Raw genomic sequence first — 57,671 nt, forward strand, 5'->3', positions numbered from 1 at the left:
GCAGAGTTCCTCGAAGTGCGTGTAGAGGAAGCTCTCCTCGTGGTGCGCGAGGCACCAGGCCGCCATGATCGAACCGCCCCTGGAGACGATGCCGGTGACGCGGTGGGCGGCCAACGGGACGTACCGGAGCAGGACACCGGCGTGGACCGTCATGTAGTCCACGCCCTGCTCGGCCTGTTCGAGGACGGTGTCGCGGTAGACGGGCCAGGAGAGCCGGGCTGGGTCCCCGCCGACCTTCTCCAACGCCTGGTAGATGGGCACGGTGCCGACCGGGACCGGGGAGTTCCGCAGGATCCACTCCCTCGTCTCGTGGATTCGGCGACCGGTCGACAGGTCCATGATGGTGTCCGCGCCCCATCTGGTGGCCCACACCATCTTCTCCACCTCCTCCTCGATGGAGGAGGTGACCGCCGAGTTGCCGATGTTCGCGTTGACCTTGACCAGGAACCGCCTGCCGATCACCATCGGCTCCGACTCGGGATGGCGACGGTTGGCCGGGATGACGGCCCTGCCGGCCGCGACCTCGTCGCGCACCAGCTCCGGCGGGACTCCCTCCCGCACCGCCGCGAACTCCATCTCCGGGGTGACCACACCGGAGCGCGCGAGGGACAGCTGGGTGCCACCGCCGGTGGCCTCCCGGTCGGTGATCCACGTCGTCCTGAGCGGTTCGAGCCCGCGGCGGACGTCCACGGTCGCCTCGGAGTCCGTGTAGGGGCCCGAGGTGTCGTAGAGGTCGAGGTGTTCGCCGTTGGTGAGGGTGACCCGGCGTTGGGGGACTCGCAGCCCGGACGGCGTGCTGACGTGCACCTTGCGCGATCCGCTGATCGGACCGGTGGTGACCCTCGGGTTCCCGGACTCCCCGAGGTCGAACGGAACGGACTCGGCCGCCATCGCGGCACCTCCCTACGCCGGCATTACCCGGACAGGTTCATGCGGTCGGCGACACCCGTGCTCCGGCACGAGTCGCCCTCTCAGCCCGCTCTGGCGCGAGCTCCCGCGTGTGTTCGGTTGTCTTCGGCCGAGGCTAACGGCCAGGCGCGGCACCCGTAAAGACCGCGATCGTGCGCGGCCGGGCCCGACCACGAGCCCAGCCGGTGCGCCGCACGGTCACGGCCGACCCGCCCTCGGGGCCGGCGGGCGGCACGGCGGCGCACCCGCCCCCGGCGCGACCGCCCGTCCGTCCGCCGTGGAGGAACGGTGGCTGCCGGGACGCGCGGCGGCTGCCGGGCGCATCGGCGCGCGGAGGGACCCGGCCCCGGCCGGCGGGCCGAGGCGCTGCCCGGTGTCCCGCCGCCACCCGGCCCGCGCGGGGCACCCGCCATCGGGACCGGGACCGGCCCCAGCCCGCTGGAACGGAACGGGACCGATCAGCTCTGCTCCCGCGCCGACTCGGTGGCGGGGTCCCACGACAGCCCGGGCCGTCCCCACTGGTTGGCCTTGAGCGCCCGTCGGGCCTCCCGCTTGTACCGGCCGATGAGCCGGTCCACGTAGAGGTAGCCGTCGAGGTGGTCGGTCTCGTGCTGGAGGCAGCGCGCGAAGAACCCGGTTCCCTCGACCACCACGGGCTCGCCGTGCTGGTCCTGCCCGGTCACCTTCGCCCAGCGCGCCCGTCCCGTCGGGAACGCCTCACCGGGCACGGAGAGGCAGCCCTCGTAGTCGTCGTCGGGATCCGGCATCCCCTCGGGGATCTCGGAGGTCTCCAGCACGGGGTTGGCGACCACGCCGCGGTGCCAGTCGCCCTCGTCGTCATGGCAGTGGTAGACGAAGATCCGGAGGTCGATCCCGATCTGGTTGGCGGCGAGTCCGACACCCTCCGCCGCCGCCATCGTCTCGAACATGTCCTCGACGAGCCGGGCGAGTTCGTCGTCGAAGGTCTCCACCGGACGAGTCGGCTGGTGCAGCACGGGGTCGCCCGCGATCCGGATGGGGTGAACGGCCATGCTGGTGACCCTATGCGTTCGGTCCGAACGGGGGACACACCGGTCGGCCCGCTCCGCCGCCGCCGGCGCGCGCACGATCCTCGGACCAGGGGCGCGCCCGTTGGGAGAGCGTTGTCCCAGGGCAGGGCCATTCACCGAAGGAGTGCCGCCGCTGACCGCCCGCGTGTCGATATCGGCTGCTCGTGACGGGCTGACATGATGTAATGACACGGAATGACACGAGTGTCATTCGCTGGACGCCAGGATCTCGGACCGTCAGGCGAGGAGCCCAGATGGACGCCGCAGGGGAGGCTCTGCCACCCACGCCGGAGCCGGACTCTGGAGTCAGCGCTCTCGACCGCGCCATCCTCGCATTCGAGAGCCAGTGGTGGAAGTACGCGGGCACCAAGGAGCAGGCGGTCCAGGAGTTGTTCGGAATGTCCCCGGAAGGCTACTACGAGCGACTGGACGTCCTGATCAACCTGCCGGCGGCGCGTCGTGCCGATCCCATGCTCGCCCGACGGTTGTCCCGCCTGCGAGGGAGCCGGCGCCGCGCCGGCACCGCGCGGGGGCTGGGTTTCGATCCCCAGTAGACCAGGAATCCCCAGCGAGTCCAGACCACGATCGCCCTGGAGGCCCGTCCCGTGAGCAATGTCGATCCCGCTGGTTCGGCACGTCCGCTACGAATCGCCGCCATCGGCATGTTCGCGGTCGCGATCCTGGCCCTCGTCGTCGGAGTCGTCAGCCTGACCCAGGACGACGGTGAACCGACCGCTGCGGAGAGCACGCTGACCTCCGGGGCTGGAACGTCGAGTGGCTCGCCGTCCCCGACCGGCCCGGCCCCGGAGTCCGGGTCCTCGTCTCCGGAGTCCTCGGAGGACGCCGACGAGACCGAGGGGCCCGAGGGGACGGCGGAGGGCGGCGCACCGGGGGACGAGCCCGGCGCGCCGGAGGGGACCGAGGGCTCCGAGGGGGGATCGGGGTCCGACTCCGAGGACGCCGGACCGGGATCGACCGCCTCCGGCGACGACGGCGGGGAGCTGCCGGAACTGCGGGTGTACAACAACAGCACGGTGCGGGGCCTCGCGAACCGGGCCGCCGGCGACTTCCGCGACTCGGGATGGGACGTGTCGGAGGTGGGGAACTACTCGTCCGGCGTGATCCCCTCCACCACCATCTACTACCGGCCCGGCACCCCGGAGGAGCAGCTGGCCGGCGAGATCGGCGCCGCGTTCGGCATCCCCGTGGAGCCGAGGTTCGACGGCATCCGGGACGCCGCCCCCGGGGTCATCGTCATCGTCACCAACAACTACGGGCAGACCTCGACCGATCCGAAGTAGACCGGACGCCGACCCTCGGGACCAGGGCGGGGACACACCGGCCCCGGCTCGGTTGGCGGCCGGGGGAGCCCGCCTCACCGAGGGGGTTGGGTGAGACGGGCATCCTCACGGTACCTCTGAACGGAGTAGCCGCGCCGACCCCGCGGTGACCCACCTGGCGCGTACCCGAGGTCACCCTCGCGCCAACGGGTGACCCGGGGCGGTCCGTGCCGGATACTCGCAGCCAGGAGGTGCCGATGAACACTGCCGCGGAGTTCGTGCTCGGCCTCGACGTCGGGGGTACGTCCACCCGCGCCCTGCTCGCCGGCCTGGACGGCACGCGGGTGCGGGTGAGCCGCCGAGGTGGCGGCAACCCGAACGCGCACCCCCCGGAGATCGCCGTCCGGGAGGTCGGTGCCGCGATGCGCTCGGCCCTCGGTTCGCTCGACCCGGGTCTGGTCCGGTACGTGGTCCTGGGCCTGGCGGGGGCGAGCAAGATGACCGACCCCAGGGTTCGGGAGCTGTTCGACGAGTCCTGGCGGTCGCTGGGACTCCGCTGCCCCGTCGACGTCATCGACGACTGCGAGGTCGCCTTCGCCTCGGCCACGGCGGAGCCGACGGGCAGTGTCGTGATCGCCGGCACCGGATCGGTGCTGGGAGCGGTCGACCAGGGTCGTCTCGTGCGGACGGCGGGTGGCCACGGCTGGTTGCTCGGCGACGAGGGGTCGGCGTTCTGGCTCGGGCGGGAGGCCGTGCGGCTCACCCTGCGCGAACTGGACGCGGACAGCCCCGGCGGGGCGCTGTCCCACGCCGTCCTCGCGGCGCTGGTGGTGGAGGTGCCGGGCGGTCTCCCCCCGGACAGGCGCGATCGCATCATGCTGAAGCAGCGGCTGCTGACGGCGGTCAACGGTCGGCCACCGATCGACCTGGCCGCCCTGGCGCCGCTCGTCGACACCTCGGTCGGGGAGGGGCACGCGCCGGCGGCGGAGATCGCGCGGGCGGGAGCCCTCGCGCTGGCCACCGGTCTGGCGCTCATCCGGCCCCCCTCGGACACGACGCCCCTCGTCATGGGCGGCAGCGTCCTCGGCGAGGGGACCTCGGTCGGGGCGGTCGTCCGGGCGGAACTGGCGCGCCGCTGGGGCGGCACTCCCCTGGCGGCGGGCGACGCCGCGGCCGGCGCGGCCTGGCTCGCGCTGAACCGGCTGGCCGGACGCCGTCAGGCGCGGATCACCCACCGCCGGCTGCTCGGCCACGACCAGGACCCGGTGCTCTCCCCCTGACCAGGCGACGTCCCGGCGCCACCGCTCAGCGCTCGGTGGCGCTCTCCTCCTGGCCACCGGGGCCGGCCACCGCCGGTGAGGTCGCCTCGCGGCCGACGTCGGGGGAATCCGGAGTGGATGGCTGCTGGTCGGCCAACGACCCGTTCCCGGCTCGGCCGCCGTCCCGGGGTGGCGGGGCGCCGGTACCTCCTCCCGCTTCCCGGGGGTGCCGGATCCCCGGGTGTTCGGTGGGAAGCGCGCGCCGCAGCACCCACCAGCTCACGGCGAGGCAGAGCGCCACCAACGGCCAGCTGAGCACCACCCGCGCGGTGAGCAGGGGGCCGACCAGCCCGGCCAACCAGAGGGGGAGGAACACGGCGACCCGCACGAGGTACTGGCAGACCCAGATCCAGCTCGCGAGGCTGTAGGCGCGCAACAGCGCCGGGTCCCGGCGCCACCGGGTCCGCTGCCCGAGCACGCCCCCGACCACCACGCCCAGCAACGGCCAGCGGATCAGGATGCTGGCCGCCCACACGACCACGCTGCCCACGTTCGACATCAGCTGCGCGAGGAAGAAGTCCTCCGGGCGGCCGGTGTACAGGGCGATCACCGTGGCGAGCCCGACACCGAGCAGCCCCAGCACGACGGCGCGGGGACGGTCGCCGCGCCGTAACCGCCACAGCGCCACGGCGAGTCCGACGACGAGGGCGGCGGCCGCGCCGGCACCCACCGACGAGTCCCCGAGGAACCACCCCCCGGCGAACGCGACCGCGGGCGCGGTGGCGTCCAGTGCCCCTCGGCGACCACCGAGCACGGCGGCCAGCGACTCCTGCTGCGCGGGCGCGGCCCTGACCTCGGCCACGTCCTCCCTCGGCTGCTCGGTCACGCCTCCAGCCTGCCCGATCCGGTCCGGCGGGACCACGCCTGGTCCGTCACGTCCGGGTCCCGCCCTCCCCTCGGGGACGCGCCGGCACGTCGTCGACTCGCGCCGTCAGCTGGCCTCGGCGATCCGCTGCTCGGCCTCGCGGAGGATCGGCGAACTGGTGGGCCGCAGCAGCTCCTCCGCCCGCCGCCAGGTCGCCAGGGCCAGCTCCTCGTCGCCGGAGGCCCGGTGGACGTCGCCCAGGCTGATGAGGGCCTTGCCTTCCTGCACCGTCGCCCCGCACCCACCGGCGACGCGCAGCGCCGCCTCGGCGTAGTCGCGCGCGGCGTCCCACCGCCGGAGTTCACCAGCCAGCTCGGCGAGGTTGTTCAACGCGACCGCCTCGTGGAAGGGCCGCCCGGTGATCCGGTACAGCTCCCGAACGGCCAGGCACCGGGCGAAGGCGGAGTCGAGACGCCCCTCGTTCTGGTCGAGGAGGGCGAGGTTGTTCAACGCCATCGCCTGCCCGGCCACGTCCCCCAACTCGCGGTAGAGGGTGAGCGTCCGCTCGCCGACCGATCTCGCCTCCTCGAACAGCCCGAGCTGGACCCGGACCGTGAAGAGGTCGGCGACGGTCGCCGCCACCAGCTCCGGCCCGGCCAGCTCCTCGGCGATCTCGGACGCCGCCACCGCGCGGTCCAGCGCGGCCGGCAGTCCGGTGGAACCGTAGAGCGCCACGCTCACCTGTCCCCGCAGCATCAGGCACTCCCCCAGCCTGTCGCCGTCCTGCCTGGCCGCCGCGAGTCCCCGTTCGAAGAGCCCGCCCGCCTCGTCGAGCAGGTGCCGGAAACGGACGTAGGGCATGAGGGACCAGATGAGCCGCCAGACGCGGCGGTGCTCACCGAGGGCTTCCGCCGTCGCCACGGCTTGCCCCAGGTTGGCCCACTCCCGGTCGTACCAGCTGACGGCGTCGCCCAGCTCCGGCAGTTCGACCTCCGGTGCCAGCGGTTCGAGCCTGACCGGCTGGCTGGACAGCTGGAGTGCCTCCCGCGCCCGCTCACTGGCGGCCAGGTAGTAGGCGACCATGCGGTGCCGAGGCGAGGAGCCGGGACCGGTGTCGGGCACGTCGAGCTGGCGGGCGTAGAGCCGCAGCAGGTCGTGGGCGCCGACCCGGTCGGGGGTGACCCGGTCGACCAGGTGCCGGGAGGCCAGTTCGTCGACCACCACGCTGACCTCCCGTACGGGGCGCCCCGCCATCGCCGCGAGGACGTGGTCGGTCATCTCCGACCCGGGATGGGCCCCCACCAGGCGGAAGACGTCAGCGTGGTCGGGTGGCAGGTCCCGGTAGGACACGTCGAAGGCCCCCCGGACACTGATCTCGTCGTCCTCCACCGCCAGTCGGACGAGCCGGTCCCGCTCGTCACCGAGCTCGGAGAGCAGGGTGGCGAGCCCCGACCCGCCGCCCGCGATGATCCGCGCGGCCACGATCCGGAGCGCCAGCGGCAGCCCACCGCAGAGCCGCACCAGCTCGACCACGGTGTCGGTGTTCGTCCCGTCGATCTCGCCGCCGACGTCCCGAAGGGCACCCGCCAGCAGTTCGACCGCGTCGTCCTCGGCCAGCATGCCGAGCGGCAGGAGCGCGGCTCCGCTGCGCACCACCAACCCCTCCAGGCGTCGCCTGCTCGTGACCAGCACGAGGCAGTCCCGGCCCGCCGGCAGGAGGGGGAGGACCTGTTCGGTGCTCGCGGCGTCGTCGAACACCAGCAGCAGCCGGCGGTCGGCGGCCGAGGACCGGAATGCCGCGGCGCGCTCCGCCACCCCGGCGGGCACGTCCCGGTCGCGGACGCCCAGTCCCACCAACAGCTGCCGGAGGGCGGAGTCGGGTGGCACCGGGCCGTTCCGCCCGTCGGCCCCACCGAGGTGCACGAAGAGCTGCCCGTCGGGGTAGTGGTGGCGCACGCGGTGCGCCCAGGTCACCGCCAGGGCGCTCTTCCCCGCTCCCGGCGGCCCCGCGAGCACCACGATCCGGGGGCCGGAGCCCGCGCGCTCCGCCTCGGTCGGACGTCGGCGTTCCCACAGTTCGCGCAGCCTCGCCAGCTCCCGTGCCCGTCCCGTGAAGCCACCGACCTCCGGGGGCAGCTGGCGGGGGGCGGCCGCGTCGCGGCCAGCGGCGATCGCCGGCCGGTTCCCCGACCCGAGCAGCAGCGGGTCGTCCCGCAGTACCCGTTCGTAGGTCCGCTGGAGGTGGGGCGAGGGGTCGACGCCGAACTCCTCGCGCAACCGCCGTCGGATGTCCTGGTAGCGGGCCACCGCGTCCGCCCGGCGACCGAGCCGGTACAGGGCGACCAGGAGGTGCGCGGCCATCCGTTCCCGGAGCGGATGCTCGTCCAACAGGCGGACGAGTTCCGCGGTGACCAGTCCCTCCCGGCCGAGTTCCAGGTCGGCTGCGACCCGCTGCTCGACGAGGTCGAGGCGGAACTCCTCGATGGAGTGGGCCATCGAGCCGAGCACGCCCTCGTCGGAGAGGTCGCCCAGGCTCGGTCCCCGCCACAGCTTGAGCGCCTGGCGGAGCAGCCTGGCCCGCCGGTCCGGCCCCGGGGCGTCGTCGGCGTCGGCACCGGCCGACGCCGCCAGGTCACGAGCGCGCACCAGGTCGATCAGGGCGCCGTCCACCTCGAGCCGGTAGCCGGGGGGCTTGGTGCGGATGTCGGCCGGGGAATCCCCGGGGAGGGCCGCCAGTTGCCTGCGCAGCCGCGAGACGTAGCCGTGCAGGATGGTGCGCGCGCTCGCGGGTGGGGAGTGTCCCCACAGCATCTCCGCGATGCGCTCGGTGGGGACCACGGTGCCCCGGTTCAGCAACAGCAGCGCGAGGACACTCCGCACCGCCCGGCTCCCGAGCGGCACCGGCCGCCCGTCCACGGTGACCTCGACCGGACCGAGCAGGAGGAAACGCGCTCCTGGTTGCCCGCCGGGGGTGTCGTCGCCGTTCAGCACCGCCTCGTCGCCTCCATCGCCGCCTTCGGGCGGACGGACCCGCTCCCCCGCCTCGATTCGACAACGTAGGCGTTCGCCGAACTCCCCGTGATCGCTTCACCGTACTGACCGGCGCTGGGGCGATGGCAGGGGTGCGCTCCGAGGGGTCGGCCGGTGGTCCCGGTTCGACGCCGGCCGGTGCCGCGTGGACGACGCGCGGTCTCCGACCGCTGGTGCCCACCTCCCAAGGTGAACCTCACCCGGAAGAAGGGCGTTCATCGCCCAAGGCGGTCCGATGTCGACCTCTCACGCCTCCCTGACGCACGGCGTGTCCCCAGGTGGGGGCCGCTACCACCCTTATGGGTGATCCAAACCGGCTACTGTCGACTCGTTGACATCCTGGCGTGGAGGGCACGTGGCTACAGCGACCACCGTGGTCGACCGGGCTGCGGGCTGCCTGTTGGGCGGAGCGCTGGGCGACGCGCTCGGCGCCCCGGTCGAGTTCCACCAGCTCGCGGAGATCCGCCGGCGTCACGGGCAGGACGGCGTCACCGAACCGCCCAAGCCAGCCCTGATCAGTGACGACACCCAACTCACCCTCTTCACCGCCGAGGGCTACCTGAGCGCGTGGGTGCGGGGGAAGCACCTCCAGATCTGGGACCCGGCCCGTGAGGTGTGGAGCGGCTATCGGCGTTGGCTTCGAACCCAACAGCGCAAGCGCCCGGAACGCGACGCGGTGGGGCTGCTCGCCGATCCCCGGCTCTACGCCAGGCGCGCTCCCGGACTGGCCTGCCTCCGCGCCCTCTCCAGCGCCGAACCCCCCACCCAGGGCGAGCAGTACCAGCGGGCGAACGGGTGCAGCGGCGTGGTGCGCGCCGCTCCGGCCGGGTTCGCGCCAACGGGAGAACTCGCCTACGAGATGGGGTGCGAGTTCGCCGCCCTCACCCACGGCCACCCGGCGGCCTGGGCCCCCGCCGGTGCGCTCGCGCTCCTCGTGCACCTGGTGGCGGTACGCCGGCGGTCGCTGCCCGACGCTGTGGACCAGGTGACGGGACGAGTGCTGCGGGACCACCCCGACACCGCGGAGAGCCTGGCCTCGGCCGTCCGCCTCGCCGAACGGGATCTCGGGGCCGCCCGCGCGTCCCTGGAGGCGCGGGCGTTCGGCCGGGCACCCACCGAGGGCGGCCCCGGCGCGGAGTCGGTGATGGGTCTCGGTCCCGGCTGGGTGGGATCGCAGGCGCTGGCCATCGCCGTGTACTCGGCGCTCACCCACCGCAGGGCGGCGCAGTTCCCGGACGCGTTGCGGCTGGCGGTCAACCACTCCGGCGACAGCGACTCGACAGCGAGTCTGACCGGCAACATCCTCGGGGCCCTGCACGGCACCGCCGTGCTGCCCCGCCCCTGGTTGGCGCGGCTGGAACTCGCGGACGTCATCGAACGCGTGGGCCACGACCTCGGGGCCACCTGCGCCGGTGACACCTTCGAGGAGCAGCGCTACCTGGTCGCCTGACACGGAGGCCACGGGCCGCCACACCACACCGGGCGGTCCGACGAGCGGCCCCGGGGCGGTGGGCACGCCACCCACCACGCCGGGTCTGACCGACCTGACGACCGAGGGCCGTGGGCCCCCGCCATCCCGGCCGGACGCCAGGAACGCGCGGGAGCCCACGGCCCCGGGTCAACGTGGTGCCGACGTCACCGGGACAACGGGGTGAAGTCGGACCGGTTCGCCACGAAGGGCGGACGCGGCTGCGGAGCGGCGAACGGCTCCACCGGGGTGTTGTCCACGCTGTTGAACACGATGAAGATGTTCGAGCGGGGGAACGGCGTGATGTTGCTGCCCGAGCCGTGCATCGAGTTGGAGTCGAACATCAGCGCGGAGCCGGCCGGGCCGGTGAACTGCTCGATCCCGTGCTCCGCCGCGAGCTTGCTGATGCTGTCCTGGTCGGGGACGCCGATCTCCTGCTCCTTGAGGGACTCCTTGTAGTGGTCGTCCGGGGTGGCCCCGACGCAGGAGACGAACGTCCGGTGGGCGCCGGGCATCAGCATCAGACCACCGTTGAACGGGTAGTTGTCGGTCAACGCGATGGAGATGCTCACCGCTCGCATCCTCGGCATCCCGTCCTCGGCGTGCCACGTCTCGAAGTCCGAGTGCCAGTAGAAGCCTCGTCCCTTGAAACCCGGCATGTAGTTCACGCGGCTCTGGTGCACGTAGACGTCCGAGCCGAGGATCTGCCGCGCGCGGTCGAGCACTCTCGGGTCCGTGGCGAGCCGACCGATCTCCTCGCTGATCTTGTGCACCTCGAAGATCGAGCGGACCTCGTTGGAGGACTTCTCCACCACCGTGCGCTCGTCCGCCTTCACCTCGGGGTCGGACGAGAGCCGCGTGAGCTCCTGCCAGAACTTCTGCACCTCGGCCGGCGTCAGGAGCCCCTCGACCGTCAGGAAGCCCTTGTCGTCGTAGGACCGCAAGGTGTCGGCGTCGATCGGCCCGGAGTCCACCCCCGGCCAGGCCACCGGGTCCTCTCGCTTGATCAGCGCCGGCTCCGTCCCGACCCGGGTCGGGTAGAGGTCATCGGTCTTCACGTCGGCCACAGTCATGTGATTGCCTCCTAGGCGAATTCCCGATCGGCGACCCGAGGGAAACACGGGTCGATCCGCGATGTGGTGGTGGTCCGGGCTCGTCGCTGTTCGGGTCCCGGGACTGGCGTACCGCCGGTCGGCGCCAGGGCGGCACCCGCCCCGCGCCGACCTCGCGGTCGAAATCCCCACGTCCCGGCATACGGGTCAGGTGGTGGTGGCGTCAACCCCTCTCGTCACTACCGGAGAACCCCGTCCCGGTTCACTCGACGTTGGCCGCTTTCGCTGGTGCCTGCTCGTCCTGCTCCGCCTTCTCCACGATCAGCGGGTACACGCCGTTCTCGTCGTGCACCTCACGCCCGGTGACCGGCGGGTTGAAGACGCATACCGTCCGGATGTCCGTCCTCGGCCGCACCTGGTGGTGCTCGTGCCCGTCGAGCAGGTACAGGCTGCCCGGAGCCAGCGGGAAGGTCTCGCCGGTCTCCTTGTTGGTGATTTCCCCTTCACCCTCGACCACAAACACCGCTTCGATGTGGTTCGCGTACCAGAAGTCGTTCACCGTGCCGGCGTAGAGCGTGGTCTCGTGCACCGAGAACCCGACACCCTCCTTGGCCAGCACGATGCGCTTGCTGCGCCAGTTCGGCGTCTTGATGTCGCGCTCGGTGTCCTCGATCTCGCTCAATGACCGTACGATCACGTTTGACTCCTTCGACTGTCTCTTCGGGGACGTCCGGCGGGGTGGTACGGCGGGCCAGCGAACGTCGTCGCCTGTCCGGTCAGCTGGCGCTGACGGCCCGCACCGAGTCCACGACGATCCCGAGGCCGCGTTCCAGTTCCTCGTCCGTCACGGTGAGCGGGGGCATCAGCTTGAGCACCTCGCCGTTGGGCCCCGAGGTCTCCATCAGCAGCCCCCGTTCGAAGGCCGCCGCGCTGGCCCGACCCGCCAGTGCCGGCTCGTCGAACGCCAGCCCGCGTGCCAGTCCCCGCCCACGCGATTCCAGGCCCGCCGGCTTCAGCTCCTGGGCCAGCTCCTCGAGGCAACGCCCGATCTGCTCACCCTTGGCCAGGGTGCTCTTCTCCAGTTTGTCGCTGGTCCAGTACTCCTGGAGCGCCTTGGCGGAGGTCACGAAGGCCGGGTTGTTGCCCCGGAAGGTCCCGTTGTGCTCACCCGGCTCCCAGACGTCCAGCTCGGGGCGGAGCAGGGTCAGCGCCATCGGGAGGCCGTAGCCGCCGATCGACTTCGAGAGGCAGACGATGTCCGGCTGGATACCGGCGATTTCGAAGCTGAAGAAGGGGCCGGTACGGCCGCAGCCCATCTGCACGTCGTCGACGATGAGCAGGATCCCGTGCCGCTTGCACAGGTCGGCGAGGGCTCGCAGCCACTCCGCCCTGGCGACGTTGATGCCGCCCTCGCCCTGCACCGTCTCCACGATGACCGCCGCCGGCTCGTTGAGCCCGCTCCCGCTGTCCTCCAGCAACCGCTCGAACCAGATGAAGTCCGGTGTCTGGCCGTCCAGGTAGTGGTCGTAGGGCATGGGGGTGGCGTGCACCAGCGGGATCCCCGCGCCGCCCCGCTTCATGGAGTTCCCCGTGACCGAGAGCGCGCCGAGCGTCATCCCGTGGAAGGCGTTGGTGAAGTTGATGATGGACTCACGCCCGGTCACCTTGCGCGCGAGCTTCAGCGCGGACTCCACCGAGTTGGCACCGGTCGGGCCGGGGAACTGCACCTTGTAGTCGAGGTTCCTCGGCTCGAGGACGACCCGTTTGAAGGTTTCGAGGAAGTCCCGTTTGGCGACGGTCTGCATGTCGAGACCGTGCGTCACCCCGTCCCGCCGGATGTAGTCGATCAGTGCCTCCTTGAACACGGGATTGTTGTGCCCGTAGTTCAGGGCGCCGGCACCGGCGAAGAAGTCCAGATACGGCTTGCCGTTCTCGTCGAAGAGTTCGCTACCGAGCGCACGGTCGAATACCGTCGGCCAGGTACGGCTATAGCTGCGAACCTCGGATTCCAGACTCTCGAAGACGTTCACGATTCTCCGTCCGTTCTAGGATTGCGATATCTGCACCGGCGGCGACGGACTCACCCGGCGGGAGGCCGTGCGACAACGTCGCTCCCGTGACCGGTAATCGCTTCATCGATCTTGGTCGCTGTCTTGGGTGACCGGCGGGTCAGGTTCCGGAGGAGGCGGGGCGGAAGGGACCGATGCGGTACAGGTCCTCGCCCTCGTGCGAGTCCGGGAAGGAGTCGGCCGGGAAGAGCTCCCGTCGCTCGAGTTCGGTGCCGCGGTTCCTGGCCAGCGCGGTGAACAACCGGATGGACGCCGTGTTGTCCGGGGTGATCGTCGTCTCGAGGTAGCGGACCCCGGTGTGGGTGACCCGGTCCACGAGCTCGCGGAGCATGCCGCCGGCCAGTCCGCGACCTCGGTGGCGCTCGTCGACGGCGACCTGCCACACCATGATCGTGTCCGGCGCGTCCGGGCGCACGTAGCCGCTGACGAATCCGCCGACCGCGCCGTCCACGCGAGCGACGACGGATGTCCGGGAGAAGTCACGACACCACAGCACGTAGGCGTAGGACGAGTTCAGGTCCAGCACCCCGGAATCGCGCGCGAGGCGCCACATGGCGGATCCGTCCGACACATTCGGCGATTCGATCGCCACCTGCGCCACTGACCCACTTCCGCTGCTTTCAGAATTCGGGTGTGCCGTGGTCATAATTTGTCAACCTAACAGAGGTCCCGTTTCCCGGCAGATCTGCGAATGCGCGACCCGGCATCTACCAGTGGATTCACAGAAAACGGCGTGACAAGAAGCACATTAACCTTGATTTAACACGGCCAATTGTGCTAGGCTGCGCCGGCGTTCATCGGCCGGGTGACTGCTCTCCCCATGAACGGGTGACGTTTGTGTTCTCATACCGCACATCGCGCCCACGGAGCGTGATGTTTCACTGATCAACTCACCGTAGGACGGATCTTCCCGCACCGCATCTCCTGAATGGGCGAGTCGGTACCCCGGTATGGGCCAGCGCGGGCCGGCCACCCGCGAGCGACCGGTCGCCCCGACGGTCCTGATCCCGGCACCGCCGGCGCCCGGGAGCCGCCACGGGCACGGCCGCGCCGGGGTGGGCGACAGGTCCGCGCCCCGGCTGCGGAACACCTCCACGGTGACTCGGCGGACCGCCCGGCCCGCACCGGCGGGATGTCGACCCGTGCGGGCACCGGCGTGGGCGTTGGCACCGGCGTGGCGGCGCCCCGGTCGCGGGCGCGCCTCGCCTCGCGGTGAGGTGGTGAGCTGCCGAGGAGCGCGACCAGGGTGCGGGCCGCGACCGCGCTCGGGCCGGCGGTGGGCCGGAGCGGGAACGGAAACGGGGGCGACCTCGGGGAGCGCCCGGGACCGGCGGACGACCCGAACGGGCCGGGGACAGCCGCGTGGCGAGTGGTCCCCGGACGCACCCGGTGCGGCCGTCGCGCCCCGAATGCCCTCTGACCAGCGGTGGAGCCGACGAGGGGACTCGAACCCCTAACCACTCGCTTACAAGGCGAGTGCTCTGCCAGTTGAGCTACGTCGGCGGGTGACCGCGACCCGCCCTGGGGCGTCGCGGTCGCCGAGCACATCGTATCGACACCGCGCACGCCCCCGGAACCGTCCCTTCGATCCACCGGAGACCGGTTCTCGGGTGGGGCCGCGGGGCCGAGCGTCCGGGAGGAGTGGGCCGGCGACGGGTTCGGCCGCCCGCCGGCGCTCCCCGCGCCACCACCGCCGGTCGCGGTCGGCTCACCGCCCTGGGAGCCCCGCCACGCCGGTTGCCGCCCGTCCCCGGCGGCGGGACGATCAGGAGCAGGAACAAAGTTCGGCGGTCCGCGCGTTGGGCACCGACGGGCGCGCGGGGCCGAACCACCCGCGCCGAGGCCATCCCCCGGTTGTCGCAGGTGAGGCGGCCGGGGACCACGTCGACCTAGGGTGGCGCACGCCACTACGCGGACCCGCAACGGAGGGGAGCCCGCCGCCGATGTCGTGAGCGGCGTGGTGATCTCAGACCCCTGTCCCGGGTCGACCCCGGTCGGCCACGCCAGCAGAGACCGAGCAGGCACGAGGTGAAGGAGGCCGGTCCGTGGGTATCGCCCAGCGGGCCCGTGAAGCGTTGCGCCGGAAGGAGGCGACGCCCGCCACGGTGGCGAACACCGCCGTCTATGGACCGCAGCTCCCCGAGGCGTCGACCATCCACCTGGTGTTGGACCTCGCCCTGCGGGTGGGCGAGGTCCAACTGGCGAGTGGCGCGGGTGCCGCCGACGCCACCGCGACGGTCATCGCGATCACCAACGCCTACGGTCTCCCCCACTGCGAGGTGGACGTCATCTACACGTCCATCACCGTGTGCTGTCACCTCGGTTCCGGCAAGGCCCCGATCACCACGCTGCGAGTGGTGCGGAGCCGCTCCCACGACTACAGCAGGCTGACCGCGACCGAGGACCTCGTCCAACGGATCACCGGCTTCGAGATCAGCGCCGAGGACGCCTACGCCGAGCTCGAACGCATCACCAACGCCGCCCACCCCTACCCGCGATGGGTGTCCTCCCTCGCCTGGGCCGGTCTCGCGGCGTCGATCGCCGTGCTCATCGGCGCCGGCCCCCTCCTGACCGGACTCGCCGCGCTCGTCAGCGCGCTGATCGACCAGATCGGGCGGTTCCTCAACCGCCGTGCCCTGCCGTTCTTCTTCCAGCAGGCGGTCGGAGGCGCGGTCGCGACCGGGGCGGCCCTGCTGCTCTTCCAGTCCGGGGTCCTCGGCGGGGGGAGCGCCTCGCTCGCGGTCGCCGCGAACCTGGTCGTGCTCCTCTCCGGGCTCTCCGTCGTCGGTGTCGCCCAGGACGCGGTCGGCGGGTACAACGTCACCGCCGCCGGCAGAGCCGGCGAGATCCTGATCATGACGGCGGGCCTGGTCACCGGGGTGATCGTCGCGCTGCGCATCGGGGTCGCGCTCGGCGCGCCCACGACCGACGTCGCGGCCAGGCTTCCCCCCGCAGCCAGCCAGCTCCCGCTGCTGGTGGTCGCCGGCGGTATGGCGGCGGTGTGCTTCGCGCTGGCCAGCTACGCGCCGCTGCGGACGCTGCTGGTCGCCGGTGGAGCGGGCGCGCTCGGCCAGCTCACCTACAGCACGTTGTCGCTGACGGCGCTCGTGGGACCGATCCCGGCCTCGGCCGGAGCCGCCGTGGTGATCGGTTTCGCGGGGGGCCTGCTCGCGAGGCGCCTGAAACTGCCCACGCTGATCGTGGTCGTCTCGGGCATCACGCCGCTGCTGCCGGGACTGGCGACCTACCGGGCCGTCTACCAGCTCGCCGCCGAGGGGAACCTGACCGCCGGGCTGTCCGACGCCGTCCTCGCCGCCGGGGTGAGCCTCGGCCTCGGAGCCGGGGTCGTCCTCGGTGAGTTCCTCGCGCAGCCGGTCCGGACCAGCATCGGTCGGCTCGAACGGCGCTTCTCCGGCCCGAGGATGTCGGGACCGCTGCGTCCGTCGCGCCGTCGCCTCGAGTGAGCACGGCGGGCTCGGCCCCCGTCGAGCCCGAACTCGTCCGACCTGCGCGAGGTGGCGGATCGCGGGCTGCGACGGGCAGCCGATTCAACTACTCACGGTCATGTGATCGCGCTTACTGCGTCCACCAATCAGCACGAATTGTGGCTAGCCTCAACAATGGAGGATGACACGGAGAGTCACCGGCTGCCACCAGGGCCAACGGAGGTCGGGGCAGGTGGCCACACCGTTCGACTCTCGTCGCTGCTGAGGAGGCCTGGCCAGTGGGCAGCACGACACCAGCTTCAACGGGTGCCGACTTCGTCGTGGTCGCCAACCGCCTTCCGGTCGATCTCGAACGACTGCCCGACGGGACGGAGCGCTGGCGTCACAGCCCTGGCGGGCTGGTGACGGCGCTCGAGCCGTTCCTGCGAGCCCGCAAGGGGGCGTGGGTGGGGTGGCCGGGCATCGCCGACGCCGACGTCGCTCCCTTCGAGGACGGCGACCTGCGGTTGCACCCGGTCAGCCTGTCCTCGGACGAGTTCCGGGACTACTACGAGGGCTTCTCCAACGCGACCCTGTGGCCCCTCTACCACGACGTCGTCGCCACCCCGGTCTTCGACCGGACGTGGTGGGACGTCTACGTGCGGGTCAACCAGCGGTTCGCGGAGGCCACCGCGTCGGTGGCCGCCGAGGGCGCCACCATCTGGGTGCAGGACTACCAGCTCCAACTGGTCCCGGCCATGCTCAGGGACCTCCGCCCGGACCTGCGCATCGGCTTCTTCCTCCACATCCCGTTCCCCCCGGTCGAGTTGTTCATGCAGCTCCCCTGGCGCACCCAGATCGTGCGAGGACTGCTCGGGGCCGACCTCGTCGGCTTCCACCGTCCGGGTGGCGCGCAGAACTTCCTCTGGCTCGCCAGGAGGCTGGCGGGGTTCCAACCCACCAAGGGCAGCGTGGGGGTGCGCAACCGCCCCGGAGTCGTCCAGGTCGGGGACCGCCCCGTCCGCGTTGGCGCCTTCCCGATCTCGATCGACTCCTCGTCGCTGGACCAGCTGGCCGCGAGCGAGGAGAGCGCGCGGCGGGCGGCGCAGCTGCGCGCGGACCTCGGCAACCCCCGGCGAATTCTGCTGGGCGTGGACCGGCTCGACTACACCAAGGGCATCGACCTGCGGCTACACGCCTTCCGCGAACTGCTGGCCGAGGAACGGGTCGACGCCTCGGACACGGTCATGGTGCAGTTGGCGACTCCAAGTCGAGAACGTCTGGAGCACTACAAAAAGATGCGGGAGGAGATCGAGCGGGAAGTCGGGCGCATCAACGGCGAGTTCAGCCGCCTCGGCCGACCGGCGGTCCATTACCTGCATTCGTCCATCGACCGCAAGGACCTCGTCGCTTTCTACTGCGCTGCCGACGTCATGGTAGTCACCCCGGTCCGCGACGGGATGAACCTGGTCTGCAAGGAGTACGTGGCCTGCAGGAACGACCTCGGCGGCGCGCTGGTGCTCAGCGAGTTCGCGGGAGCCGCCGCCGAACTCACGAGTGCCTTCCTGGTCAATCCCCACGATCTGGAGGGCGTGAAGGACGCGCTTGAGGCTGCCCTGAACATTGACCCGGCGGAGGGACGCCGTAGGATGCGCGCGCTGCGGCGTCAAGTTCTCAATCATGACGTCGATCGCTGGGCGCGATCTTTTCTCGAGGCTTTGGGGGCGCAGCCGAACCGCTAAGGTTCATTCGTTTACCCATCCCTGACGCCGTGAGGAGGAGGCGTTGACCGCCGAGGCCCTCCCAGCCGAACTTCGGCGCGCGATCGTCCAGCTTGCGAGGACGCCGCGCCTGTTGGTCGCCTGTGACTACGACGGGACACTCGCTCCCATTGTCGTCGACCCGGACCATGCCCAGCCGCTACCGGAGTCGGTGCACGCGCTGCGGTCGTTGGCGGCGCTGCCCGCCACCGTCACCGCGGTCATCTCCGGCCGGGCACTCCGTGATCTGGCCGCGTTGTCCCGGCTGCCCGCGGAGGTGCACCTCGTGGGCAGCCACGGCTCCGAGTTCGACGTGGGATTCGTCCACGAACTCGGAGCCGAGGCCACCACGCTGCTCCGCCGCATCCAGTCCGAACTCGATCCCCTCGCCGACGAGGGACAGGGAATCCACCTGGAGGTGAAACCCGCCAGTGTCGCCGTCCACGTGCGGCGAGCGGAACCAGCCGTCGCCGAACGCGTGCTGGAGACGGTGCGCACCGGCCCGGCGACCTGGGACGGAGTCCAGGTCACCGAGGGCAAGGCGGTGATCGAACTCGCCGTGGTGCAGACCAACAAGGGCAACGCGTTGGACACCCTGCGCCACCAGGTGGGCGCGACCGCCGCGCTGTTCTTCGGTGACGACGTCACCGACGAGAAGGCCTTCCGGAGCCTCCAAGGCCCCGACATGGGCATCAAGGTCGGCCCCGGCGACACCGCCGCCGCCTACCGGGTGGACGACGCCCAGGCGGTCGCGACGGTCCTCGCCTTCCTCCTGGAGGAACGGCGCACCTGGTTGTTCGGTGAGCAGGCTCCGCCCATCGAGCGGTTGAGCATGTTGGCGAACGAGCGAACCGTCGCCCTGGTCACCCCGGACGCCCGGCTGACCTGGCTCTGCCACCCGGAGCCGGACTCGGCGGCGGTCTTCGCCGACCTGCTCGGCGGTCCCACCGCTGGCCACTTCTCCATCAAGCCCAACCGCAACGGCCTCCCACTGGGCCAGCGGTACCTGCCCGGGACGATGGTGGTGGAAACCCGCTGGTCCCGGTTGCTGGTCACCGACTACCTCGACCACTACTCCAGTTCCCACCGGACGGACGTGGTCCGGGTCGTCTCGGGCAACACGACCGCCAGCGTCGAGTTCGCTCCCCGCCCCGAGTTCGGCCAGGTGCCGGTCCGCCTCATCGCGGAGGCCGACGGCCTCCGGGTCGTGGGCACCTCAGAGCCGATGGTCCTGCGCGCTCCCGGCGTCGTCTGGGAGATCACCTCCGACGGCATGCACGAGTCGGCGCGTGCCGTGGTGGAGCCCTCCCCTGGTCACGACGTGGTGCTCGAGCTGCGCTGCGGGACCGACGACCTCGGGCCGGGCGAGATCGCGGAGCAGGAGCGTCGGCAGCGGGCGGGCGAGTACTGGTCCAGTTGGGTCCAGGGGCTGTCGCTGCCGCCGGTGGAGACCGACCTGGTGGCCCGTTCGGCGCTCACCCTCCGGGGGCTGTGCCACTCGGAGACCGGTGCCATCATGGCCGCGGCGACCACCTCGCTGCCGGAGGAGATCGGTGGTGTCCGCAACTGGGACTACCGGTACTGCTGGCTGCGGGACGCGGCTCTCACCGCCCAGGCCCTGGTCTCGCTCGGGTCGCACGAGGAGGCCGAGGGTTTCCTGAACTGGCTGCACCGGGTTCTGGAGACCCTCCCGGGGCCGGAACGGCTCCACCCCCTCTACACGATCTACGGCACCAACCTCCCACCGGAGGCCGTGATCGACACCCTGCCGGGTTACGCGGGTTCGCGCCCCGTCCGGGTGGGCAACCTGGCGAACCAGCAGGTGCAGCTCGACGTCTTCGGCCCGGTGGTGGATCTGATCGCCATGCTGACCGAGTCGAGGGGCAAGCTCACCGACGACGACTGGCGGCTGGTGACGGCCATGGCCGAGGCGGTGTCCCGCCGCTGGCACGAGGCTGACCACGGGATCTGGGAGGAGCGCCACGCGCCCAGGCACCACGTCTACTCGAAGGTCATGTGCTGGGTGACCCTGGACCGCGCGGTGCGGCTGGCGGAGAGCTACGGCCGCGAGGTCGACCCGACCTGGGAGCCCCTGCGGGACGAGATCGCCAGGGACGTGCTGAAGAACGGGTGGAACGACGAGGTCCAGTCCTTCACCACCGCCTACGACGGGGTCGACCTGGACGCGGCCTCCCTCTTCGTCGGGCTCTCCGGCCTGATCGACCCGACCGACGACCGGTTCCAGTCGACGGTGACGGCGATCGAGTCCGAGCTGCGCAGCGGCTCGACGGTGTACCGCTACCGCCGGGACGACGGGCTGCCCGGGGACGAGGGCGGTTTCCACTTCTGCGCGGCCTGGATGGTGGAGGCCTACCTGCTGACCGGTCGGCGGACGGAGGCGGAGGACCTGTTCCAACAGCTGGTCGACGCCGCCGGCCCCACCGGGCTGCTTCCGGAGGAGTACGACCCCATCGCGGAGCGGTCGCTGGGCAACCACCCACAGGCCTACTCGCACGTGGGTCTGATCCGGTGCGCCAGGCTGCTGTCCGAGGCCGTCTGACGCTCCTCCCCTCCCGGGGATGAGTTCCGTCGCGGGGCCCGCCGAGAACGGCGGGCCCCGTCGGCTTTTCCGGGTGTGGACGGCCGGCCTGCTCGGGGCATGCCCCCGTGGCCGGGGGCCGCGTGCCCTCCCGCCGACCCGGTGAACCCGTTGCTCCACCAACGCGGGCTCTGGCGCGTTCCCCCGGCGCCTCCACCCGTCGACCTCTCCTGACCTCCCGCGCGCGGGGACCGGGTCCCCTTCCCCACGCCGAAGAACAGCGACACCCGCCGCTCCACGGAGGTCACCACGGCCGCCGCCTGGTCGGTTGCGCCTCGAACCCGTCCAGGTTCGCCGGGGGCGGCCGACATCAGCGGGAACTGGGCATCTGGCGGCTCGCGGATGGGGCGGTGCCTGGCGGCCCTCACCTCGATCGGTGCGGTCACCGGGCTCGGCGTCCGGGTGGGGCGCCCGCCGTCACGGCTCGCGGACTTCACCCGTTCGGACGAGCATGTTGGCCGGAAGTGGCCGTTGTCCCGGGGCCGGTCGCCGCCGTTGGGCGGGTCGCGCCCCCGCGCTGGCTGATCGGCGCGCCGGCGGGCCGGCCGGCGGTCACGCTGGGAGGACCGTTGCCGGTCGAAGAGCGGGGAGTGCTCATGTGTCGACTGTTCGGCCTGTCCGGTGCGCCCCGGCGGGTGTCGGCCACCTTCTGGCTGCTCGACGTCTCGGACAGCCTGGCGGAGCAGAGCCGGCGCGAACCGGACGGCACCGGGTTGGGGACCTTCACCGAGGACGGCCTCCCCCTCGTGGAGAAGCAGCCGATCGCCGCCTACGAGGACCGGGCCTTCGCGGAGGAGGCGCGGCACCGCGAGTCGACCACGTTCCTCGCGCACATCCGCTACGCCTCCTCCGGGCCGGCCAGGCCCGAGAACACGCACCCGTTCCTCCAACGGGGGCGGATGCTGGCCCACAACGGCGTGATCGGGGACCTGCCCGTCCTGGAGCGCGAACTGGGCCGGCACCTGTCCCTCGTCGAGGGGGACACCGACTCGGAGCGGTTCCTCGCCCTGGTCACCCGTTACACCGAGCGGAACGGCGGTGACGTCGGTGCTGGACTGACCGAGGCGGCGCGGTGGGTGGCCGAGAACCTGCCCGTCTACGCGCTCAACGTGGTCCTGACGACACCGACGGAGCTGTGGGCCCTGCGGTACCCGGAGACGCACGATCTCGTCGTCCTCGAACGCGTGGTTCCGCCGAACGGGCGCCGGCGGCACCTGGACCACGCGAGCGCGGCGGGAACCGTCCGGGTCCGCTCGGACGCCCTGGCGGGCTGCTCCTCGGTCGTGGTCGCGAGCGAACCGATGGACGAGAGCCCGGACTGGCGATCACTGGCACCAGGCGAGCTGCTGCACGTCGACGACCGGCTGCGGACGAGGCGGCGGACCGTGCTGGACTCGCCGCCCCGGCACCGGCTCACCCTGGACGACCTGGGGGAGACGGCAGCACGGTCCCAACGGGGCCGTTGAACTCACGCTCCCGCGAGCGAACCCCAGCGGACATCCGACCCCGCCCGGATGCGGAGGGCGTCCCCGGGGCGGCCGACCACCGGCCGGCGCGGAGAACGCCGGCCGGTCACGGCCCGAACCAGCGCTCCTGGCTGTTCCGTGGTGGCGCGGCCGTGCTACCGGTCCGCAGGCTCGTCGGCAGGACGATCTTCCTCGGACGGCCGTGGTCCGGTTGCTCCCGTAGCAGCCGGCCCGCCTCCGCGCCCTTGTCCCGCACCGGCTGCACCACGGTGGTCAACCCCACCCGTTCCGCCTCGGCGATGCCGTCGAAGCCGGTCACGGTCAGATCCTGGGGCACGCGCAGGCCGCGACGCCTGGCCTCCTCGAGCGCGCCGAGCGCCAGGATGTCGGAGGTGCAGACCACGGCCGTGATCTCAGGGTCGAGATCCAGGATCCGGGCGGTGGCCGAGGCGCCAGACTCGACGCTGTGGTCGAACCGTTCGACGACGGGTACCTGCGCCCACGGGACCCCAACCGCCTCGAAGGCCGCGGCGAGGGCGACCAGCCGGGCGCGCTGCACGTGGAAGTGCGCTGACCGCTGCCGGTCCAGCGAGGCGATGGCGTCGTTGCGGTCGCGTCCGAGCCGCATGCACACCACCCCGACCCGTCGATGCCCCAGGCCGATGAGGTGGTCGGCCATGCCGGTCATCGCGGAACCGTCGTCGATGCCGACCGTGTCGACCCCGGGGAGGCTGGGCTGGTCGCAGACGACGGTGGGCACCGGGCGCTCCAGCACGGCGGCCAGGTGGGGATCGTCGTCGGGCACCGAGTAGACGACGAACCCGTCAACCCCCGCCCGGTGCACCGCGGCGAGGTCCTCCCGCTCGGGATTGGCCGGGACCAGCAACAGCCCCTGCCCCGCGGCTTCGCAGGAGAGCGCCAGGCCCTCCAGGAAGCTGACGGCCGCGGGGTCACGGAAGGCGTAGGAGAGGTTCTCGGTCAGCAGGAGACCCAGCGCGCCCGCCTTGCGGGTGCGCAGGGACCGCGCGACCGGGTCCGGACCGGGGTAGCCGACCCGACGAGCGGCTTCGAGCACGCGTTGCCGGAGTTCGGGTGAGAGCTGGTCAGGACGGTTGTAGGCATTGGACACCGTTGTCCTGGACACGCCGAGCTCCGCCGCCAGCGAGGCCAGGGTTGCCGGCCGGCGAGAACTGATGGACCGCACCATGAAGTGACCGTAACGGTTCAGAACCAATTGGTGAAGCCAGGGCGACCCACGCCACGACGCGGGTATTTTCCGCGCGTGCCCCGTCGCCGGCCGCCCCGCACCCGCGGGGGCCCGCACCGGGTTCCGGGAGTTCAGCGAGGGGGCGCCGTCGACTCCCTGACCACCAGCCTCGGCCGGAAGATCCGGGTGTGCGCCCCGACCGGCTGCGCCCCGGCGTCGGGGTCGAGCCGGGCGGCCAACTCCTCGACCGCCGCCCGCGCCATCTCCGCGATGGGCTGCGCCAGCGTCGTCAACGGCGGGGTGCAGTAGTCGGCCAGCGGGCTGTCGTCGAAGCCGATCACCGACAGCTGGTCCGGCACGGACACCCCCCGCCGATGGCACTCCCGGATCGCGCCGAGCGCCATGTGGTCGGACGAGCAGATGACCGCCGTCACCGGCTCCCTGTCCAGCAGCTCCCCCAGCGCCCTGGCACCGCCGCCCGCCCCGTAAGGCGCGTGGGACACGAGGGCGGGCCTCGCCGCCAGCCCCTCCTCCTCCAGGGCGGTGGCCCAGCCGGCGTGCTTCAGCCGGGACGGCAGCGAACGGGCCGGCCCGCTGACGAAACCGATGTGGCGATGCCCCAGGTCGAGGAGGTGGCGGGTCGCCAGGTAGCCGGCGAGCTGCTCGTCGACGGCGACGTCCGGGATGTCCGCGGAGGGCACCCCGCCGTTGACGAACACCACGCGGACCCCGTCGTTGACGAGCTGGTGGTAGTAGGCGCTCCTGGCGGTCCGTCGCGCGGGGCTGACGTTGGCGATCCCGGGCGACACGAAGATCATCCCCGTGACCCCCCTGGCGAGCAGCATCCCGACGTACTGCTCCTCGCCGAGGCTGTCGGGTTCCGAGGACCGCGTGTTGCACAGCACGCACGAGAAACCCGCCCGGGCCGCCCTGGTCTCCAACGCCTCGGCGAAGGCGGGGAACACGGGGTTGGACAGCTCGGGAACGAGGAGGCCGACCACCCCCGTCCTCCCCAGCGCCGCCACGCCCCGGGAGGTGTGCGGCAGCTCGGCCAGCGCGGCCAGCACCCGTTGCCTGGTCTCGTGGTTCACCCCGGCCCGCCGGTTCAGCACCCGGCTGACGGTGGAGACGCTGACCCCGGCCGCGCTCGCGATCTCGGATAGTCCGGCCACAGCGGGTCGCCCCTTTCTCCTGCGCGTCCTGCGCACGCCGATGGCCGTAGCGTGCCGGTGACGGCACGTTTTTTCAAACCTCTTCACCCGGCAGGTGGCCCCAAGAACCTGCTGTTACGGCTTGGTTACCCAAAGGACCTTGACGTGAGCTGGCTCACGGGTATGCAATTCGCGTCACACAGCTTGCAAAAAATTTCAGTTCGGCCGCCAGTCCGGGCGGTCGGCGCGTCCACAGAGGGGACGACAGCGACGATGCGGCGTGACACCCTCAACACCCTCGGCCGAACCGGCGTGCTGGGACTCGGCTGCGTGCTGGCGATGACCGCCTGTGGCGGTTCCGGCGGATCAGACGACCAGGACGGGCCGGTCGTCTTCTGGGACACCAGCGGCCCCGGTGAGTCAGCGGTCTTCCGCGACCTCGCCGAGGGCTGCGCGGCGAGCGGCGGTTTCGAGGTCGCCGTCGAACAGGTCGCCTTCGACCAGGCCCTGAACAACTTCAAGAACGCCGCGCAGGGCGGGCAGGGCCCCGACGTGCTCAGGGCCGAGGTGGCCTGGGTCGCCCAGCTCGCCCACAACGGCCTGATCCAGGACCTCGCCGGAACCGGCCTCGACGACCAGGGCGACTTCCTGGCCACCCCCTGGAGCTCCACCCAGTTCGACGGCGCGACCTACGCCGTCCCGCAGGTCACCGACACGCTCGCCCTGCTCTACAACCGGGAGCTCCTGGACGAGGCCGGCGTCGAACCGCCGACCTCCTGGGAGGAACTGCTCGACATCGCCCCCGACCTCGGCGGGGACTCCGCGTTCTTCGTGAACAACGACGGCTACTACGCCCTGCCCTTCATCTACTCGGCCGGCGGCGACCTCCTCGACGTCGAGAACCAGACCATCGTCGTCAACTCCGACGAGGCCGTGGCCGGCCTGGGGACGGCGCGCGCGCTGTTGGACGAGGGCGCGGCCAGGACCGCCCAGGACCCGGGCAACTCCTACGGGAACATGAAGGCCGCCTTCGCCTCCGGCGAGGTGGCGATGATCGTCGACGGGCCGTGGGCGGTGGCCGACCTGCTCGACGGGGCGGCCTTCCAGGACCCGGAGAACCTCGGAGTGGCGCCGCTGCCCGGCCCCGCCGACGGGGACGGCAACGGACCGGTCGGCGGCCACGACTACGTCATCCGGCAGGGCAGTGAGCGCACCGACGACGCGGTCTCCCTCATCGAGTGCATGAGCGGGGTGGAGGCGCAGACGACGGTGGCCGTGGAGCTCGGCCTGCTGCCCACCCGGGAGTCGGTGTACGAGGACCCGGAGGTGGCCGAGCACCCCGTCGTCTCCGCGTTCAGCGCGGCCGTCGAGCGGGCTCACCCGCGCCCCTGGATCGCCGAGGGCAACGAGCTGTTCGACCCGCTCAAGATCGGCTACGCCGACGTGCTGGCTGGCAACCTCAGCCCGGCGGAGGCGGCAGAACAGGTCGCCACCGCGTACCAGGACACCGTCGTTCCCGACTACACGATCGGCTGAGCCGTGGTCGCGACGACGACGGGGCCGGCGGCGGAGCACCGCCGGCCCGGCCCCCGGGGCGGCACCGAGCGGCGCGGGCGCGTCCGGCGGTTCCTCGACCGGTACTGGTACGCCTACGCCCTGGTGCTGCCGGTGGTGGTCGTGGTCGGCGGGCTGGTGATCCTCCCGCTGGCCCAGGGTGTCTTCTTCACGTTCACGAACATCAACGAGGGCAACATCGCGAACCCCGTGCTCGGCCGGGAGGCCGACTACGACGTCGTGGGGCTCGCGAACTACCTGAACGTGCTCTCCGGGGATCCGGCCTACGGGTCGTTCTGGGGGGTGCTGCTCCGAACCCTGGTGTGGTCGGGGATCTGCGTCGCGTTCCACTACGGCATCGGCCTGGGGCTGGCACTGCTGCTGAACCGTCCCATGCGGTTCCGGACGCTCTACCGGATCCTGCTGATCCTCCCCTGGGCGGTCCCCGCCTTCGTCAGCGCCTTCGCCTGGCGGTACCTGTTCAACGCCGACTACGGGCTCATCAACTGGCTGCTGGGCTCGGTCGGCCTGCCCACCCCGGTGTGGCTCGGCCAGTCACCGGTGGCGATGGTCGCCGTGATCATCGTCAACGTCTGGCTCGGGGTGCCGTTCATGATGGTCGCGCTCCTGGGCGGCCTCCAGTCCATTCCCGGTGACCTCTACGAGGCCGCCGAGATCGACGGCGCCACCCCCTGGCAACGCTTCACGCAGATCACCCTGCCCGGGCTGCGCCCGGTGTCGGGCACCGTGATCCTGCTCGGCGTGATCTGGACGTTCAACATGTTCCCGGTCATCTACCTGATCACCGGCCAGAACCCGCACACGCGCATCCTGATCACCTACGCGTTCGAACGCTTCTTCTCCGGCGCCACCAGGGACTACGCGATCGCCTCGACCTACGGGGTCCTCATCCTCTCCGTCCTGCTGGTCTTCGCCGGGGTCTACCTGCGCGCCCTGCGATCACAGGAGGCCGACTGAGATGGACGTGACCTCGCTCCAGACGAGCGGCCGGGCTGGCCCGTCCGGCGGGCGCCGTCCCGCCCCGCCCCGGTCCGGTCACCGCGGCCGGCGTTCCCCGGCGGCGAGCTTCGGGCTGCACGCCGCGCTGGTGGTCGCCTCGCTGATCGCCGTCTTCCCCGTCTTCTGGGTCCTGGTGACCTCCTTCAAGCCGGACTCCCGCGCCATCGAGGCGAGTCCGAGCCTGATCAACGAGTCGAGCCTGGACAACTACGCGCGCATCCTCGCCGGCGAGAAGGGCGACTTCCTGGCCTGGTTCGGGAACTCGCTGCTGATCGCGGGGCTGACGACGGTCCTCGCGGTCATGTTGGCGGCGAGCACCGGGTACGCCGTGAGCCGGTTCAACTTCCCCGGCGGCCGAGGGCTGTTGTTCTTCTTCCTCGTCGTGCAGATGTTCCCCTTCGCGGTGCTCATCGTGCCGCTCTACAACCTGCTGCTCAGCCTGGGCCTTCAGGGGTCGGCCGGTGGGCTGGTGCTCGTGTACTGCACCACCGCGGTGCCGTTCTGCACCTACATGCTCAAGGGCTACTTCGACGGCATCCCCCGCGAGATCGACGAGGCCGGCCGGATGGACGGGCTCTCGCCGTTCGGGGTCTTCTGGCGGTTAATGTTGCCGCTGGCCAGGCCTGGCCTGGCGGTCACCGGCTTCTACGCGTTCATCACCGCGTGGGGTGAGGTGGCCTTCGCCTCGGCCTTCCTCTCCGCCGCCGACCAGTCCAAGACCCTGGCGGTGGGCCTCCAGGTGTTCGTTCAGCAGAACCGGACCGAATGGGGCCATCTTGCGGCTGCTTCCATCCTTGTGGCGATCCCCGCGGCCGTGGTTTTCTACCTCGTGCAACGGTTCCTGGTCTCAGGGCTCGCCGCAGGCAGTGTCAAGGGTTGACCGCTTCGAGGGCGGAGTCCTGGCCCTCGCGGGTGGCGGTCCTGGTCAGTTCCGTCCCTGTCAACGAGTACGTCGTCTTGCTTCCACTCGGCGTCAAGATGTGTTCCCGCGAGAGCAAGCGCGGACACGGAAACCGGAGGGCCCGCATGGCCGGAGTCAGTTACGTCAAAGCGTCCCGGGTCTACCCGGGCAACCCGCCCGTCCGAGCGGTCGACCAGCTCGACCTCGAGGTCAACGACGGTGAGTTCCTCGTGCTCGTGGGCCCGTCCGGTTCGGGCAAGTCCACCGCCCTGCGGATGCTCGCCGGCCTGGAGGACGTCGACGAGGGCGCCATCCACATCGGCGGTAACGACGTCACGCACACGCCGCCGAAGGGCCGGGACATCGCGATGGTCTTCCAGTCCTACGCGTTGTACCCGCACATGACGGTGGGCGAGAACATGGGCTTCGCGCTGAAGCTGCGCCGCGTGCCGAAGGAGACCATCAAGGCCAAGGTCGCCGAGGCCGCGAAGATGCTCGACCTGACCCCCTACCTCGACCGCAAGCCGAAGGCGCTGTCCGGTGGTCAGCGGCAGCGGGTCGCGATGGGCCGCGCGATCGTCCGGGAGCCGGCCGTCTTCCTCATGGACGAGCCGCTGTCGAACCTCGACGCGAAGCTGCGGGTGGAGACCCGTGCGAACATCGCCGCGCTCCAGGCCCGGCTGGGCACGACCACGATCTACGTCACCCACGACCAGGTCGAGGCCCAGACCATGGGGCACCGCGTCGCGGTGCTCAAGGACGGCCTCCTGCAGCAGTGCGACACCCCGCGCAACCTCTACGAGCGGCCGGCGAACTCCTTCGTCGCTGGCTTCATCGGTTCGCCGGCGATGAACCTGAAGACGGTCGCCCTCACGTCCGAGGGCGCGGTCCTCGACGGCCTCACGGTCCCGCTGCCCCGGTCGGTGGTGGCCGGTCACGACGCCAAGACCATCACCTTCGGGGTCCGCCCCGAATCGCTGCGCCTCACCGGGGGCGACGAGGTGGGCATGAAGCTCACCGTCGACCTCGTCGAGGAGCTGGGCGCGGACGCCTACGTCTACGGCTCGGTGGACATCGGCGGCACGGCGGAGCGCTTCATCGTCCGGACCGACGGTCGCACCCCGCCCTCGATCGGTTCCACGGTGAACGTGACCCTGCGCGACGACAACGAGGTGCACCTCTTCCACCCCGAGTCCGGGGCGAGGTTGGAGACCACGAAGGCTCCCACGGCCTGACCCGCACCTCTTCACCTCACGGAACACGGACCTCCCCCCAGGGAGGGAATGACGATCACGGAACGTACGCGGCGGGTGGCGTCGGGAGCGAAGTGCCAACGCCACGCGGCGCAGGGTGACGACGCACCTCGCACCCACCAACCACAGCGGCCCCGGAGTCACTCCGGGGCCGCTGTGCTGCGCACTCCAGCCCTGGGAGCTCCGCGCGGCGACTCCGGCCGGGGATTGCGGAACCACACCGAACTGCGTCTACACTGCAAACGGTAACGGTTTCCATTCCCTGCGCCGGGGGCAGAAAGAGGCAATGCTATGACCCTCCGTAATCGACGGCACTGGCTGACGGTGGGCTGCCTCACCGCGACCGCGGCCCTGATCACCGCCTGCGGCGGGAACGGTGGCGAGGGTGACGCCGCCGACGCCGGTGAGGGCTCCTCCGGGCTGACCGTGGTCGCCTCGACCAACGTGTGGGGCAGCGTGGCCGCCGCGGTCGGTGGCTCGAACGTCGAGGTCGTGTCCATCATCGACGAGGCTGGCGCCGACCCCCACTCCTACGAGAGCCAGCCCTCGGACGCGGCCGAGCTGGTGGGCGCCGACCTGATCGTGCACAACGGCGCCGGGTACGACGAGTTCGTCAGTCAGATCATCGCCTCGGAGGGCCTGGACACCCCGGCGGTCGAGGCCGCCGCCGTGGCCGGGGTCGAGGGCCACTCCCACGACCACGGGCACGACCACGACGAGGACGGCCACGAGCACAGCGATGACGGCCACGACGAGGAACCAGCGGACCACGACCACGACCACGACCACGACGAGCACTCCCACGAGCACGGCGCGGAGGACAACGAGCACGTCTGGTACGACCTGGCCGTGGTGTCCGAGGTCGCCGAGCGGATCGCGGACGAGCTGAGCGAACTCGACGCCGACAACGCCGACGGCTACCGGTCGAACCTGGCGGAGTTCCAGGACGGGATCGACGGACTCGCCACCTCGGTGGCCGAACTCGGCGAAAGCGAGGACGGCGGCCACCCGCACGTGCTCTCCACCGAGTCCGTGGCCACCTACCTGCTCGCCGACGCGCACATCCACGATCTGACCCCGGCCGGCATGCACCTCGCGATGCACAACGAGACCGACCCGCCCGCCGCCGTCATCGCCGAGATCAACGAGATCATCGACGGCGGCGAGGCCGACGTGATGATCAACAACCCGCAGACCGAGACCGGTGTGACGAACGAGATGCTGAGCCGCGCGGAGCAGGCGGGGATGCCGGTGGTGGAATTCACCGAGACACTGCCGGAGGGCCAGGACGACTTCCTGGCCTGGATGACCGACCAGGTCGACGCCCTGGCGGCCGCGCTGGGCCGCTGACCGCGCTCGACCGGGACGTCCACCGGCCCCTGCCCACCGGACGGAAACCATGATCCACGATGACCGCCCGCCAGCCGTGCGGCTGCGCTCGGCCCGCCTCGCCTACGGCGACCGCGTGCTGTGGGACGGGCTCGACCTCGACGTGATGCCAGGCGAGTTCGTCGCCGTGCTCGGTCCCAACGGCTCGGGCAAGACCAGCCTCCTCCGGGTGCTCCTCGGCCTCCAGCCCCTCAGCGGCGGCGAGGTCGAGATCGGCGGCACCGCGGTGCGCCGCGGTTCCCGCCGCATCGGGTACATCCCGCAGCAGCGGGCGGTGGACAGCACCGTCACCGTGCGGGGGACGGACCTGGTGGGCCTCGGCCTGGACGGCCACCGGTGGGGGCTGGGACTGCGAGGCCGGGCCGACCGACGGCGGCGGGTCCGCGAGGCCGTCGAGGCCGTGAACGCCACCGGGTACGCGTCGAGACCCCTCGGTCTGCTCTCCGGTGGGGAACAACAACGGCTGCGGGTCGCGCAGGCGCTGGTGGGCGCCCCCGACGTCCTGCTCTGCGACGAACCCCTCCTCTCCCTGGACCTCGCGAGCCAGCGGATGGTGAGCGAGCTCATCGCCGAGTCCGCACGGGACAGGGACGCCGCGGTCGTCTTCGTCACCCACGAGATCAATCCCGTCCTGCCGGTGGTGGACCGGGTGCTCTACCTGGTGGACGGACGGTTCCGGATCGGCCCGCCCGACGAGGTGATGACCTCCGAGGTGCTGTCGGAGCTGTACCGGACGCCGGTGCGCGTCCTGCGGCTCGGCGACCGGATCATGGTGATGGCCGAGAGCGGGCACCGCGTCGACCTCGGCGGCGGTCTGGAGACCGAACAACCGCACCACGTCTCCGACGAGACCGAGGGACGACAGCCGTGAACCTCGACGCCCTCTTCGACATCGACACGACGCTGAACCTCCTCGAGCTCGGATTCGTGCGCAACGCCCTCCTCGCTGGGGCGGTCCTCGGCCTGGTGTCCGGCGTGCTCGGCCCCCTCGTGGTCGCCAGGAACATGTCCTTCGCGGTCCACGGCACGGCGGAGCTGGCCTTCACCGGCGCCGCCGCCGCCCTGCTCCTCGGCTGGAGCGTGGGCACCGGCGCCCTGCTCGGCGCGGTGGTCGCCGCGCTCATCCTCGGGCTCCTCGGGCAGCGGGGCAGCGAACGCGACTCGGTGATCGGCGCGGTGCTGGCGTTCGGCCTCGGGCTGGGCGTGCTCCTGCTCTCCCTGTACCCGGGGCGGGCGTCGAGCAAGTTCAGCCTGCTGGTCGGGCAGATCGTGGGCGTCAGCTCCACGGGGATCGTGCTGCTCTCGGTCTCCGCGCTCGCGGTGATCCTGGTGTTCGCGCTGCTCTACCGCCCGTTGCTGTTCGCCAGCGTCGACCCTGGTGTCGCCGTGGCGCGGGGGGTCCCGGTGCGGGTGCTCACACCCGTGTTCGCGGTGCTCGTGGGCATCGCCACCGCCCTGGCCGTGCAGATCGTCGGCGCGCTGCTGGTGCTCTCCCTGATGGTCACGCCCGGCGCCGCCGCGTCCCGTGTGACCGCCAACCCCGCCCTCGCCGCGCTCCTCGCCGTCGTCTTCGCCGAGATCGCCGTCCTGGGTGGCATCGTGCTCTCGTTGGCCCCTGGCGTGCCGATCAGCAGCTTCGTCACCGCCATCTCGTTCCTGATCTACCTCGTCTGCCGGTTCGTGGGCGGCGCGAGACACCGCCGGCTGGTCGCGTCCGGCTGATCGGGAGGCCCGTCCTCGCGCCGCCCAGCCCCGGGGGGCGAGGAGGCGGGGTCCGGAGCGGCACGGGAGGCGCCAGGCCGTCGAGGAAGCCGGGCCGGCCACCTCCGCCAGGTCCCGCCCGCCAGGCCTCAGCGCGGGTTGGCCGACAGGGTCCGCTCGATGTCGGCCACCACCTCGGGATCGGCGAAGGGAGCCACCCCGCTGGCCAACACCCGCTCCACCGCCTGCACGACGATCACCTCGCTGTCGGCGAGCACGTCCAACATGAGCTGGCGGTCGGTGTGCGCGACGGTGTAACTGATCAACGTCAGATCGTTGAAGGCGGCGGGGACGTAGCGGCTGGTGGAGATCATGAAGGAGTCACCGAGCATCGCCACCTTCTCGGGGACGGTTCCCTCGATCGGTTCCGACTCGAAACGCACCGGCTCGGTGATCCGGGTGGTGCGCGCCCGGGTGCGGTCGGTCCGGCCGTCCGGTCGCAGCTGGAACCGGGTCGTCTCCTCGGTCTCCGCGCGCCCGAGGAGCGGCGGGAGGTCAGGACTGTGGTCCCACCGGCCGTCGGGAACGGTGCGCCAGGACCGCGTCACCCCCGGCTGGACCGCCTCGGCGATCCGCCGCAGCCCGATGATGGCGCCCTCGTCGTTCCAGTGCGTGTCCAGCCGGTGGTAGGTGGAGGCGGCGGTTCCGCCCTGCATCAGGTTCACCCGGGGATCGATCGCGCCGGTCTCGTCCGGTAACCGCTGCCACAGCTCGTCCCGCACCTCCTCGGCGCAGTCCATCCCGGGGTACTGGTCCGGCATGTACTCCGGGACCACGGTGCTCTTGTCCGGCACGACCAGCACCACCAGCCGTCGGCCGGACTCCTCCACCACCCGGCGCAGCTCACGCATGCCGTCGATGGTGTCGTCGATCGGACGGTTCTGGGAGCACTTCCCCTCGATGTCGTAGCCGTAGTAGAGCCACCCCTCCTTGCCCTCGATGACCTCGCTGGACTCTGCGAGGATCAACGGGCCGTCCTCCGAGGGAGGCGTGTCCTCCTGCGGGACGGGCGGAGCGATCGGCCCCTGGTCGAGCGGGGAGCCGCCACGCTGGCCACCGAACGGCGAACCGTCGTCGAAGACCCCCCGACTGATGCCGTCCGCCGCGTGGACCGCCGCCTCGCGGAAGACGAGGTTGTCCGTGGCCCACTGGGACAGGCCGGTGACGAAACCCCAGCCTTCCGAGAGTGACGGGAACTCGACCAGCGGGCGGTTCTCGATCTCCGCCGCCCGCGCTCCCACCGCGTACGCGGCCAACGGGGCACCGAAGAACACCGCGGCGGACACGAGGGCGACCAGCTGCCTGCCACCGTGCCTCGGGCGGTACAGCGAGTGCTCCCTCGGCAGCCAGGACTCGTGCACCTCGGGCAGGCCCTGGCCGCCCGGCGGCTCCTCCGGCCCCGGAGTGCTCGGCTGCCAGCCCGTGGACTCCCGGCTCCCCTGCGCTACCACCACTACACGGTAACGAGCCGGGGTTCTCCCCAGGTCGGAAACCCGGATCTCGCCCGGCCACCAGCGGTGCGCGACGGCCGTCCGTCCGCACCTGCCCGGGACTGGGCTCGCCACCCGCCGAGAGGTGGGTGACGAGGTCCGCCGCCGACCGTGAGGGCTGGCCGCCACACTTTCGCACGGGCCACGGAGATCACCAACCGCGCTGGAGGAAGCCGCCGCCGCCCTCGTCGTCGTCATCGTCGTCGTCCCGCCGCCTGGCCCGCCGCTCGGCCTCGCGGCGTTCCTCGGCGATGACCTCCCGCTGCTCGGCGAGTTGCCGTTCCCCCTGCCGGGCCAGCTCCTCCCGTTCCTCCTCGGAGAGCTGCTCGTAGCGCTCGACGAACTGCCCGACGTGCGGCGCCATCGCCTGCGCGAACAGGTCGGAGGTGGCGGCCGCCCGCAGGCCCTGCCGACCGGCGATGATGTCGTCGGCCAACCGCTGGAACTCCGGGTTGTCGCTGGCGTCGCGCAGCACCTTCAACGAGTCACGCAGGTGTCGGGACAGGGCCGGATCCCCGCCCGCCACGTCCATCATCGGCTCCTGCTCCGGACTGCTCACCGGTTCACCCCCGGGTGGTCGTAGCCGCCGGCGGGCAGCTCGTGGTCGGCTACTCCGCGCAGACCGCCCAGGTAACCGGCGACCGTGCCGGAGAAGGCCTGCGCGATGTCCCAGGCGGTCCCCATCAGCTCGATGATCTTCGCCCAGAGCCGGACGCCGTTGGCGATCGCCGCGGCGGTGGCGGAGCCACCGATGATGCCGCCGACCACGGTCCAGCTGGTCGCGGCTGCGGCGGCCGCACTGATCGCGGCCGCGATGATCGTGTCGCAGAGCCCCTCGAAGGTGCTCTTGATGGCGTTCGTCGTGGAGGACACGCCCTGCGCCATCGTCTGGAACTGGTGCGCCACGTCCTTGAGGTCGTCGACCTGCGCGTTCAGCGCGTCGACCAGCTGGTGGTGGTAACCGGTGGCCTGGTCGGCGGCGTTCCCGGTCCAGTCGTGGGCGACGTCCTCGGTGGCGCCCCTCACGTCCGCCGCGAAGTCGGTGTTGAACTCGGCCAGGTTCGCGAGCGCGCCCCCCGCCTTGGATGCCTGCTCCCAGTCGCCCACGTACTGCTGGGCGATCCACTCCGTGGGGTTGGTACCGCAGATCAGGTTCGTCAGCTCACTGATCCAGTAGGTCGGGCTCAGGTACTGGCTGGCACCCAGCACGTTCGCGATACCGCCCGGCACCAGCGTCTCGGGCACCGGCTCGGTCAGATTGCTCGACGGCGTGTCGGCCACGATGTGTTCCTCGTTCCCTTCTCACTGGCGGCGGACGGCCGCGACCGGTTCCGATGTTCAGCCGGCGTAGGTGGCGTCCAGTCGCCGAGCCTCGTCCTCGTCGGTGTTGTCGTACATCGTCGCCGCGCCACGCAGCTCGGCCGCGGACTCCTCGGAGATGCTCCGCAGGTGCTCGTAGCTGGTGAGCAGCGCCTCCCTGGCGCTGTCACACGCGGCGGCGATCGTCGCGAAGAGCCGGGCGTCCGCGTAACCGATGTCCAGGTGCGTGCTGATGTAACTCGTGGCGTTCGGCACGTCCTGCCCCAGACCGTCCACCCGGTCGGCGAAGGCCCGGATGCTGTCCGTCCTGGCTTCGAATTCCATGTGGTCTGCCCCATCTCACCCAGTGCTGCCGGGCCTGACCGTACTCCGAAAGGAGTGAACCCTGGGCCAAAACAATGAGAGGATCTCCGCCGAACGCCGCGCCCACCGGCGTCGGTACCGAGACGGGAGGACCGATGGCGCCACACCGGGGTGACGAGCCCCTCGTCGTTCCGGCGGCCTGGCTCGCCGCCGAACGCCGACGTCCCGGGCGCTGCGCGAGGCACGGCGCGCCCGCCAGCTCCTGGCAGGACGTCGCGCTGGTGACACGCCCCACCACCAAGGGGACTCCCGCCCAGGCGGGAGCGGTCAGCATCGCCGCCCGCGTCGCGGAGAACGCGCAGAACCAGCGCGGGGTCTCCCTCACCGGCTGGCCGCTCTGCGAGTCGTGCCTCGCCCACCGATCCCGGCTGCGCGGCACGGCACGGGCCCTGCTGTTCGGGGGCCTCGCCGTCGCCCTCGCGGCGGTCGTGACCTTCCTGGCTCTCGGAGAACCGCAGCCGCTGCTCGGCCTCCCCATCGTCCTCGGGGTGGCCGCCGTGATCTGCTCCGGTTTCGTCTTCGGCCGCTCCGGCTGGAACGCGGTGCTCTCCGCCGAAGTCACGCCGGACGGGCAGTGGGTGCGGTTCGCCCAGCCGCATCCCGCCTTCGCCACCGAACTGGCCGCACTCGGCGGCCCTCGCGAAGGCCCTCGCTGACAGTCCCACCCACCCCGTCGCCGGGCAGCGGGTGGCCGCCGGTTCCGTTCCTCCCCCCCCGCCCGTTCCTCTTCGGCGGAGCGGGTCGCTACCGCGGCCCTGACCCGGTTCGTCGACGAGTGGCGGGTCCGCACCCACGACCACCAGTCGGCGGGAGGGCACGCGTTCCGCCTCCCAGCTCACCCGTTCCGCCAGCGAACACGCAGGGCGGTTCGACGGACAACGCACACGGCCGGCGAACACGGCCATCGGCTGCGGTCAGCTGAGGGAACGAGGCAGCACAGGCTCCACCGCCGCCGCGGTGTCCTCCGCTAGGGCGCACGCCTGCTCGACTGTTCCCGCGTAATGCACATAAATTGACACATGGGCCTGCTCACTCAGGTCCACCGAAATCTGACAATGTTCTGACAGGGTTTTGTTAATGATGCGGAGCGCGCGCAATGGACCCACATCGATCTCTTCAACCGTGTAGTTCGTCAGATTCAGCTGATCAACACTGCGTCTCCAGTTCAAATGAATTGCCATGAGCGGACTGGCTTCGTGTGCTAAACGATAGACACAGTCGTAGGACAGGCCGACGTCATCGAACGTGGCAGTCTCCGGGTCGAAGCCCAGAGCGGTTATTTCCTCGTCGCTGAGAATCTCACAGGGCAACATCTCCGACAGCTCCGCCGCCACATCCACCCCCGGCGGCTCACCGGGACCCCCACCCACCGACGGATCAGCGCTCCCCGGAAGGGAGGAACCCACTGTCGGCCCCACGGCCACCGCGGTCCCCTGCTCCGCGCTCGCGCAGGCAGACAGCAGTCCCACCAGCCCCAGCGCTGTTCCCCACACACCCACACCCCTGCGCCTCACGCCTCATTCCCTCCCAGCCAGCCGAAAGCAGACACGTTCTGCTCATCCACAGCCTGAATACGCCGAGCACTGGCTCGAACGCCGCCGACAACTCCGTCAACGCCCGAACAGCAGTTCAGCCCTACTGGAATCGCCACCCGCCAGGCTCCCCGTTGCCGACCCCAGTCCATGAGGGGAGCGCGAAAGCCAAACGACCCCAACCTCCGAGCCAGGCATGCCGAAAAACCCCTCCCATCGAACCACCTCGGTCGAGGGGAGTCACTCTCACTCGTGGAGTAGTACCGTTTTCCCGGTTACCCCGAGGACCGAGGCAGCTCAGGCTCCACCGCCGCCGCCACCTGTTCCGCTAGGTCACAAGCCTGTTCGGCCGTCCCCGCATAATGCACGGAGATTGTTACATGGGCCTGCGAGCTAAGCGCCAACGACATCTGACAGTGCTCCGATTCGGGTTTGTCAACGATCCTGAGCGCCCGCAACGACCCTACACTTGTCTCCTCGGATGTATAACTAGTCAAGTCCAGTTGATCAACGCTTCGCTTCCAATTGAGGTCGATGGCCATGAGCGTGAGTCCCCCACTTGGCCAACGGTAACTACAGGCATAGGACAGGCCGACGTCATCAAACGAAGCGCTCTCCGGATCAAAACCCAGGGCGGTTATTTTCTCGTCACTGAGGATCTCACAGGGCAACATTTCCGACAGCTCCGCCGCCACATCCACCCCCGGCTGCTCACCGGGACCCCCACCCACCGACGGATCAGCACTCCCCGCTACGGAGGACTCCACCGTGGGACCCACCGCGACCGCAGTCCCCTGCTCCGCGCTCGCGCAGGCAGACAGCAGCCCCACCAGCCCCAGGGCTGTTCCCCACACACCCACACCCCTGCGCCTCACGCCTCATCCCCTCCCAGCCGGTTGAACTCGGCTGCAGTCTGTTCATCCGCGGCCTGAGTGCGCCGGGCACTGGCTCGGATAGCCGCCGCCAACTCCGTCAACGCCTCGATGTGGGCAGTCTCTTACGGGACAGCGTGGAGGCGAACTACCGCCCGCCACCTCACCACGGACATCCCGCAGGCCGTTGCCCACCGCCCACGACGAGGACTGAATGAGAGCAGTGCCCTCGGCGCACCAAGGATTCGGGAGTGTCCCGTTTTGGATCACCCGCACCCGAGGAACACCACCGTCAGCCTGGTCAGCCCGAAGACCGAGGCAACAACGGCTCCACCGCCGCTGCGGTGTCCTCCGCTAGGGCGCACGCCCGCTCGACTGTTCCCGCGTAATGCACAAAAAATGACACATGGGCCTGCTCGCTCAAGTCCACCGAAATTTGACAATGTTCTGACGGTATTTCGTCAATGATGCGGAGCGCGCGCAACGGACCCACACCAATCTCCTCAACCGTGTAGTTCGTCAGGTTCAGCTGATCAACTCCGCGCATCCAGTTCAGGTGAATCGTCATGACCGGACGCTCGCCGCCCGGAAAACGGTAGCGGCAGTCGTGGGACAGGCCGACGTCATCGAACGTGGCGGTCTCCGGGTCGAAGCCCAGAGCGGTCATTTCCTCGTCGCTGAGGATTTCGCAGGGCAGCATCTCCGACAGCTCCGCCACCACATCCACCCCCGGCTGCTCGCCGGGGCTCCCACCCACCGACGGGTCGGCGCTCCCCGGAAGGGAGGAACCCACCGTCGGCTCCACGGCCACCGCGGTCCCTCGTTCCGCGCTCGTGCAGGCAGACAGCAGTCCCACCAGTCCCAGGGCTGTTCCCCACACACCCACACCCCTGCGCCTCACGCCCCATCCCCTCCCAGCCTGTTGAACTCGGCTGCGTTCTGCTCATCCACCTCACGAACACGTCAAGTACTGGACCGACCTACAACACCGTCACCTCTGTCACCCTGACATACAACAGGCCGAAATAAACATGCGGCAGGTGCGCAATCGTAGAAATACCAGCCCACGGGGAGATCGTGAAGGGATAAAGCACTCACCACCCCTCGCAATATGAATACCACACGACGCTGCCCCCACAAGAACACTTCCCTCAAAAAACGATAATACGGACAAGCGCCGTCCTGAATCAGCCACAACCGGGGAGCACCACCTCGCTGCGGTCAGCCCGGGGACCGAGGCAACGACGGCTCCACTGCCGCAGCAGTCTCCTCCGCTATGGCGCACGCCTGCTCGGTCGTCCCTCCGAACTTCACGAAAATCGACACGTGGGCCTGCTCGCTCAGCGCCAGAGACATCTGACACGACTCTGGATCAATCTTGTCGGTGATCCTCAGCGCACGCAGCGGCCCCACACTCATTTCCTCAGCGATGAAGTTGCTCAAGTTCAGCTGATCAATACTCAGTTTCCAGTCCAGACCAATGTACATGAGCGGAGTTCCCCCAGCCGGTGGACGGTAATTACAGGAGTAGGACACTCCGACGTCGTTGAACGAAGCGCTCTCCGGATCGAAACCGAGATCGTCCACTTCCTCGTCGCTGAGGATCTCACAGGGCAGCATTTCCGACAGCTCCGCCGCCACATCCACCCCCGGCTGCTCACCGGGACTCCCACCCACCGACGGATCGGCGCTCCCCGGAAGGGAGGAACCCACCGTCGGCTCCACGGCCACCGCGGTCCCCTGCTCCGCGCTCGCGCAGGCAGACAGCAGTCCCACCAGTCCCAGGGCTGTTCCCCACACACCCACACCCCTGCGCCTCACGCCTCATCCCCTCCCAGCCGGTTGAACTCGGCTGCGGTCTGTTCATCCGCAGCCTAAGTACGCAGGGCCCTGGCTTGGATGGCCGCCGACAACTCCGTCAACGCCTGAATAGCATGGCAGCCCTGCTGAAATCGCCAACGGTCAGGCTTCCCCCTCACCGGACCCCAGTCCATGGGGAGGGCGCGAGAAGCCCAACGACCCCAGCCTCCGAACCCACGCAAGATGAGGAACGAAACTCTTCCAACGAACCACCAAGGCCGAGGGGAGTCACTCTCACTCGTGGAGTAGTACCGTTTTCCCGGTTATCCCGAGGACCGAGGCAGCTTAGGCTCCACAGCAGCCGCGACTGACTCCGCCGTGGCACACGCCTGCTCGGTCGTCCCCCCGTAATGGACGAAGATTGACACATGGGCCTCCGAGCTGAGAGCGACGGACACCTGACAGTGTTGCGAGTCGGCTCCGCTGACAATCCTGAGAGCACGCAACGGCCCCACGCTCTTTTCCTCGACGGAGTAGTTAGTCAGGTCCAGTTGGTCAACGCTGCGTTGCCAATTCAGCTGAATGGACATAGGTGGACGTCCGCCCCCAGGAGGACGGTAGTCACAGGCATAGGACAAGCCTACGTCATCGAACGAGGCACTCTCCGGATCAAAACCGAGATCGTCCACTTCCTCGTCGCTGAGGATCTCACAGGGCAACATCTCCGACAGCTCCGCCGCCACATCCACCCCCGGCTGCTCACCGGGACTCCCACCCACCGACGGATCGGCGCTCCCCGGAAGGGAGGAACCCACCGTCGGCTCCACGGCCACTGCGGTCCCCTGCTCCGCGCTCGCGCAGGCAGACAGCAGTCCCACCAGTCCCAGGGCTGTTCCCCACACACCCACACCCCTGCGCCTCACGCCTCATCCCCTCCCAGCCGGTTGAACTCGGCTGCGGTCTGTTCATCCGCGGCCTGAGTGCGCCGAGCACTGGCTCGAACGGCCGCCGCCAACTCCGTCAATGCCTCGATGTACAGCACGAGGTTTTCCTTTGCGGACTGCGATGTCCCGGCAGCGCTGAGCTTGGTCTGTTCTGACATCTGGAGGGCCACCGGGCTCGACCCCAGGGGAACTCTCTGGTCGAGTTCGTCGACCCGCTGCAATCAGTTCCCTGCTCTCTCGGCTATCGCGTCGATCTTCCTCGCCATTGATTCGGCGCTCTCGGGATCGATCGACACCTTACCGGCGGCAGCGGCCGCGCTGAACCGTCCGATGCTGCCCATCATCTTGCCGGCCTCGGGCATAGCCGCCGGCTGCGTGCCCCCACCGCCATCCTCGATGTACATCAGATCTCCCTCCACAAGCACCGCCACGGCAGAAACTACCAACACCGGTACCAACATTCCGGCCGTTCGATCCACGCTACCCACGGTCGGCCCAACCCGTCCCACCGCATGGCGGGCGCCTGGACCGCCTCGGCGCCGCGTGACCCCCAAGTCGAGCGAGACGCGAGACGCTGCGTACGGACACCCGGGCAACCGTCTCCCCACCGGGAAAGGAACCGCCCAGGATCAGAACTGGTAGTAGAGGAAGGGGCTGAAGGTGCCGGTGGCGACGAGGATGGCCGCGTAGCAGAGACCGGCGGTGACGACGGCGACGCGCAACACCGCCGCTGGCCGGCTGCGGGCCGACTCCAGGTAGGGGCCCGTCACGCTCCGCCCGGGCAGCAGGAACACGGTGGCGGCCAGCACGAGGATCAACAGCCGTTGGTTGCTCAGCGCCGACTCCACGTCGTAGGTGAGCCCGGCCAGGTCCGGCAGGAGCATGTTGGCCAGCACGCTGAGCGCTGACGACAGGTCGGGTGCCCGGAACACGACCCAGCCGGCGGTCACGAGCAGCATCGTCAGTACCCGGCGGCCGATGGCGGCGGCTGCCCCGCCAGGAGCCCGGTCCCAGCCCATGGCCCGCTCGGCGACCAACAACGCGCCGTGGAACAGGCCCCACACGACGAAGGTCCAGTTCGCGCCGTGCCAGATCCCGGTGAGCAGGAAGATGATCCACAGGTTGCGGTAGGTCTTCCGCTTGCCCCCCCTGTTCCCGCCGAGGGGGATGTAGACGTAGTCGCGGAACCAGCGGGAGAGGGACATGTGCCAGCGGCGCCAGAACTCCGTGACGGTCACCGAGGAGTAGGGCCGGGCGAAGTTCTCCGGCAGCCGGAACCCGAGCATCCGGCCCAGGCCGATGGCCATGTCCGAGTAGCCGGAGAAGTCGAAGTACAGCTGGAGCGTGTAGGTGATCGCTCCGAGCCACGCGACGGCGAAGGTCATCTCGTCGGCTGGCGTGGCGAAGCAGGCGGCGGCGACGGGGGCGAGGGAGTCCGCGACCACGACCTTCTTGGTGAGGCCGAGCGCGAACCGGGGTAAGCCCGCGGCGATGTCGTCGAGCCGGTGGGTGCGCCGCTGCGGGAGCTGGTCGGCGATCTCGTGGTAACGCACGATGGGTCCCGCCACCAGCTGCGGGAACATCGAGATGTAGGTCACGAACGACACGGGGTCCCGCAGTGCCCGCCGTTCGCCCCGGTAGATGTCGACCACGTAGGAGATGTGGTGGAAGGTGTAGAAGGAGATGCCGATGGGCAGGGCCAGCTCGACCACCGGGGTTTCCAGGCCGAACCACCCGGCGAGCACCGCGGCCTGCTCGGTGAGGAAGCCGGCGTACTTCCACACGAACAGGATGGACACGTTCAGCGTGATGACGCCGATCAGCATCCACCGCTTCCTGGCCCGCCCCAGATCCCACTCGTCCGGTTCGAGGGCCGGTGCGACCAGGTAGTTCACCGCGATGCAGACCAGCAGCAGCAGCGTCGTACCGCCGGCCCCGCTCGCGTAGAACAGCAGGCTGGCGACGGCGACGACGCCGTTGCGCCACCCTCGCGGCGCTATCAGCAGCACCGCGAGGACGGCGGGCATGAAGTACCAGAGAAAGAGCGGGCTGGCGAACGACATGACTCCCCCAGGTCTGTGCCGCGGCCGGGAGGAGTGGGGTCAGCGCAGCCGGCGACGCCGGGCGACCTCCGCGAGGAGCACACCGGCCGCGACGGAGGCGTTCAGCGACTCCACTCCGGCGGCCATCGGGATCGACACGGTGGCGTCGCAGTTCTCCCGGACCAGCCGGGACAGCCCCCGGCCCTCGGACCCGACCACGATCACCAAGGGGTCGGTGGCCAGGGACAGGTCGTCGAGCTCGACCGACCCGTCCGCGTCCAGTCCCACGACCATGAGTCCCTGCTTCGCCCAGTCCTTCAGGGTCCTGGTCAGGTTGGTCGCCATCGCGACGGGGATGCGGGCGGCGGTGCCGGCGCTGGTGCGCCAGGCCACGGCCGTCATCCCCGCGCTGCGGCGCTGCGGGATGACGACACCGTGCGCCCCGAAGGCCGCGGCGGAGCGGATGACCGCTCCGAGGTTCCTCGGGTCGGTGACGCCGTCCAACGCGACCAGCAGCGGCGGGCGCCCGGTCTCCTCGGCGGCGGTGAGCAGGTCGTCGGGGTGGGCGTAGTCGAACGGTGGCACCTGGAGCGCCAGGCCCTGGTGCAGGGCTCCCTGGGTGATCTTGTCGAGTTCGGTGCGGGCGACCTCCAGCACGGAGATGCCCCGCTCTGCGGCCAGGCCGACCGCGTCCCTGACCCGGTCGTCGGCGTCGATCCCCAACGCGACGTAGAGCGCCGTTGCCGGGACACCCGCGCGCAGGCACTCGGCCACCGGGTTGCGACCCGCGATCGTCTCCGGTTGGTTGCCCGCCGCCCTCGCCCGCTGCTGCCGGGCGGCTTCCTGCCGCCTCGCGGCGTCCGCCCGCTTCTTGGCGGGGTGGTTGGGACGCATCGAGGCGGGTGGAGTCGGCCCCTTGCCCTCCAGCCCCTTGCGCCGCTGCCCGCCGGAGCCGACGACCGCGCCCTTCTTGGTGCCCGGCTTGCGCATCGCGCCACGGCGCTGGGAGTTGCCTGCCATCAGTTGGTGCCCTTCAACGTCCAGACCGGTCCGTCCGGTCCGTCCTCGACAGCCACGCCGACGGCCAGCAGTCGGTCCCTGATCGCGTCGGCGGTGGCGAAGTCACGCTCCTCCCGGCTGCGCTGCCGCTCGGCGAGCAGCTGTCCGACCAGCGCGTCCAGCGCGGCCGTCGCCGGGAGTTCCGAGGCCTCGGCGTTGCCCCACCGGGGGTCGAGAGGATCAAGCCCGAGCACCTGCAACATCCAGCGTACTGTGCCGGCCTGTTCAGCGAGGGCCTGCCGTTCGGATTCGCCCTCGGCGCGCAGCTGGTTGCCGTGCCGGACCTGGTTGTGGATGATCGCCAGCGCCTTCGGCACGTTGAGGTCGTCGTCCATCGCCTCGGCGAACTCGCCGCGCCGCGCTGGCAGGGCCTCGACCGCGAGGGCTGGGTCGAGCTGCCCGGCGACGCGCACCGCACGGCGGACGAAGGCCTCGATCCGCTGGTAGGCGGTGGCCGCCTCCCGGAGGGCCTCGTGCTGGAACTCCAGGGTCGAGCGGTAGTGGGCGGTCAGCAGGTAGTAGCGCAGTTCCGGTGCCCGGACCTGCTCGAGGAGGGCCGGGACGGCGAGGGTGTTGCCCAGGGACTTGGACATCTTCTCGCCGCCCATGGTCACCCAGTTGTTGTGCAGCCAGTACCGCGCGAAGGGGTCTCCCGCCGCGGTCGACTGGGCCAGCTCGTTCTCGTGGTGCGGGAAGACCAGGTCGGTGCCACCGCCGTGGATGTCGAACCGGTCCCCGAGGTAGTAGGTGGCCATGGCGGAGCACTCCAGGTGCCATCCGGGCCGCCCGGGTCCCCAGGGGGTCGGCCACGAGGGTTCACCGGGCTTGGCCGCCTTCCACAGGGTGAAGTCCCGGGGGTCGCGCTTGCCCTCGGCCGCGGTCTCGCCCTGCTGCATCTCGTCCAGCCGTTGACCGGACAGGGTGCCGTAGTCGGGGCAGCTGGTGACCGAGAAGTAGACGTCGCCGGCGGCGGCGTAGGCGTGGCCGCGATCGATCAGCCGTTCCATCAGCTCGACCATCTGCGTGACGTGGCCGGTCGCCCTTGGCTCGATGGCGGGCCGGAGGCAGTTCAGCGTGTCGTAGGCGTCCTGGAAGGCACGTTCGTTGCTGGCGGCCCACTCCCACCACGGGACACCCGCCGCCTCAGCCTTGCGCAGCACCTTGTCGTCGATGTCGGTGACGTTGCGCACCATCGTCACGCGGTAGCCGTCCGCCTCCAGCCAGCGGCGCAGCACGTCGAAGTTCAGCCCGCTGCGGAGGTGGCCGATGTGGGGTGCGCCCTGGACGGTGGCCCCACAGACGTACATCGACACGGCCCCCTCGGTGAGGGGACGGAACTCCCTGGTCGTGCGGGTGCCGGTGTCGTGTAGGCGCAGGCTCACAGCCGAGATGGTACGGAAGCAGCGCGCGGAAGCCGGTCACGGGGCGCGATGGCCACCCGCTGGGCGGGCGACCCGGGGGCGGTGGTCGCGGCTCCCGGGCGAGTCGAGGGGACGGCCCGCCACCACCATGATCGCCTACCCGACGACCGTCTCGTCAAGGAGACCCCGCTCACGCAGCGCCCGCAGCAGGGCGTCCGGCCGGTCGGCGACCGGAGCCGGCTCCACGAGCTGGAAGTCGCACCCCAGGGCCGCCGCGGCGCCGTCGGCCTCCTCGCTGTCCCCGATCATAAGCGTCCGGCCGGCCGGCAGGCCCAGCCGGTCGCACGCGGTGCGGAACAGGCGCAGGTCCGGTTTCGCCGCGTTCTCGACGTAGGACAGCACGTAGGCGTCCACCAGGTCCGCCACCCCGAGCCGGTCGAAGGAGGCCCGGATGTCCCAGGCGATGTTGCTGACCACCGCGACCTTGACCCCCCGGTCGCGGAGGCCGCGCAGGACGACCTCGGTGTCCGGGTAGGGGCGCCAGTGGGCCGGGTCCAGCATCAGCTCGTACACGTGTTCCGCGTGGGAGGTGGACACCCCCGCGCCGCGCATGATCTCCACGTAGACCAGCCGGTGCAGCTCCGGTTCGAGGTCCCGCCGCTCCCAGGCCCGTTGGAGCCCTGCTGGCAGCCCCGCCCCGGGACCGGTCGGGGCGATCAGCGCGCGCAGGAGCCGGTCCTGCCCGGCCGAGTCCATGATCATCCCGGGGTCCCCGATGGAACCGTCGAACCAGGAGCCGTCCGGCTCCAACCGGAACAAGGTTCCCGAGAAGTCGAAGAGCACCCCGTCGATCGCCATGCCGTCCACCCTAGGCGGGCGGCGGGCGGTGGTCACGCTCCTGTTGCCGCCGTCCCACGGCCGAAGGTGGCCGTCCCGCGCCTTCGTCGTGCCGGACTCGGGCGGCTCACCGCACGGGGAGCAGCAGTGCGGTGGCGATCGCCGCGACGCCCTCGCCCCGCCCGGTCAGCCCGAGGCCGTCGGTGGTGGTCCCGGTGACGCTCACCGGGCCGCCCAGGGCCTCGGAGAGCACCCGCTGGGCCTCCGCGCGGCGGGGGCCGATGCGGGGGGCGTTGCCGATCACCTGCACGGCCGCGTTGCCGAGCCGGAAACCCGCCTCGGCCGCCAGGGACCTCGCCTCCGCCAGGAACTCGACGCCGTGGGCGCCGGCCCACCGGTCGGAGTCGGTGCCGAAGACTGCCCCGAGGTCTCCCAGCCCCGCGGCGGAGAGGACCGCGTCGCAGAGCGCGTGCGCGGCCACGTCGCCGTCCGAGTGACCGGCGCAGCCGTCGACGCCCTCCCAGCGGAGACCGGCCATCCAGCAGGCCCGGCCGGCGAGCACCGGGTGGACGTCGGTGCCGAGCCCCACCCTGGGCATCAGGTCACTCACCGCTGGTCGCGCTCCGTTCCGGTGTGGGGTCGCCCGCGGTCGCAGCGGCCAGTGCCTCGGCGACCACCAGGTCGAAGGGAGTGGTGATCTTGAACCCGTGGGGGTGGCCGGGAACCGTGAGGACCTTCTCGCCACGGCGCTCGACCAGCCCGGCGTCATCCGTGGCGCCGGGCCCCGCGCCGGATCGCCCGGATCGGGACGGGTCGTCGGGGCTGGTCCGAGCGGACAGCCCGTGAGCCCGCAGCAGCACGTCGACGGCGAAGGCCTGCGGGGTCTGGGTCAGCCTCAGCACGGCGCGGTCGGGCGTGTGGCGGACGAAGCCGGTGGCGTCGACCTCCTTCACGGTGTCCGCGAGCGGGAGCACCGGTGTGACGGCTCCCGCCCCGGCCCGGACCGTGTCCACCACCGACCTGATCACCGAGGTGGGCATGAACGCCCGCGCGGCATCGTGGACCAGGACCACGCTCGTGTTCGGCAGGGCGGCGAGCGCCGCCCGCAGGGCCAGCCCGACCGAGTCGGTGCGGGTCTCGCCTCCCGCGACGACGTCCACGGCCCGCCCGAATGACGCGAGCAGCCCGGTCACCTCGGTCACCTCGTCCGTCGGCGCGGCGACGACGACCCGATCGACAGAACCTGACTCGGTCAGGCCACGAACTGCCCTGACCAGCAACGATTCACCTGCGACCGTCACGAGGGCCTTGGGTCGGCCCGCGCCGAGCCGAACCCCGTGCCCGGCCGCGGGCACCAGTGCGACGACGGTCACCACGACCGCCGTTCCATGACACGTTCTTCCACTCGCAACGACTCCACCGAAAACCCGCCGCCTGCGGCTCCCCCACCGGCCGGCGGCGGACGGCCGGCACGTCGAGCCCCTCCGCGAGCGGGAGCCGGCCACTCCGGCCGGTCCCCCGTGAGCCGCGGAACGGAAGCCCCACGGCGCGGAAGTCCGTGGGGGTCAGGAAGCGGTCGCGAGGACCTCGTCGAGCAGCGTCTCCGCTTTGCCTTCGTCGGTGCCCTCGGCGAGAGCCAGCTCACTGACCAGTATCTGCCGCGCCTTGGCCAGCATGCGCTTCTCGCCAGCCGACAGGCCCCGGTCCTTCTCGCGCCGCCACAGATCACGCACCACTTCGGCAACCTTGTTCACGTCGCCGGACGCGAGTTTCTCCAGGTTGGCCTTGTACCGCCGGGACCAGTTGGTCGGCTCCTCGGTGTGCGGAGCACGCAGCACCTCGAAGACCCGGTTCAGCCCTTCCTGCCCCACGACATCCCGCACACCGACGATTTCGGCGTTGTCGGCGGGGACGCGCACCGTGAGGTCGCCCTGGGCTACCTTGAGAACGAGGTACTGCTTCTCCTCGCCCTGAATTACTCGGGTTTCGATTGCTTCGATGAGAGCGGCACCGTGGTGCGGGTAGACGACGGTCTCTCCGACCTTGAAAACCATGTGTCCTCTGCCCCTTTCGCTTCGCCCATCTTAACACGGGACACAAGCTGACCCCGAGCAGCCGGCGAACCCTTGTTGCAGGTCAGGGGCCGTGCGCGGGGTTGACAAACCCCGGACCGCCATGCATGTGACGCCCCTTTCCCCACCCGTTGATCCAGGCTGGCGCACCGAACGGGTGGACGTGCGCCCCTGATGGGATCTGGTTGTGAGCGGCTGGTGAGCCTTGGATAGGCTGCCGACACGTCAGCTACCGCCACGGACATGCCACCGCAGTCCCGGTCAGAGGGAGGACCGCACGTGACAGGCGCACCGGAGGCACCAGGAGTCGGAGGCGCCAGCAGGACGCTCCCGTCCCGCACGCGTCGCGTAGGCATGCTCCCCGCCGCGCTCGGACTGGGTGCCGCCCTGCTGCTCACGGGGTGCAGCGCCGGGCAGATCACGCAGACCAGCTCGCAGGTGCCCGTGATCGCGGGCGCCGACGCGGACGCGGGAACGATCGCGGTCCGCGACGCGAAGCTGACCTTCCCCACCGAGCAGGACCCGCCCGCCTACCCGGCGGGATCGGATGCCCCGGTCTCGGTCACGATCGTCAACCGCGGCACCGGCGCCGACACGCTGCTGTCGGTCACGTCCCCGTCGGCCGAGTCCGTGACGGTCGAGGGCGACACCGCGCTGCCGGCCGGCACCAAGCTGGTGGCGACGGGCCTGGGTGAGGCGACCTCCGAGCTGGAGACCTCCACTCCCGAGGCGGGGGAGCCCTCCGCCGAGATGAGCCAGTCGGCGCCGGAGACGGACGCCGCCCAGTCGGGCCAGGACGTCGCGGACATCGGTGTGCTCTCCCTCACCCTCGTCGGCCTGCACGACGAGGTCCACCCTGGCGTGAACGTGGAACTGGTGTTCGAGTTCGAGAACGCCGGGTCGCTGAGCGTTCAGGTGCCCGTGGGCGAGGACCCGGAGCCGGCGACCCGCGGCGACTGACGTCTCGGCCGTCCCGCTCCCCCGCGGCAGCTGGGACGGCCATCCCGCCCAGTCCCGGCGGTCAGCGTGCGCCCACCTCCCCGGGCGCGGCACCCTCCCCTGACCGGACCCGTCGGGCGGTTGCCCTACCTTGCGGGTCGTGGCGACCAAGAACACCAGGGCCCCCCGACCCCGGCACCGGTGCGCGGAATGCGGCCACGAGGTGGCCAAGTGGCTGGGACGGTGCCCCGAGTGCCAGGCGTGGGGAAGCATCGGCGAGATGCCCGCCGCTCGGACGAGCGGGGTGAGCGGGGCGGGCCGCCTCGCCGCCGGGGCTCCCTCGACCCCGGCGCGACCAATCGTCGAGGTGGACATCGAGTCGAGCAGGGCCCGCCCGAGCGGCGTGCCGGAACTCGACCGCGTCCTGGGCGGCGGGCTCGTTCCCGGGGCGGTGGTGCTGCTCGCCGGTGAGCCGGGAGTCGGGAAGTCCACCCTGCTGCTCGAGGTCGCCCACCAGTGGGCGGCGAGCTCGGACGAGCCGGCGCTGTACGTCACCGGTGAGGAGTCGGCCGGCCAGGTGCGCCTCCGCGCGGAACGCACCGGCAGCCTGCACCAACGGCTCTACCTCGGTGCCGAGAGCGACCTGTCCGCCGTTCTCGGGCACGTGGACGCGGTACGTCCCGGTCTGCTCATCGTGGACTCGGTCCAGACGATGCAGTCCCCGGAGGCCGATGGCGGCCCCGGCGGGATGACCCAGGTCCGGGCCGTCACCGTGGCGCTGACCGCGATGGCCAAGGAACGCGGGGTCCCGGTGGTCCTCGTCGGTCACGTGACCAAGGACGGTTCCGTGGCCGGCCCCCGGGTGCTGGAACACCTGGTCGACGTCGTGCTGCACTTCGAGGGCGACCGCCACTCGACGCTGCGGATGATCCGGGGCGTGAAGAACCGCTTCGGGGCGGCGGACGAGGTCGGCTGCTTCGAACTCCGGGACGACGGCATCGTGGGTCTCCCCGACCCGTCCGGGCTGTTCCTCAGCGACCGCGAGGTGACCGTGCCCGGCACGGCGGTCACCGTCGTCGTGGAGGGCAAGCGGCCGTTGCTCGCCGAGGTCCAGGCCCTGGTCGCCGCCTCCACGCTGGCCACGCCCAGACGTGCCGTCAGCGGGCTGGACTCCGCTCGGGTGTCGATGATCCTCGCCGTCCTGGAGCGACGCGGTCGGGTCCGGCTCGGTGACGCCGACGTCTTCACCGCCACCGTGGGTGGGATGAAGGTGACCGAACCAGCGGCTGACCTCGCGCTCGCGCTGGCCGTGGCCTCAGCCAAGGCCGATGTCGCCCTGCCCTCCGACCTCGTGGTCCTGGGGGAGGTCGGGCTCGCCGGCGAGGTCCGCCGGGTCACCGGGCTGGGACGTCGGCTGGCCGAGGCGGGCCGCCTCGGTTTCCGGCGGGCACTGGTGCCGCCGGACTCGGGTCGGGTTCCGGAGGACGTCGTGGTCACCGAGGTGCCCCACCTCGGCGCGGCGCTGGCGGCACTCCGGGACCTGGCGCAGAGCTGACCGCCGGCCAGCCCCGACAGCCGCTCAGACCTCGACGTTGTCCTCGCCCTCCCGCCGCCGGCGCCCGAAGGTCAGGCCGGAGCCCACCGCGAGGGCCAGGGCGGCGACCGTGAGCAGCGGGAGGAACCGCAGCAGTCCGTCGTCCTCACCCTCGGCGGCCTGGTCGACGAAGCGGCTGGGTTGGCTGCCGCCGCCCTGCGTCCCCTCCACGACCCGGGGCTCGGCGTGCTTGGCCACCGCGGACCCCTCGGGGCCCGCGTGGACCTCCGGTGGTGGCACGTTCCCCGAGCCCACCACGGTGAGCGTGCCGGTCGTGGGCTGGGACAGCACGCTGTCCACCTCCTGTTCGACCGTCACCGTCCTGGCGCCGTCCGGCAGGGGTTCGGCGGGTGTCACCGACCAGTGCCCGTCCCCGCCGACCGTGGCGACGCCCACGACGTGCCCGTCCACCGACACGGACACGTCGGCTCCTGGGGTGCCCGTCCCGGCGATCACCGGACGGCTGTTCGTGGTCTGCCAGCCGGTGACCGGCGCGCTGATCTCGGGCTCTGGCGGGGAGACGACGAAGGAGGTCATGACGAGGCCGGACTGCCACTCGCTCCCGTTCGGGGCGGTCCAGAACTGGGAGACGGCGAGTTCGTACCGGCCGAGTGGCAGTTCCTCCTCCGGGTCGATGCGCCACGACCCGTCCGTTCGCGCGACCGTGGTCGTCCTGGTCCCCCGGTACTCGACGGTCACCTCGGCGCTCGGCTTCGCGGTGCCGATCAGCGGCAGCAGCCGGTCGGTGTGCCGGGAACCGTCCTCGGGGAACGTGACGACCGGCGTCCTGAGCTGCGGTTCGTCCGGGTCGAGGTAGGCCGGGACGCCGTCGCCGTTCTCGTCGCGCACGGCGGTGGGGTCGTCGGCGAGCTCGATGTGGTCCGGGACACCGTCGCCGTCGCTGTCGTCGGAGGTGGTCAGGATGCGCAGCTCGTCGTCGTGCGCCGGCAGGACGCTGGTCGCCAGGGGCTGGGCGTAGCCGGCGGTGCGGGCCACCCCGGCCGGGCAGCGGTGACCGCCCGGTGTGGTCGTTCCGGCGGAGTGCAGACCGATCGCCGCCGTCCCGGACAGGACCGGAGCGCCGCTGTCGCCGGAGGCGGTGCAGGCGTCGTGTTGGAAGGTCAGCTGGCGGTGGAACCCCCCGGCGAGGTCGTCGACCCGGACGTCCACCTCCACCGCGTCGATCGTGCCGCATTCCCAGCCGGACGCCTGACCGACCACGCAGACCGGCATGCCCTCGATCGGCGCGGCGACGGTCTCGACGGGCAGGGTGTCACCGCGCTGGTCGGTGACCCCGGGTCGCATGGGATACCGCGGGTCGGTGATGCGGACCACCGCGTGGTCGTGGCCGCGCCCGCCCCCGGTGAGGCTGTCCCAGAACACGGCCTCGAAGATGCCGATCAGGCTGCCGTCCCGTCGGCTCTTGACCTGGCTGGCGCCCCCGTGCCCGCAGTGGCCGGCGGTCAGGGAGGTGGCCCGCCCCACCGCGTCGAGTGCGTTGAACCCGAGCGAGCAGGGACGCCCGGCGCCGCCGTCCTCGCGGCGGGAGGTGATCCCGTCCCATCCGAACAGGTCGAGCTGGGGGTGGGGCCGGTGATCGGCGACCCTGACGCTGACCCGGACGTCGTCCTCGGGTGCTCGGGCCGCGAGTTCCCGCCCGGTCGGGCTGTTCACGACGGTGAGTTCGACGGTGCTGGTCCTGGAGCTGACGCCGACGGCGTGGACCAGGGCCTCCTGGTCCACGGGTAGCCCGCTCACCCAGTCCCGGACGCGGTCGGCGGCCTCGGACAGCCTGCGGGCGTCCAGCCCTCGGAGGTGCGTCCGCGCTCCGGCGGCTCGCGCGGTCTCGGCGGCGGCCTGGCTGGTGACCGCCACGTTCAGGCCACCGTCGTCCGGGTCGAACCAGGCTCCGCCGAATCGGTCACCCAGCGACTCCCGCAGCTCCTCGGCGGTCTCCGCGGCGGCGGCCGCCCGCACGGCGCGCACCGCGTAGGTGCGGGGGTCGGTCTCCAGGTCTCGACGGATCGCCTCGGACAGCCCGTCCGGGTAGGTGGCCGCCTGCTCGCCCGGGCTCATCGGTGCCGTCGTGTCCTCGGCGGCGACGAGGGCAGGCGGTTCGCTCGGCCGTGCGCGCGCGGTCGGCCCGTCGACCGTGGTCGCCGTCCCGAGGGACGCGGCGGTCAGGAGGACGAGCAGCCGGGCGGTGAAGCGTCTTCTCGCTCTCACCGTGTCCGGCCCGGTTCAGGGGCGCTTCCCCGGCTGGGCGACATAGTCGCGAAGCTAGCGCGCGTGACGGTGCGCGACCGGCGTGGGGAGCGAAAAGACGCTGAACGGTGTTCGGCTCGTTAGCTTCCGCATGCGAAAAGCACACAACGCCGTGACCTGCGGAGTTATGCGCGGTCGACGGGCGGCCTGGCGAGCTGGGCCGACGGTCGGAGGGCTGGCGGGACACCGGCCGCCCGGTCAGGGCAGGAGCCGGAACTGGACCGGTTCGCCGACGAGCTCGCCCAGCCTGGGGACCAGGAGGTAATCCCCCGCCGGCACCTGCTGCCGGTCGGTGGGACACCCTGGTTCCGAGGTCCTGCCCGCCCAGGTGATCTCGAAGTTCAGCTCCTCGCCGGGGTCGAGCACGGGCACCTCTGGCTGGTCCGCCGAGTAGCAGTGGTTGCTGGACCACAGGACGGTCCGCTGGTCCGCCGTGGTGACGGTCAGTTCGCGCAGCTCCCGGTTGACGTCCCTCGCGCACGGCTCGGTCCCCTCGTTGGTGACGAGGAGGCTCAGGACCGGTCGTTGCCCGACCCGGTGCTCGGGTCCGGAGCTCGACGCCCGCACGGAGATCGCCTCGTCTGGGCACACCGGTGGGGGTCCCGGTGGGGCCGAGGAAGACGCCGGGGCCCCGCTGGTCCCGGGACGGGCGGAACCGGGGGCGCCGTCCTCCGCCGGGTCCTCGGACCCGGCGGGACGGCTTGACGGGGTGCTGGTGGCCGGGCCGGGACCGGCATCCGGGGAGGGCGGCGGGTGGCCGGGCGGGTTCACCGGGGCCTCCTCGTGTGACGCGGCCCGGTCGGTGTCCTCGCCGCCGGAGGCGGCGGCCACCGCCCAGAGCGCCAGGACCACGACCAGGATCGCACCACCGAGTGCGACCAGGCGACGTCGCCAGTACACGGTGGGGGGCAGCGGGCCGGTCGGTTGGATCACGCGTCCGACGGTAACCCGATCACTACTCCAGGTGGAGCAATGGCCTTTCGTTCAGCCACGCGTGTCGCATGACCCGTTTTCGGGGTGGTCGAACTCAACCCCGTTCCGGCGAGGGCCCTCCGTGGGGCGCCGACCCCCCGGGACCCGTGGGGTGTGGGGCCGCCGGCCACCACCCCGCGTCGTCCCCGCGCGGACGCACTGCCAGGATCAGACCGTCATGAGAAGCCGAGAACTGCCGCCGGACACCGTCCTCGCCTGGTTCGACGTCCACGCCAGGGACCTGCCCTGGCGTGATCCGGACACGAGCGCGTGGGGCGTCCTGGTGAGCGAGATCATGCTCCAGCAGACGCCGGTGTCCCGGGTGGAACCCGTCTGGCTGAACTGGATGGCGCGCTGGCCGCGCCCGTCGGACCTGGCGGCCGAGACCCAGGGCGAGGTCGTCCGCGCCTGGGGCAAGCTCGGCTACCCCAGGCGGGCGTTGCGCCTGCATGCGGCCGCCACCGAGATCGCGGAACGGCATGACGACGTCGTCCCCTCGGACGTGGACGTCCTGCTGGCGCTGCCCGGGATCGGCGCGTACACCGCACGGGCGGTCGCCGCTTTCGCCTACGGTCAACGCACCCCCGTCGTCGACACCAACGTCCGGCGGGTGGTCGCCAGGGCGGTGCACGGCGCGGCGGACGCCGGTCCTCCGTCGACGACACGGGACCTGGCGGACGTCGCGGTGTTGCTCCCCACCACCGAGTCGAGGGCGGCCAGGTACTCGGCGGCGTTGATGGAGTTGGGCGCGATCGTGTGCACCGCGCGGTCGCCGAGGTGCGCCGACTGCCCCGTCCTGTCCGACTGCGCCTGGCAGCGGGCCGGCCGCCCCGCCTACAGCGGACCGGCGAAACCCGTGCAGCGCTTCGCCGGGACCGACCGCCAGGTGCGGGGGCTGCTGCTCGACGTGGTGCGCGGGTCGGACCGGCCCGTCGAGCGGCACCGACTCGACCTGGTGTGGGCGGACGCGGGCCAGCGGGACCGCTGCCTGGACAGCCTGCTCGTCGACGGGTTGATGGAACAGACCGACGAGGGCCTGTTCGCGCTGCCAGGCGAGCGCTGAGGACCTCCGCGGTCGCCCTGGTCCCACCGGGGAACGCGGGTGAGCGGCCGCCCGCCGCCGCCCCGGGTGCCCGCGCGCCGTTCGGGTGGATTCACCGATCCGGCCACCGGGGGCCGCCTCGCCGGGGCACACTGCGCCTCGTGGCTGAGGCACTGGTGTTCTACTTCGACGACGAGGCCGAACGGGCCGTTCGGGTGCTGTGGGAACGCTTGGAGCGGGCCGGGGTGCCCAGTCTCGCTCGGCTGGGCCACGGGCAGCACCGGCCGCACCTGACCCTGGCGATGGGGGCCGCGTTCCCAGTGCCCATCCGCCGGGAGCTCGCCGGGGAACTGGACCGGATCCACCTGCCCGACCTCTGGCTGCACACCGTGGGCACCTTCACGACCAGCGAGGACGTGCTCATGCTCGGGGCGATGGTGGACGTCGAACTGCTCGCGGTGCATTCCGCCGTGCATGACGTGCTCGCCGGTGGCGTGCGGCAACCCTCCGCGTACTACCTGCCCGGTTCGTGGGTCCCGCACTGCACGCTGGCCATGGGGATCACCGGCGAGCAGCTGGTGGCCGGGTTCGCCGCCCTGCGCCCGGTGCCCGCGATCCACGCCAGGGTCAGCGGCGTGGGGATCGTCGACACGGTCACCGGGAAGGTCTCGACGCTCCTCGCGAGATGACCGACGGGCACCGGGACGTCGGCCGGGTGGGCGCCCGACCCCGAACATCCGCCGTCACCTGCCCGGTTCCCCGGTACGGTCGTGGCATGGCAGTCGTGAAGATCAACGCGATCGAGGTTCCCGAGGGCGCCGGCCCGGAGCTGGAGAAGCGGTTCGCCGCCAGGGCCGGCGCGGTCGAGAAGGCTCCCGGTTTCCTCGGCTTCGAACTGCTCCGCCCGGTCAGCGGGGACACCAGGTACTTCGTCTACACCCGGTGGGAGACGGAGGAGGACTTCCAGGCCTGGGCCGGGGGGCCGGCGAAGGAGGCGCACTCCGGGGAACGGGCGAAGCCGGTCGCCAGCGGGGCGGACCTCCTGGAGTTCGAGGTGGTCCAGCACGTGGAACCCTCCGCCGGGCAGGGATGACGAAGGACGACCTGCACCGCGCCGCCGAACTCCTGCGCGGCGCCGAGGCGCTGCTGGTCTGCGCCGGGGCGGGCATGGGCGTCGACTCCGGCCTCCCGGACTTCCGGGGGGACGAGGGGTTCTGGCGTGCCTACCCGCCCTACCGCCGCCTCGGGGTGAACTTCGTCGAGCTGGCCGACCCGGTCCACTTCGACGCCGACCCGGAACTGGCGTGGGGCTTCTACGGCCACCGCCTCGAGCTGTACCGGTCGACCCTGCCGCACGCGGGCTTCGGGGTGCTGCGGTCCTGGGGCGCGGACCTGCTCGGGGGCGTCCGTGTCTTCACCTCCAACGTCGACGGGCAGTTCCAACGGGCGGGGTTTCCGGAGGACGAGGTCGTCGAGTGCCACGGCTCGATCCACCACCTCCAGTGCGGTGTTCCCTGCGGGCCGGACGTGTGGCCGGCGGACGATGTCCGGCTCACGGTGGACGCGGAGACGATGCGCGCGTCGTCGCCGCTCCCGACCTGCCCGCGTTGCGGCGCGGTGGCCCGCCCGAACATCCTGATGTTCGGGGACGGCGCCTGGCTCGGCACCCGGACCGAGGCGGTGATGTCCGAGTACGTGCGGTGGCGGCGCGAGCTCCGGAGGGCCAGGCTCGTCGTCGTGGAGGTGGGAGCGGGCACCGCCGTTCCGACCGTTCGACGTCAGGCCGAACTCGCGAGCGCGGCCACGGGTGCCCTGGTGCGCGTCAACCCTCGGGAGGCGGAGGTGCGGCACGGCCGGGGCGTGTCGCTGCCCGGGCCGGCCCTCGACACCCTCCGGGCGCTCGACGACCTCCTGCGGTGAGGTGAACGCCTCCCGACGTCTCCCCTGCCGAGTCGCCGCCCCCTGCCCGGTCCGGTCCGCGACCGCCACCCGCGTCCCGTCGGACCTCCCACTCGGCCGCGTTCCCGGCGTGGAACGGCGATCAGGGCCGGTACGCGGGTAGCCTGCGCCCACCGCCACCCGTGAGGGCGGCGACCGCCGCCCTCACGCACCGCTCCGCTCGTCCTGCCGCGCCCGCTCGCCCGACCCTGACGCCGTCCCCCACGGGGTGACGGCCAGCCAGTCATGTCGCCGTCGGTGTACGACTGCCGGGTCAGATCCACCAGTCATCCGGGTAGCTGCGCACAGCAGGGGGACGAACGGTGACAGCGGGCTGTGCGCGGTCCGCCAGCTCCGGGGGGCAGGGTGGCGGACGAACACCCAAGGGGAGGAAAGCATGTCGTATGCGATCCAGGCCGAAGGCCTGGTGAAGCGGTACCGGGAGCACACCGCTCTCGCAGGGGTCGACCTGTCGGTGCCCGCCGGCAGCATCGCGGGCCTGCTGGGGCCGAACGGCGCGGGGAAGACGACCGCCGTCCGGATTCTCGCGACCCTGCTCCGCCTGGACGGGGGGCAGGCGTCGGTCGGCGGCTTCGACGTCAGCCGTCAACCGCTCCGCGTCCGGGAGATCATCGGCCTCACCGGGCAGTACGCGGCGCTCGACGAGGAGATGACCGGCCTGGAGAACCTCGCCCTCATCGGGCGCCTGTTGGACATGAACCGGCGGTCCGCGAGGGCCAGGGCGGAGGAACTGCTGGAACA

The 57,671-nt window shown here is 71.2% G+C and carries 53 protein-coding genes and 1 tRNA gene (2 of these 54 only partly in view); 23 read left to right on the forward strand and 31 right to left on the reverse strand.

All coding sequences use genetic code 11. The features are described 5' to 3' along the window. Both thiC and C1701_RS09120 read right to left on the reverse strand, forming a co-directional pair. Positions 1–891, reverse strand: partial view of a phosphomethylpyrimidine synthase ThiC gene (thiC, locus tag C1701_RS09115; RefSeq protein WP_103055805.1) — the 5' portion only. The gene continues 774 nt to the left of window position 1, outside the view; only the first 891 of its 1,665 coding nucleotides appear in the window; its start codon is at positions 889–891; the stop codon falls past the left edge of the window. A gap of 476 nt (positions 892–1,367) precedes the next feature. After that, the gene (locus C1701_RS09120) at positions 1,368–1,940 is read right to left on the reverse strand and encodes a peptide deformylase (protein ID WP_026417560.1); all 573 of its coding nucleotides are present in this window, start codon (positions 1,938–1,940) and stop codon (positions 1,368–1,370) included. 272 nt (positions 1,941–2,212) lie between these two features. On the opposite strand from C1701_RS09120, the gene C1701_RS09125 reads away from it, so the two are divergent. From C1701_RS09125 to C1701_RS09135, 3 genes are all read left to right on the forward strand, one after another. Continuing rightward, entirely contained in the window at positions 2,213–2,512 is a 300-nt protein-coding gene (locus C1701_RS09125) for a DUF3263 domain-containing protein (RefSeq protein WP_016698464.1), read from the forward strand. 51 nt (positions 2,513–2,563) lie between these two features. After that, positions 2,564–3,259: a LytR C-terminal domain-containing protein gene (locus C1701_RS09130; RefSeq protein WP_026417561.1), complete on the forward strand. Its 696-nt coding sequence runs from the start codon at positions 2,564–2,566 to the stop codon at positions 3,257–3,259. A gap of 236 nt (positions 3,260–3,495) precedes the next feature. Further along, positions 3,496–4,518: an N-acetylglucosamine kinase gene (locus C1701_RS09135; RefSeq protein ID WP_103055806.1), complete on the forward strand. Its 1,023-nt coding sequence runs from the start codon at positions 3,496–3,498 to the stop codon at positions 4,516–4,518. A 25-nt stretch (positions 4,519–4,543) separates the two neighbouring features. Here C1701_RS09135 and C1701_RS09140 read toward each other — a convergent pair whose 3' ends face one another. After that, a complete protein-coding gene (locus tag C1701_RS09140; protein ID WP_081893456.1) occupies positions 4,544–5,383 on the reverse strand; it encodes a DUF3159 domain-containing protein in 840 nt (279 codons plus the stop codon). A gap of 105 nt (positions 5,384–5,488) precedes the next feature. Beyond that, a complete protein-coding gene (locus C1701_RS09145; protein ID WP_103055807.1) occupies positions 5,489–8,353 on the reverse strand; it encodes an AfsR/SARP family transcriptional regulator in 2,865 nt (954 codons plus the stop codon). 394 nt (positions 8,354–8,747) lie between these two features. On the opposite strand from C1701_RS09145, the gene C1701_RS09150 reads away from it, so the two are divergent. Further along, a complete protein-coding gene (locus C1701_RS09150) occupies positions 8,748–9,842 on the forward strand; it encodes an ADP-ribosylglycohydrolase family protein (RefSeq protein ID WP_026417562.1) in 1,095 nt (364 codons plus the stop codon). A gap of 185 nt (positions 9,843–10,027) precedes the next feature. Here the strand turns inward: C1701_RS09150 and thpD are convergent, their stop codons facing one another. From thpD to C1701_RS09175, 5 genes are all read right to left on the reverse strand, one after another. After that, positions 10,028–10,933, reverse strand: a complete 906-nt coding sequence (thpD, locus tag C1701_RS09155) for an ectoine hydroxylase (RefSeq protein WP_026417563.1) — start codon at positions 10,931–10,933, stop codon at positions 10,028–10,030. 241 nt (positions 10,934–11,174) lie between these two features. Next, positions 11,175–11,609 (reverse strand): ectoine synthase, encoded by a 435-nt coding sequence (locus tag C1701_RS09160; RefSeq protein WP_026066275.1) that lies wholly within the window; start codon positions 11,607–11,609, stop codon positions 11,175–11,177. A gap of 79 nt (positions 11,610–11,688) precedes the next feature. Further along, complete coding sequence (gene ectB / locus C1701_RS09165; protein WP_026417564.1) at positions 11,689–12,942, reverse strand: diaminobutyrate--2-oxoglutarate transaminase; 1,254 nt, start codon at positions 12,940–12,942, stop codon at positions 11,689–11,691. A 139-nt stretch (positions 12,943–13,081) separates the two neighbouring features. Next, the gene (gene ectA / locus C1701_RS09170) at positions 13,082–13,627 is read right to left on the reverse strand and encodes a diaminobutyrate acetyltransferase (protein WP_030105138.1); all 546 of its coding nucleotides are present in this window, start codon (positions 13,625–13,627) and stop codon (positions 13,082–13,084) included. A gap of 781 nt (positions 13,628–14,408) precedes the next feature. Next, positions 14,409–14,484, reverse strand: a tRNA-Thr gene (locus tag C1701_RS09175). 542 nt (positions 14,485–15,026) lie between these two features. Between C1701_RS09175 and C1701_RS09180 the strand changes: the two genes are divergently transcribed. The 4 genes from C1701_RS09180 to C1701_RS09195 all read left to right on the forward strand — a co-directional run bounded on the left by C1701_RS09180 (position 15,027) and on the right by C1701_RS09195 (position 22,231). After that, positions 15,027–16,445: a threonine/serine ThrE exporter family protein gene (locus C1701_RS09180; protein ID WP_026417566.1), complete on the forward strand. Its 1,419-nt coding sequence runs from the start codon at positions 15,027–15,029 to the stop codon at positions 16,443–16,445. Positions 16,446–16,705: 260 nt separating this feature from the next. Then, complete coding sequence (locus C1701_RS09185; RefSeq protein WP_026417567.1) at positions 16,706–18,148, forward strand: alpha,alpha-trehalose-phosphate synthase (UDP-forming); 1,443 nt, start codon at positions 16,706–16,708, stop codon at positions 18,146–18,148. A 43-nt stretch (positions 18,149–18,191) separates the two neighbouring features. Next, entirely contained in the window at positions 18,192–20,726 is a 2,535-nt protein-coding gene (gene otsB / locus C1701_RS09190; RefSeq protein WP_026417568.1) for a trehalose-phosphatase, read from the forward strand. A 635-nt stretch (positions 20,727–21,361) separates the two neighbouring features. Further along, complete coding sequence (locus tag C1701_RS09195; protein WP_103057009.1) at positions 21,362–22,231, forward strand: class II glutamine amidotransferase; 870 nt, start codon at positions 21,362–21,364, stop codon at positions 22,229–22,231. Positions 22,232–22,337: 106 nt separating this feature from the next. Here C1701_RS09195 and C1701_RS09200 read toward each other — a convergent pair whose 3' ends face one another. Then, a complete protein-coding gene (locus C1701_RS09200; protein WP_081715225.1) occupies positions 22,338–23,438 on the reverse strand; it encodes a LacI family DNA-binding transcriptional regulator in 1,101 nt (366 codons plus the stop codon). 131 nt (positions 23,439–23,569) lie between these two features. Continuing rightward, positions 23,570–24,610: a LacI family DNA-binding transcriptional regulator gene (locus C1701_RS09205; protein WP_103055808.1), complete on the reverse strand. Its 1,041-nt coding sequence runs from the start codon at positions 24,608–24,610 to the stop codon at positions 23,570–23,572. Positions 24,611–24,862: 252 nt separating this feature from the next. On the opposite strand from C1701_RS09205, the gene C1701_RS09210 reads away from it, so the two are divergent. The 7 genes from C1701_RS09210 to C1701_RS09240 all read left to right on the forward strand — a co-directional run bounded on the left by C1701_RS09210 (position 24,863) and on the right by C1701_RS09240 (position 32,428). Then, a complete protein-coding gene (locus C1701_RS09210) occupies positions 24,863–26,125 on the forward strand; it encodes an extracellular solute-binding protein (RefSeq protein WP_026417572.1) in 1,263 nt (420 codons plus the stop codon). Between the two features lie 3 nt (positions 26,126–26,128). After that, positions 26,129–27,121 carry a carbohydrate ABC transporter permease gene (locus C1701_RS09215; protein ID WP_030147037.1) on the forward strand — a complete coding sequence of 331 codons (993 nt, stop codon included), beginning with the start codon at positions 26,129–26,131 and terminating at the stop codon, positions 27,119–27,121. Position 27,122: 1 nt separating this feature from the next. Beyond that, the gene (locus tag C1701_RS09220; RefSeq protein ID WP_026417574.1) at positions 27,123–28,043 is read left to right on the forward strand and encodes a sugar ABC transporter permease; all 921 of its coding nucleotides are present in this window, start codon (positions 27,123–27,125) and stop codon (positions 28,041–28,043) included. Between the two features lie 146 nt (positions 28,044–28,189). Beyond that, on the forward strand, positions 28,190–29,299 hold the full coding sequence (locus C1701_RS09225; RefSeq protein WP_026417575.1) for an ABC transporter ATP-binding protein: 1,110 nt from the start codon (positions 28,190–28,192) through the stop codon (positions 29,297–29,299). A 309-nt stretch (positions 29,300–29,608) separates the two neighbouring features. Further along, a complete protein-coding gene (locus tag C1701_RS09230; RefSeq protein WP_103055809.1) occupies positions 29,609–30,667 on the forward strand; it encodes a metal ABC transporter solute-binding protein, Zn/Mn family in 1,059 nt (352 codons plus the stop codon). Positions 30,668–30,716: 49 nt separating this feature from the next. Further along, complete coding sequence (locus C1701_RS09235) at positions 30,717–31,577, forward strand: metal ABC transporter ATP-binding protein (RefSeq protein WP_026417577.1); 861 nt, start codon at positions 30,717–30,719, stop codon at positions 31,575–31,577. Further along, a complete protein-coding gene (locus C1701_RS09240; RefSeq protein ID WP_026417578.1) occupies positions 31,574–32,428 on the forward strand; it encodes a metal ABC transporter permease in 855 nt (284 codons plus the stop codon). The genes C1701_RS09235 and C1701_RS09240 overlap by 4 nt, the downstream gene beginning before the upstream one ends. A gap of 128 nt (positions 32,429–32,556) precedes the next feature. Here the strand turns inward: C1701_RS09240 and C1701_RS09245 are convergent, their stop codons facing one another. The 4 genes from C1701_RS09245 to C1701_RS09260 form a co-directional block, all read right to left on the reverse strand. After that, on the reverse strand, positions 32,557–33,918 hold the full coding sequence (locus C1701_RS09245; protein ID WP_162147268.1) for an alginate O-acetyltransferase AlgX-related protein: 1,362 nt from the start codon (positions 33,916–33,918) through the stop codon (positions 32,557–32,559). 190 nt (positions 33,919–34,108) lie between these two features. Next, positions 34,109–34,516 (reverse strand): hypothetical protein, encoded by a 408-nt coding sequence (locus C1701_RS09250; protein WP_026417580.1) that lies wholly within the window; start codon positions 34,514–34,516, stop codon positions 34,109–34,111. Then, a complete protein-coding gene (locus C1701_RS09255; RefSeq protein ID WP_051313399.1) occupies positions 34,513–35,238 on the reverse strand; it encodes a hypothetical protein in 726 nt (241 codons plus the stop codon). The genes C1701_RS09250 and C1701_RS09255 overlap by 4 nt, the downstream gene beginning before the upstream one ends. Positions 35,239–35,295: 57 nt before the next feature. Next, positions 35,296–35,601 carry a type VII secretion target gene (locus C1701_RS09260; protein ID WP_051313401.1) on the reverse strand — a complete coding sequence of 102 codons (306 nt, stop codon included), beginning with the start codon at positions 35,599–35,601 and terminating at the stop codon, positions 35,296–35,298. Positions 35,602–35,735: 134 nt separating this feature from the next. Here C1701_RS09260 and C1701_RS09265 point away from each other — a divergent pair, with 134 nt between their 5' ends. Further along, positions 35,736–36,296, forward strand: coding sequence for a hypothetical protein (locus C1701_RS09265; RefSeq protein ID WP_026417583.1), 561 nt, complete (start codon positions 35,736–35,738; stop codon positions 36,294–36,296). A gap of 258 nt (positions 36,297–36,554) precedes the next feature. On the opposite strand, the gene C1701_RS09270 is transcribed toward C1701_RS09265, so the two are convergent. The 14 genes from C1701_RS09270 to C1701_RS09330 form a co-directional block, all read right to left on the reverse strand. Continuing rightward, positions 36,555–37,133, reverse strand: coding sequence for a DUF3558 domain-containing protein (locus C1701_RS09270; protein ID WP_337662205.1), 579 nt, complete (start codon positions 37,131–37,133; stop codon positions 36,555–36,557). Positions 37,134–37,447: 314 nt separating this feature from the next. Beyond that, complete coding sequence (locus C1701_RS09275; RefSeq protein ID WP_337662206.1) at positions 37,448–38,047, reverse strand: DUF3558 domain-containing protein; 600 nt, start codon at positions 38,045–38,047, stop codon at positions 37,448–37,450. Between the two features lie 298 nt (positions 38,048–38,345). Then, positions 38,346–38,900 carry a DUF3558 domain-containing protein gene (locus C1701_RS09280; protein ID WP_103055813.1) on the reverse strand — a complete coding sequence of 185 codons (555 nt, stop codon included), beginning with the start codon at positions 38,898–38,900 and terminating at the stop codon, positions 38,346–38,348. Positions 38,901–39,265: 365 nt separating this feature from the next. Next, a complete protein-coding gene (locus tag C1701_RS09285) occupies positions 39,266–39,820 on the reverse strand; it encodes a DUF3558 domain-containing protein (RefSeq protein ID WP_103055814.1) in 555 nt (184 codons plus the stop codon). 347 nt (positions 39,821–40,167) lie between these two features. Continuing rightward, the gene (locus C1701_RS09290) at positions 40,168–40,767 is read right to left on the reverse strand and encodes a DUF3558 domain-containing protein (RefSeq protein WP_308208857.1); all 600 of its coding nucleotides are present in this window, start codon (positions 40,765–40,767) and stop codon (positions 40,168–40,170) included. Then, the gene (locus C1701_RS27280; protein WP_337662207.1) at positions 40,764–40,946 is read right to left on the reverse strand and encodes a hypothetical protein; all 183 of its coding nucleotides are present in this window, start codon (positions 40,944–40,946) and stop codon (positions 40,764–40,766) included. The genes C1701_RS09290 and C1701_RS27280 overlap by 4 nt, the downstream gene beginning before the upstream one ends. A 63-nt stretch (positions 40,947–41,009) precedes the next feature. Further along, on the reverse strand, positions 41,010–41,192 hold the full coding sequence (locus C1701_RS27285; protein WP_337662208.1) for a hypothetical protein: 183 nt from the start codon (positions 41,190–41,192) through the stop codon (positions 41,010–41,012). Positions 41,193–41,417: 225 nt separating this feature from the next. Then, positions 41,418–42,851 carry an MBOAT family O-acyltransferase gene (locus tag C1701_RS09300; protein ID WP_030226218.1) on the reverse strand — a complete coding sequence of 478 codons (1,434 nt, stop codon included), beginning with the start codon at positions 42,849–42,851 and terminating at the stop codon, positions 41,418–41,420. A gap of 39 nt (positions 42,852–42,890) precedes the next feature. Beyond that, entirely contained in the window at positions 42,891–43,850 is a 960-nt protein-coding gene (gene rlmB / locus C1701_RS09305; RefSeq protein WP_026417587.1) for a 23S rRNA (guanosine(2251)-2'-O)-methyltransferase RlmB, read from the reverse strand. Next, on the reverse strand, positions 43,850–45,271 hold the full coding sequence (cysS, locus tag C1701_RS09310) for a cysteine--tRNA ligase (RefSeq protein ID WP_030106777.1): 1,422 nt from the start codon (positions 45,269–45,271) through the stop codon (positions 43,850–43,852). Before cysS ends, rlmB begins: the two co-directional genes overlap by 1 nt. A 135-nt stretch (positions 45,272–45,406) precedes the next feature. Then, positions 45,407–46,108, reverse strand: a complete 702-nt coding sequence (locus tag C1701_RS09315) for an HAD family hydrolase (protein WP_026417589.1) — start codon at positions 46,106–46,108, stop codon at positions 45,407–45,409. Between the two features lie 106 nt (positions 46,109–46,214). Continuing rightward, complete coding sequence (gene ispF / locus C1701_RS09320) at positions 46,215–46,685, reverse strand: 2-C-methyl-D-erythritol 2,4-cyclodiphosphate synthase (RefSeq protein WP_030226214.1); 471 nt, start codon at positions 46,683–46,685, stop codon at positions 46,215–46,217. A 4-nt stretch (positions 46,686–46,689) separates the two neighbouring features. After that, the gene (gene ispD / locus C1701_RS09325) at positions 46,690–47,460 is read right to left on the reverse strand and encodes a 2-C-methyl-D-erythritol 4-phosphate cytidylyltransferase (protein WP_030106775.1); all 771 of its coding nucleotides are present in this window, start codon (positions 47,458–47,460) and stop codon (positions 46,690–46,692) included. 192 nt (positions 47,461–47,652) lie between these two features. Then, positions 47,653–48,141, reverse strand: a complete 489-nt coding sequence (locus C1701_RS09330; protein WP_016698477.1) for a CarD family transcriptional regulator — start codon at positions 48,139–48,141, stop codon at positions 47,653–47,655. 297 nt (positions 48,142–48,438) lie between these two features. Between C1701_RS09330 and C1701_RS09335 the strand changes: the two genes are divergently transcribed. After that, positions 48,439–49,119: a hypothetical protein gene (locus C1701_RS09335; protein WP_156038592.1), complete on the forward strand. Its 681-nt coding sequence runs from the start codon at positions 48,439–48,441 to the stop codon at positions 49,117–49,119. 139 nt (positions 49,120–49,258) lie between these two features. Further along, complete coding sequence (gene radA, locus C1701_RS09340; protein WP_103055816.1) at positions 49,259–50,653, forward strand: DNA repair protein RadA; 1,395 nt, start codon at positions 49,259–49,261, stop codon at positions 50,651–50,653. A 24-nt stretch (positions 50,654–50,677) separates the two neighbouring features. Here the strand turns inward: radA and C1701_RS09345 are convergent, their stop codons facing one another. Beyond that, positions 50,678–52,918 carry an Ig-like domain-containing protein gene (locus C1701_RS09345; RefSeq protein ID WP_103055817.1) on the reverse strand — a complete coding sequence of 747 codons (2,241 nt, stop codon included), beginning with the start codon at positions 52,916–52,918 and terminating at the stop codon, positions 50,678–50,680. 237 nt (positions 52,919–53,155) lie between these two features. Then, positions 53,156–53,890, reverse strand: coding sequence for a hypothetical protein (locus tag C1701_RS09350; RefSeq protein ID WP_051313473.1), 735 nt, complete (start codon positions 53,888–53,890; stop codon positions 53,156–53,158). A 217-nt stretch (positions 53,891–54,107) separates the two neighbouring features. On the opposite strand from C1701_RS09350, the gene C1701_RS09355 reads away from it, so the two are divergent. The 5 genes from C1701_RS09355 to C1701_RS09375 all read left to right on the forward strand — a co-directional run. After that, complete coding sequence (locus tag C1701_RS09355; RefSeq protein WP_026417595.1) at positions 54,108–54,992, forward strand: A/G-specific adenine glycosylase; 885 nt, start codon at positions 54,108–54,110, stop codon at positions 54,990–54,992. Between the two features lie 140 nt (positions 54,993–55,132). Continuing rightward, positions 55,133–55,660 carry a 2'-5' RNA ligase family protein gene (locus C1701_RS09360; RefSeq protein ID WP_026417596.1) on the forward strand — a complete coding sequence of 176 codons (528 nt, stop codon included), beginning with the start codon at positions 55,133–55,135 and terminating at the stop codon, positions 55,658–55,660. An 86-nt stretch (positions 55,661–55,746) separates the two neighbouring features. Beyond that, positions 55,747–56,064, forward strand: a complete 318-nt coding sequence (locus C1701_RS09365; protein WP_026417597.1) for an antibiotic biosynthesis monooxygenase family protein — start codon at positions 55,747–55,749, stop codon at positions 56,062–56,064. Beyond that, positions 56,061–56,891 (forward strand): SIR2 family NAD-dependent protein deacylase, encoded by an 831-nt coding sequence (locus tag C1701_RS09370; RefSeq protein WP_030106770.1) that lies wholly within the window; start codon positions 56,061–56,063, stop codon positions 56,889–56,891. Before C1701_RS09365 ends, C1701_RS09370 begins: the two co-directional genes overlap by 4 nt. Positions 56,892–57,306: 415 nt before the next feature. Continuing rightward, positions 57,307–57,671: the start of an ATP-binding cassette domain-containing protein gene (locus C1701_RS09375; RefSeq protein ID WP_103055818.1), read on the forward strand. It continues 619 nt past the right edge of the window; the window shows 365 of its 984 coding nt (coding positions 1–365); the start codon lies at positions 57,307–57,309; the stop codon falls past the right edge of the window.

This window comes from Actinoalloteichus sp. AHMU CJ021 (genome assembly GCF_002895405.1).
Taxonomy (GTDB): domain Bacteria; phylum Actinomycetota; class Actinomycetes; order Mycobacteriales; family Pseudonocardiaceae; genus Actinoalloteichus_B; species Actinoalloteichus_B caeruleus.

What these genes read in the sequence shown, in the direction of transcription:
- C1701_RS09120 (WP_026417560.1), bottom strand. Translation starts at nt 1,940, where the DNA reads ATGGCCGTTCACCCCATCCGGATCGCGGGCGACCCCGTGCTGCACCAG.
- C1701_RS09125 (WP_016698464.1), top strand. Translation starts at nt 2,213, where the DNA reads ATGGACGCCGCAGGGGAGGCTCTGCCACCCACGCCGGAGCCGGACTCT.
- C1701_RS09135 (WP_103055806.1), top strand. Translation starts at nt 3,496, where the DNA reads ATGAACACTGCCGCGGAGTTCGTGCTCGGCCTCGACGTCGGGGGTACG.
- thpD (WP_026417563.1), bottom strand. Translation starts at nt 10,933, where the DNA reads ATGACTGTGGCCGACGTGAAGACCGATGACCTCTACCCGACCCGGGTC.
- ectA (WP_030105138.1), bottom strand. Translation starts at nt 13,627, where the DNA reads ATGACCACGGCACACCCGAATTCTGAAAGCAGCGGAAGTGGGTCAGTG.
- C1701_RS09195 (WP_103057009.1), top strand. Translation starts at nt 21,362, where the DNA reads ATGTGTCGACTGTTCGGCCTGTCCGGTGCGCCCCGGCGGGTGTCGGCC.
- C1701_RS09200 (WP_081715225.1), bottom strand. Translation starts at nt 23,438, where the DNA reads ATGGTGCGGTCCATCAGTTCTCGCCGGCCGGCAACCCTGGCCTCGCTG.
- C1701_RS09210 (WP_026417572.1), top strand. Translation starts at nt 24,863, where the DNA reads ATGCGGCGTGACACCCTCAACACCCTCGGCCGAACCGGCGTGCTGGGA.
- C1701_RS09220 (WP_026417574.1), top strand. Translation starts at nt 27,123, where the DNA reads ATGGACGTGACCTCGCTCCAGACGAGCGGCCGGGCTGGCCCGTCCGGC.
- C1701_RS09225 (WP_026417575.1), top strand. Translation starts at nt 28,190, where the DNA reads ATGGCCGGAGTCAGTTACGTCAAAGCGTCCCGGGTCTACCCGGGCAAC.
- C1701_RS09230 (WP_103055809.1), top strand. Translation starts at nt 29,609, where the DNA reads ATGACCCTCCGTAATCGACGGCACTGGCTGACGGTGGGCTGCCTCACC.
- C1701_RS09235 (WP_026417577.1), top strand. Translation starts at nt 30,717, where the DNA reads ATGATCCACGATGACCGCCCGCCAGCCGTGCGGCTGCGCTCGGCCCGC.
- C1701_RS09260 (WP_051313401.1), bottom strand. Translation starts at nt 35,601, where the DNA reads ATGGAATTCGAAGCCAGGACGGACAGCATCCGGGCCTTCGCCGACCGG.
- C1701_RS09265 (WP_026417583.1), top strand. Translation starts at nt 35,736, where the DNA reads ATGGCGCCACACCGGGGTGACGAGCCCCTCGTCGTTCCGGCGGCCTGG.
- C1701_RS27280 (WP_337662207.1), bottom strand. Translation starts at nt 40,946, where the DNA reads ATGTCAGAACAGACCAAGCTCAGCGCTGCCGGGACATCGCAGTCCGCA.
- C1701_RS27285 (WP_337662208.1), bottom strand. Translation starts at nt 41,192, where the DNA reads ATGTACATCGAGGATGGCGGTGGGGGCACGCAGCCGGCGGCTATGCCC.
- C1701_RS09300 (WP_030226218.1), bottom strand. Translation starts at nt 42,851, where the DNA reads ATGTCGTTCGCCAGCCCGCTCTTTCTCTGGTACTTCATGCCCGCCGTC.
- rlmB (WP_026417587.1), bottom strand. Translation starts at nt 43,850, where the DNA reads ATGGCAGGCAACTCCCAGCGCCGTGGCGCGATGCGCAAGCCGGGCACC.
- C1701_RS09315 (WP_026417589.1), bottom strand. Translation starts at nt 46,108, where the DNA reads ATGGCGATCGACGGGGTGCTCTTCGACTTCTCGGGAACCTTGTTCCGG.
- ispF (WP_030226214.1), bottom strand. Translation starts at nt 46,685, where the DNA reads ATGCCCAGGGTGGGGCTCGGCACCGACGTCCACCCGGTGCTCGCCGGC.
- C1701_RS09330 (WP_016698477.1), bottom strand. Translation starts at nt 48,141, where the DNA reads ATGGTTTTCAAGGTCGGAGAGACCGTCGTCTACCCGCACCACGGTGCC.
- C1701_RS09355 (WP_026417595.1), top strand. Translation starts at nt 54,108, where the DNA reads ATGAGAAGCCGAGAACTGCCGCCGGACACCGTCCTCGCCTGGTTCGAC.
- C1701_RS09365 (WP_026417597.1), top strand. Translation starts at nt 55,747, where the DNA reads ATGGCAGTCGTGAAGATCAACGCGATCGAGGTTCCCGAGGGCGCCGGC.
- C1701_RS09370 (WP_030106770.1), top strand. Translation starts at nt 56,061, where the DNA reads ATGACGAAGGACGACCTGCACCGCGCCGCCGAACTCCTGCGCGGCGCC.